At 57.5% G+C, this 57671-nt stretch carries 52 protein-coding genes and 2 tRNA genes (2 of these 54 cut by a window edge); 28 read left to right on the top strand and 26 right to left on the bottom strand.

The window, feature by feature from the left end; translation table 11 throughout:
- From HBN79_RS12635 to hrpT, 14 genes are all read left to right on the top strand, one after another.
- Nucleotides 1-452: the 3' end of a ribose-phosphate pyrophosphokinase gene (locus HBN79_RS12635; protein WP_019825119.1), read on the top strand. The gene continues 490 nt to the left of window position 1, outside the view; 452 of the gene's 942 nt are visible here — the last part of the coding sequence; the start codon falls outside the window, past its left edge; the stop codon is at nucleotides 450-452.
- A gap of 139 nt (nucleotides 453-591) precedes the next feature.
- Entirely contained in the window at nucleotides 592-1179 is a 588-nt protein-coding gene (locus tag HBN79_RS12640) for a 50S ribosomal protein L25/general stress protein Ctc (protein WP_095003177.1), read from the top strand.
- Between the two features lie 166 nt (nucleotides 1180-1345).
- Nucleotides 1346-1930, top strand: coding sequence for an aminoacyl-tRNA hydrolase (gene pth, locus HBN79_RS12645; protein ID WP_016781749.1), 585 nt, complete (start codon nucleotides 1346-1348; stop codon nucleotides 1928-1930).
- Between the two features lie 23 nt (nucleotides 1931-1953).
- Nucleotides 1954-3054: a redox-regulated ATPase YchF gene (gene ychF / locus HBN79_RS12650; RefSeq protein WP_086798695.1), complete on the top strand. Its 1101-nt coding sequence runs from the start codon at nucleotides 1954-1956 to the stop codon at nucleotides 3052-3054.
- 124 nt (nucleotides 3055-3178) lie between these two features.
- Nucleotides 3179-4243 (top strand): FUSC family protein, encoded by a 1065-nt coding sequence (locus HBN79_RS12655; RefSeq protein ID WP_095003178.1) that lies wholly within the window; start codon nucleotides 3179-3181, stop codon nucleotides 4241-4243.
- A gap of 250 nt (nucleotides 4244-4493) precedes the next feature.
- Nucleotides 4494-5411 carry a sigma-54 dependent transcriptional regulator gene (locus HBN79_RS12660; RefSeq protein ID WP_153398879.1) on the top strand — a complete coding sequence of 306 codons (918 nt, stop codon included), beginning with the start codon at nucleotides 4494-4496 and terminating at the stop codon, nucleotides 5409-5411.
- Between the two features lie 296 nt (nucleotides 5412-5707).
- A complete protein-coding gene (locus HBN79_RS12665; protein ID WP_095019655.1) occupies nucleotides 5708-5935 on the top strand; it encodes a hypothetical protein in 228 nt (75 codons plus the stop codon).
- A gap of 97 nt (nucleotides 5936-6032) precedes the next feature.
- The gene (locus HBN79_RS12670) at nucleotides 6033-6401 is read left to right on the top strand and encodes an EscI/YscI/HrpB family type III secretion system inner rod protein (RefSeq protein ID WP_095003181.1); all 369 of its coding nucleotides are present in this window, start codon (nucleotides 6033-6035) and stop codon (nucleotides 6399-6401) included.
- 8 nt (nucleotides 6402-6409) lie between these two features.
- Nucleotides 6410-7165 (top strand): type III secretion inner membrane ring lipoprotein SctJ, encoded by a 756-nt coding sequence (sctJ, locus tag HBN79_RS12675; protein ID WP_169916760.1) that lies wholly within the window; start codon nucleotides 6410-6412, stop codon nucleotides 7163-7165.
- Complete coding sequence (locus HBN79_RS12680) at nucleotides 7162-7707, top strand: type III secretion protein (protein WP_169916761.1); 546 nt, start codon at nucleotides 7162-7164, stop codon at nucleotides 7705-7707. Before sctJ ends, HBN79_RS12680 begins: the two co-directional genes overlap by 4 nt.
- Nucleotides 7685-8299, top strand: coding sequence for a type III secretion system stator protein SctL (sctL, locus tag HBN79_RS12685; protein ID WP_095021224.1), 615 nt, complete (start codon nucleotides 7685-7687; stop codon nucleotides 8297-8299). The genes HBN79_RS12680 and sctL overlap by 23 nt, the downstream gene beginning before the upstream one ends.
- A gap of 21 nt (nucleotides 8300-8320) precedes the next feature.
- On the top strand, nucleotides 8321-8539 hold the full coding sequence (locus HBN79_RS12690) for a type III secretion protein HrpF (RefSeq protein ID WP_095019658.1): 219 nt from the start codon (nucleotides 8321-8323) through the stop codon (nucleotides 8537-8539).
- A gap of 35 nt (nucleotides 8540-8574) precedes the next feature.
- Nucleotides 8575-10560, top strand: coding sequence for a type III secretion system outer membrane ring subunit SctC (gene sctC / locus HBN79_RS12695; protein ID WP_262372427.1), 1986 nt, complete (start codon nucleotides 8575-8577; stop codon nucleotides 10558-10560).
- Nucleotides 10557-10760, top strand: coding sequence for an HrpT family type III secretion system protein (hrpT, locus tag HBN79_RS12700; RefSeq protein WP_095019660.1), 204 nt, complete (start codon nucleotides 10557-10559; stop codon nucleotides 10758-10760). The genes sctC and hrpT overlap by 4 nt, the downstream gene beginning before the upstream one ends.
- Before the next feature lie 132 nt (nucleotides 10761-10892).
- On the opposite strand, the gene HBN79_RS12705 is transcribed toward hrpT, so the two are convergent.
- The 12 genes from HBN79_RS12705 to sctW all read right to left on the bottom strand — a co-directional run bounded on the left by HBN79_RS12705 (nucleotide 10893) and on the right by sctW (nucleotide 25322).
- Nucleotides 10893-15215: an AvrE-family type 3 secretion system effector gene (locus HBN79_RS12705; RefSeq protein WP_262372428.1), complete on the bottom strand. Its 4323-nt coding sequence runs from the start codon at nucleotides 15213-15215 to the stop codon at nucleotides 10893-10895.
- 68 nt (nucleotides 15216-15283) lie between these two features.
- Nucleotides 15284-16381, bottom strand: a complete 1098-nt coding sequence (gene sctU, locus HBN79_RS12710; RefSeq protein ID WP_095019661.1) for a type III secretion system export apparatus subunit SctU — start codon at nucleotides 16379-16381, stop codon at nucleotides 15284-15286.
- Nucleotides 16378-17175: a type III secretion system export apparatus subunit SctT gene (sctT, locus tag HBN79_RS12715; protein WP_169916763.1), complete on the bottom strand. Its 798-nt coding sequence runs from the start codon at nucleotides 17173-17175 to the stop codon at nucleotides 16378-16380. Before sctT ends, sctU begins: the two co-directional genes overlap by 4 nt.
- A gap of 12 nt (nucleotides 17176-17187) precedes the next feature.
- Nucleotides 17188-17448: a type III secretion system export apparatus subunit SctS gene (sctS, locus tag HBN79_RS12720; protein ID WP_095003190.1), complete on the bottom strand. Its 261-nt coding sequence runs from the start codon at nucleotides 17446-17448 to the stop codon at nucleotides 17188-17190.
- Between the two features lie 7 nt (nucleotides 17449-17455).
- Nucleotides 17456-18109 (bottom strand): type III secretion system export apparatus subunit SctR, encoded by a 654-nt coding sequence (gene sctR / locus HBN79_RS12725; RefSeq protein WP_095003191.1) that lies wholly within the window; start codon nucleotides 18107-18109, stop codon nucleotides 17456-17458.
- The gene (locus tag HBN79_RS12730) at nucleotides 18106-19095 is read right to left on the bottom strand and encodes a FliM/FliN family flagellar motor switch protein (protein ID WP_169916764.1); all 990 of its coding nucleotides are present in this window, start codon (nucleotides 19093-19095) and stop codon (nucleotides 18106-18108) included. Before HBN79_RS12730 ends, sctR begins: the two co-directional genes overlap by 4 nt.
- On the bottom strand, nucleotides 19095-19481 hold the full coding sequence (locus HBN79_RS12735; protein WP_169916765.1) for a type III secretion system HrpP C-terminal domain-containing protein: 387 nt from the start codon (nucleotides 19479-19481) through the stop codon (nucleotides 19095-19097). Before HBN79_RS12735 ends, HBN79_RS12730 begins: the two co-directional genes overlap by 1 nt.
- Nucleotides 19460-19906, bottom strand: coding sequence for a YscO family type III secretion system apparatus protein (locus HBN79_RS12740; RefSeq protein ID WP_095019664.1), 447 nt, complete (start codon nucleotides 19904-19906; stop codon nucleotides 19460-19462). The genes HBN79_RS12735 and HBN79_RS12740 overlap by 22 nt, the downstream gene beginning before the upstream one ends.
- Nucleotides 19893-21251: a FliI/YscN family ATPase gene (locus tag HBN79_RS12745; RefSeq protein WP_169916766.1), complete on the bottom strand. Its 1359-nt coding sequence runs from the start codon at nucleotides 21249-21251 to the stop codon at nucleotides 19893-19895. Before HBN79_RS12745 ends, HBN79_RS12740 begins: the two co-directional genes overlap by 14 nt.
- The gene (locus tag HBN79_RS12750) at nucleotides 21248-22165 is read right to left on the bottom strand and encodes an FHA domain-containing protein (RefSeq protein ID WP_346010140.1); all 918 of its coding nucleotides are present in this window, start codon (nucleotides 22163-22165) and stop codon (nucleotides 21248-21250) included. Before HBN79_RS12750 ends, HBN79_RS12745 begins: the two co-directional genes overlap by 4 nt.
- 35 nt (nucleotides 22166-22200) lie before the next feature.
- On the bottom strand, nucleotides 22201-24294 hold the full coding sequence (gene sctV, locus HBN79_RS12755; protein WP_169916767.1) for a type III secretion system export apparatus subunit SctV: 2094 nt from the start codon (nucleotides 24292-24294) through the stop codon (nucleotides 22201-22203).
- A complete protein-coding gene (gene sctW, locus HBN79_RS12760) occupies nucleotides 24291-25322 on the bottom strand; it encodes a type III secretion system gatekeeper subunit SctW (RefSeq protein WP_095019667.1) in 1032 nt (343 codons plus the stop codon). The genes sctV and sctW overlap by 4 nt, the downstream gene beginning before the upstream one ends.
- Before the next feature lie 330 nt (nucleotides 25323-25652).
- Here sctW and HBN79_RS12765 point away from each other — a divergent pair, with 330 nt between their 5' ends.
- Nucleotides 25653-26177 (top strand): RNA polymerase sigma factor, encoded by a 525-nt coding sequence (locus HBN79_RS12765; RefSeq protein ID WP_095019668.1) that lies wholly within the window; start codon nucleotides 25653-25655, stop codon nucleotides 26175-26177.
- Nucleotides 26178-26257: 80 nt separating this feature from the next.
- Here HBN79_RS12765 and HBN79_RS12770 read toward each other — a convergent pair whose 3' ends face one another.
- Nucleotides 26258-27475, bottom strand: a complete 1218-nt coding sequence (locus tag HBN79_RS12770) for an MFS transporter (RefSeq protein ID WP_095003198.1) — start codon at nucleotides 27473-27475, stop codon at nucleotides 26258-26260.
- 172 nt (nucleotides 27476-27647) lie between these two features.
- On the opposite strand from HBN79_RS12770, the gene HBN79_RS12775 reads away from it, so the two are divergent.
- Nucleotides 27648-27724 (top strand) — tRNA-Met (locus HBN79_RS12775).
- A gap of 349 nt (nucleotides 27725-28073) precedes the next feature.
- On the top strand, nucleotides 28074-29438 hold the full coding sequence (locus HBN79_RS12780; RefSeq protein WP_130871972.1) for a glycosyltransferase family 39 protein: 1365 nt from the start codon (nucleotides 28074-28076) through the stop codon (nucleotides 29436-29438).
- Between the two features lie 75 nt (nucleotides 29439-29513).
- On the opposite strand, the gene HBN79_RS12785 is transcribed toward HBN79_RS12780, so the two are convergent.
- The 4 genes from HBN79_RS12785 to HBN79_RS12800 form a co-directional block, all read right to left on the bottom strand.
- Nucleotides 29514-29858, bottom strand: a complete 345-nt coding sequence (locus HBN79_RS12785) for a cupin (protein WP_095019690.1) — start codon at nucleotides 29856-29858, stop codon at nucleotides 29514-29516.
- Nucleotides 29859-30014: 156 nt separating this feature from the next.
- Nucleotides 30015-30090, bottom strand: a tRNA-Phe gene (locus HBN79_RS12790).
- A 99-nt stretch (nucleotides 30091-30189) separates the two neighbouring features.
- The gene (locus HBN79_RS12795) at nucleotides 30190-31590 is read right to left on the bottom strand and encodes an FAD-linked oxidase C-terminal domain-containing protein (protein ID WP_169916768.1); all 1401 of its coding nucleotides are present in this window, start codon (nucleotides 31588-31590) and stop codon (nucleotides 30190-30192) included.
- 102 nt (nucleotides 31591-31692) lie between these two features.
- Nucleotides 31693-34947 carry a hybrid sensor histidine kinase/response regulator gene (locus HBN79_RS12800; protein WP_169916769.1) on the bottom strand — a complete coding sequence of 1085 codons (3255 nt, stop codon included), beginning with the start codon at nucleotides 34945-34947 and terminating at the stop codon, nucleotides 31693-31695.
- A 281-nt stretch (nucleotides 34948-35228) separates the two neighbouring features.
- Between HBN79_RS12800 and HBN79_RS12805 the strand changes: the two genes are divergently transcribed.
- From HBN79_RS12805 to HBN79_RS12830, 6 genes are all read left to right on the top strand, one after another.
- The gene (locus tag HBN79_RS12805; RefSeq protein ID WP_095019672.1) at nucleotides 35229-35810 is read left to right on the top strand and encodes a fimbrial protein; all 582 of its coding nucleotides are present in this window, start codon (nucleotides 35229-35231) and stop codon (nucleotides 35808-35810) included.
- Between the two features lie 75 nt (nucleotides 35811-35885).
- Nucleotides 35886-36584 carry a molecular chaperone gene (locus HBN79_RS12810; protein WP_095019673.1) on the top strand — a complete coding sequence of 233 codons (699 nt, stop codon included), beginning with the start codon at nucleotides 35886-35888 and terminating at the stop codon, nucleotides 36582-36584.
- A 35-nt stretch (nucleotides 36585-36619) separates the two neighbouring features.
- Nucleotides 36620-39241 (top strand): fimbria/pilus outer membrane usher protein, encoded by a 2622-nt coding sequence (locus tag HBN79_RS12815; protein ID WP_095023108.1) that lies wholly within the window; start codon nucleotides 36620-36622, stop codon nucleotides 39239-39241.
- Nucleotides 39234-40160, top strand: a complete 927-nt coding sequence (locus tag HBN79_RS12820) for a fimbrial protein (RefSeq protein ID WP_169916770.1) — start codon at nucleotides 39234-39236, stop codon at nucleotides 40158-40160. Before HBN79_RS12815 ends, HBN79_RS12820 begins: the two co-directional genes overlap by 8 nt.
- Before the next feature lie 19 nt (nucleotides 40161-40179).
- Nucleotides 40180-40671: a fimbrial protein gene (locus tag HBN79_RS12825; protein ID WP_095019676.1), complete on the top strand. Its 492-nt coding sequence runs from the start codon at nucleotides 40180-40182 to the stop codon at nucleotides 40669-40671.
- Between the two features lie 7 nt (nucleotides 40672-40678).
- Nucleotides 40679-41197, top strand: a complete 519-nt coding sequence (locus HBN79_RS12830) for a fimbrial protein (protein ID WP_232527630.1) — start codon at nucleotides 40679-40681, stop codon at nucleotides 41195-41197.
- Between the two features lie 9 nt (nucleotides 41198-41206).
- Here the strand turns inward: HBN79_RS12830 and HBN79_RS12835 are convergent, their stop codons facing one another.
- From HBN79_RS12835 to HBN79_RS24065, 6 genes are all read right to left on the bottom strand, one after another.
- Entirely contained in the window at nucleotides 41207-41851 is a 645-nt protein-coding gene (locus HBN79_RS12835; protein WP_095023120.1) for a response regulator, read from the bottom strand.
- Between the two features lie 36 nt (nucleotides 41852-41887).
- The gene (locus HBN79_RS12840) at nucleotides 41888-42535 is read right to left on the bottom strand and encodes a response regulator (RefSeq protein WP_095003207.1); all 648 of its coding nucleotides are present in this window, start codon (nucleotides 42533-42535) and stop codon (nucleotides 41888-41890) included.
- 90 nt (nucleotides 42536-42625) lie between these two features.
- The gene (locus tag HBN79_RS12845) at nucleotides 42626-43822 is read right to left on the bottom strand and encodes an EAL domain-containing response regulator (protein WP_095021239.1); all 1197 of its coding nucleotides are present in this window, start codon (nucleotides 43820-43822) and stop codon (nucleotides 42626-42628) included.
- Nucleotides 43823-43833: 11 nt separating this feature from the next.
- Nucleotides 43834-46602 (bottom strand): ATP-binding protein, encoded by a 2769-nt coding sequence (locus tag HBN79_RS12850; RefSeq protein WP_095021246.1) that lies wholly within the window; start codon nucleotides 46600-46602, stop codon nucleotides 43834-43836.
- A 96-nt stretch (nucleotides 46603-46698) separates the two neighbouring features.
- Complete coding sequence (locus HBN79_RS12855; protein ID WP_095023109.1) at nucleotides 46699-47580, bottom strand: Dyp-type peroxidase; 882 nt, start codon at nucleotides 47578-47580, stop codon at nucleotides 46699-46701.
- Nucleotides 47581-47677: 97 nt separating this feature from the next.
- Nucleotides 47678-48994, bottom strand: coding sequence for a PAS domain-containing methyl-accepting chemotaxis protein (locus tag HBN79_RS24065; RefSeq protein WP_095021247.1), 1317 nt, complete (start codon nucleotides 48992-48994; stop codon nucleotides 47678-47680).
- A gap of 211 nt (nucleotides 48995-49205) precedes the next feature.
- Between HBN79_RS24065 and HBN79_RS12865 the strand changes: the two genes are divergently transcribed.
- On the top strand, nucleotides 49206-50624 hold the full coding sequence (locus HBN79_RS12865; RefSeq protein ID WP_095003210.1) for a TIGR00366 family protein: 1419 nt from the start codon (nucleotides 49206-49208) through the stop codon (nucleotides 50622-50624).
- Nucleotides 50625-50744: 120 nt separating this feature from the next.
- Here the strand turns inward: HBN79_RS12865 and can are convergent, their stop codons facing one another.
- Entirely contained in the window at nucleotides 50745-51389 is a 645-nt protein-coding gene (gene can, locus HBN79_RS12870) for a carbonate dehydratase (RefSeq protein ID WP_095003211.1), read from the bottom strand.
- A gap of 151 nt (nucleotides 51390-51540) precedes the next feature.
- Here can and HBN79_RS12875 point away from each other — a divergent pair, with 151 nt between their 5' ends.
- Nucleotides 51541-51924, top strand: a complete 384-nt coding sequence (locus HBN79_RS12875) for a serine kinase/phosphatase (RefSeq protein WP_169916771.1) — start codon at nucleotides 51541-51543, stop codon at nucleotides 51922-51924.
- Between the two features lie 114 nt (nucleotides 51925-52038).
- On the opposite strand, the gene rimI is transcribed toward HBN79_RS12875, so the two are convergent.
- Together rimI and HBN79_RS12885 are read right to left on the bottom strand one after the other, a co-directional pair.
- Nucleotides 52039-52491, bottom strand: a complete 453-nt coding sequence (gene rimI, locus HBN79_RS12880) for a ribosomal protein S18-alanine N-acetyltransferase (protein ID WP_016781701.1) — start codon at nucleotides 52489-52491, stop codon at nucleotides 52039-52041.
- Nucleotides 52484-53257 carry an energy transducer TonB gene (locus HBN79_RS12885; protein ID WP_095003212.1) on the bottom strand — a complete coding sequence of 258 codons (774 nt, stop codon included), beginning with the start codon at nucleotides 53255-53257 and terminating at the stop codon, nucleotides 52484-52486. Before HBN79_RS12885 ends, rimI begins: the two co-directional genes overlap by 8 nt.
- Nucleotides 53258-53401: 144 nt before the next feature.
- Here HBN79_RS12885 and mksB point away from each other — a divergent pair, with 144 nt between their 5' ends.
- The 3 genes in view from mksB to mksF are tightly spaced (each overlapping or abutting the next) and all read left to right on the top strand, a layout consistent with a single transcriptional unit that may run on beyond the window.
- Nucleotides 53402-54679, top strand: a complete 1278-nt coding sequence (gene mksB, locus HBN79_RS12890) for an Mks condensin complex protein MksB (protein ID WP_095019681.1) — start codon at nucleotides 53402-53404, stop codon at nucleotides 54677-54679.
- Complete coding sequence (gene mksE, locus HBN79_RS12895) at nucleotides 54669-55316, top strand: Mks condensin complex protein MksE (RefSeq protein ID WP_095003214.1); 648 nt, start codon at nucleotides 54669-54671, stop codon at nucleotides 55314-55316. The genes mksB and mksE overlap by 11 nt, the downstream gene beginning before the upstream one ends.
- Nucleotides 55313-57671, top strand: the 5' portion of a protein-coding gene (gene mksF / locus HBN79_RS12900) for an Mks condensin complex protein MksF (RefSeq protein ID WP_095003215.1). The gene runs 482 nt beyond the window's last position; only the first 2359 of its 2841 coding nucleotides appear in the window; it begins with the start codon at nucleotides 55313-55315; its stop codon lies off the right edge, out of view. The genes mksE and mksF overlap by 4 nt, the downstream gene beginning before the upstream one ends.

The following is a 57671-nucleotide window of genomic DNA, read 5'->3' on the forward strand; positions in this document are numbered from 1 at the left end:
TTATGATTGTGTCCCCGGATATCGGCGGCGTCGTGCGTGCACGTGCTGTTGCCAAATCCCTGGGCGTCGATCTGGGTATCATCGACAAACGCCGTGAGAAAGCCAATCACTCTGAAGTGATGCATATCATCGGTGATGTCGAAGGGCGTACCTGTATTCTGGTTGATGACATGGTCGATACCGCCGGCACGTTGTGCCACGCGGCTAAAGCCTTGAAAGAGCATGGTGCTTCCAAAGTGTTCGCCTACTGCACACACCCTGTGCTGTCGGGTCGGGCAATCGAGAATATCGAAAATTCCATGCTGGATGAGCTGGTGGTGACTAACACCATCCCGCTGTCCGCTGCCGCACAAGCCTGTTCGCGTATCCGCCAACTGGATATCGCACCGGTTGTGGCTGAAGCGGTTCGCCGCATCAGCAACGAAGAATCGATCAGCGCGATGTTCCGATAAGGGCCCTGCCCTTTCAGGACTTCTGCTGACGAAAAGCGCCCCGCCCCAGCAATCCGTTGGGGCGGGGCTTTTTTGCCCATACCGTCCATGGCGCTGGTCGCAAACGCCAGGGCGGATGTGGTTATTTTGGAGATACAACATGAACGATTTTACTCTGAATGCTGAAGTGCGTTCCGACCTGGGGAAAGGTGCGAGCCGCCGCCTGCGTCGTCTCGCAAGCCTGGTTCCAGCTGTAGTTTACGGTGGCGAAAAAGCCCCTGAATCCATCAGCATGCTGGCTAAAGAAGTTGCCAAACTGCTCGAAAACGAAGCTGCTTACAGCCACGTTATCGAACTGACCGTTGGCGGCGTTAAGCAAAACGTGATCATCAAAGCTCTGCAACGTCACCCGGCTAAAGGCCACGTGATGCACGCTGACTTCGTACGCGTTGTTGCTGGTCAAAAACTGACTGCAATCGTACCGGTTCACTTCGTTGGTGAAGCGGCTCCGATCAAGAAAGGCGGCGAGATCTCCCACGTTGTTGCGGAAATCGAAGTTTCCTGCCTGCCAAAAGACCTGCCTGAATTCATCGAAGTTGACCTGGCTAACGCTGAAGTCGGCTCGATCATTCACCTGTCGGACATCACCGCTCCTAAAGGCGTTGAGTTCGTAGCTCTGGCACACGGTAACGACCTGGCAGTAGCCAACGTTCACGCTCCACGTGTTGCACCAGAAGCAGCAGAGTAATTCATTACTCTGTCGTTGGAGTCTTGAGAAACATCGCGAGCTAACACGCAGCGAGTAAAGCGGACAAGATCGCGAAGTTTACTCACGTAAACCCGCTTTCTTGTCCGTTTTCGCCGCTAACCGTTAGCGGCGATGTTATCCACAACTCCATAGAAGGGCCCTTGTCGTGACCGCCATAAAACTGATCGTTGGCCTGGGAAATCCAGGCACCGAATACGAACAGACCCGGCATAACGCAGGGGCCCTTTTTGTTGAGCGTCTCGCGGCAGCCAATGGGGTAAACCTCGTTGCAGACCGCAAATATTTTGGCCTGACCGGGCGCTTCAGCCACCAGGGTCAGGATGTTCGTCTGTTGATTCCCACCACCTATATGAACCGAAGCGGCCAGGCCGTTGCGGCGCTTGCCGGTTTCTACCGCATTGCGCCGGAATCCATATTGGTGGCCCACGACGAACTCGATCTCCCGCCAGGCGTTGCCAAGCTCAAGCTGGGCGGCGGCCACGGAGGTCACAACGGATTGCGCGACATCATCGCGCAACTGGGGAACAACAAAGATTTCTACCGTCTGCGGCTTGGCATTGGCCACCCGGGCGTCGCCAGCATGGTGTCCAACTTTGTCCTCGGTCGTGCGCCACGCGCCGAACAGGAAAAACTGGATGCCAGCATCGATTTTGCCCTCGGCGTGCTGCCGGATATCCTCGCCGGGGAATGGAACCGTGCGATGAAAAACCTGCACAGCCAGAAGGCCTGACTCTTTTTCCGAGGGGAAACACCATGGGATTCAACTGCGGCATCGTCGGCCTGCCTAACGTCGGCAAGTCCACCCTGTTCAACGCCCTTACCAAGTCCGGTATCGCGGCCGAGAACTTCCCCTTCTGCACGATCGAGCCGAACACCGGTATCGTGCCGATGCCCGACCCACGCCTGGACGCGCTGGCTGCCATCGTCAAGCCACAGCGTATCCTGCCGACCACCATGGAGTTCGTTGATATCGCGGGCCTGGTGGCTGGCGCATCGAAAGGTGAAGGCCTGGGTAACAAGTTCCTGGCCAACATCCGTGAGACCGATGCCATCGCTCACGTGGTCCGCTGCTTTGAAGACGAAAACGTTATTCACGTTTCCAACAGCGTTGACCCAAAACGCGACATCGAAATCATCGACCTTGAGCTGATCTTCGCCGACCTCGACAGCTGCGAAAAGCAACTGCAGAAAGTCGCGCGCAATGCCAAAGGCGGTGACAAGGAAGCCGTAGCCCAAAAAGCCCTGCTGGAACAGCTGATCGCCCACTTCACCCTGGGCAAGCCGGCACGCAGCCTGATCAAGAACATGGACGCAGATGAGAAAGCCATCATCAAAGGCTTCCACCTGCTGACCACCAAGCCGGTGATGTACATCGCCAACGTGGCTGAAGACGGTTTTGAGAACAACCCGTTGCTGGACGTTGTGCTGGCTATCGCTGAAGAAGAAGGCGCGATCGTTGTTCCGGTCTGCAACAAGATCGAAGCAGAAATCGCCGAGCTGGATGACGGCGAAGAGAAAGACATGTTCCTGGAGGCCCTGGGCCTTGAAGAGCCTGGTCTTAACCGTGTGATTCGCGCCGGTTACGAAATGCTGGACCTGCAAACCTACTTCACCGCCGGCGTGCAGGAAGTTCGCGCCTGGACAGTAAAAGTAGGTGCTACCGCCCCTCAAGCAGCCGGTGTGATCCACACCGACTTCGAAAAAGGCTTTATCCGCGCTGAAGTTATCGCCTACGACGACTTCATCAAGTTCAACGGGGAAGCGGGCGCGAAAGAAGCCGGTAAGTGGCGTCTGGAAGGCAAGGAATACATCGTTAAAGACGGTGACGTCCTGCACTTCCGTTTCAACGTGTAATACAGCACACGTATAAAAAACCGCGCCCAGGCGCGGTTTTTTTTGGCCTGGCGTTTGTGGCGCACTCCGGGGCGCAACAACGGTCTATGGTTAACGCCATCTCACCTCATGATCGGGAGCCTCAATGATTCCCCGCGCCAAATTCCTCAGCCGCTATACCGACCCCATAGTCGAAAAAATCAAAGCCCGCTGGTCCCTGGGCTGGCGAGACGCCCTGGCCTCAGCCATTGCCGCCGCACTGGCGTGGATTATCGCCCGGCATTTTTTCGGTCACATACACCCCGTGTTTGCCGCAATCAGTGCCGTGGTGTGCCTGGCTCCAGGCCTGCCCAGTCATGGCAAGCAAGCGGTGGGCCTGATGGTGGGTGTCGCCACCGGGATCATCGTAGGCGAAGCCGCCTTGTGGTTGCCGGATGCTTACCCGTTGGTGCGTATTGGCTTTGCCACCTTCTCTGCCATCGCCATCGCGGCACTCTATGGCCTGGGGGCCGTGGTGCCCATCCAGGCCGGTGTATCGGCGGTGCTGATGCTGGCCGTAGGCCCGGAAAGTGCTGGCGTGGTACGGATGCTTGATGTGGTCGTGGGCTCATGCGTCGGGCTGGTTTTCAGCCAGATACTGCTGACCCCCAACCCGATCGGCATTATCGACAGCTCCGCCAAGGAGTTGCTCGAAAAGCTGGCGTCGGGATTCGGTAAAAGCCTGCAAGCTCTCGAAGGACAAGATGCGGCCAAGGCTCAAAATGCCGTGCAGATATTTTCCAGGGCCCACGACAGCCTTATTGCCCTGGAGAACGGCATCAGCATGGCCCGCAATACCGCCCGCTGGACCTTGCGCGGGCGCTTTGTATCACGGGAAGTCAAAGACATTGCCAGCCGTTACGAGCGCCACGCCGTGCGTTTATACGCCAGCTCCCTGTTGTTTGCAGAAGCCTTTGCCGATGCCTTGCGCAAGGAACAGGGCCCGGCACCGTCCTCCCTCCACGAACGGCTGGCAAACGTTGCTTCAGGGTGCGCCTCGATCGCCAGCGACGATGAACACCCGGTACTCATCCCCGTAGCCGGCGATGAATCGGCCGATGTTGTGTCAGCACCATGGCAGCTGTGCATGCAGCACTTGAGCACCGTTGAAAGCGCCCTTCTGACCTTCGGATTTACGACTCAGGGCGATAGCAGAAAAAACCCTGAATAAAAATACGAATAAATACCCGTTTACCCTTACCTCCACGAAGTTCGATCCATGGAGGTAAGGCACGCTATCCCTACGCCAATAAATACTAATCCTTACCGTGTCTATGTGTTTTAGCTCTCGACAGGCGGCCAGTTCAGGCCTTGGTTTAAACCGTCAACACCTTCAAACTATAAAATAAAAAGCGTTGTTTATACCTGTTTAACATTGCGAATTTCCCCTACCAAAAAAACATGGCGCCGGAGTATATTCAATGGGATCCTTTCGCCCGGACAAAGAGCCTTCAAGCCTATATTTTTCCGATGACACACAACTTCACGCTACTGTCAGAAATGCGGCAGCACAAAATATCGACATAATGATTCATGGTGAAACAGGCACAGGCAAAGATACATTGGCCGAGCATCTGCATACCTTATCCGGGCGCCGTGGTCGTTATATTGCACTCAATTGCGCGGCCATCCCCGAGAGTCTGGCGGAAAGCCAGTTGTTTGGTGTCACCCAAGGCGCATTCACCGGCGCCCTGCAATCACGTGCAGGATTTATAGAAGCTTCAGATAAAGGCACTCTGTACCTGGATGAAATAGACAGCATGCCGCTGGCTTTGCAGGCCAAATTGTTGCGCGTTCTGGAAACCCGTGGTGTTGAGCGATTGGGCTCGACAACATTCATCCCTGTGGACATGCGTGTGATTGCCTCGGCCCAAACCTCCCTTGCGAAGTTGGTGGCACAAGGTCATTTCAGGTGCGACCTGTACTATCGCCTGAATGTCGTGAACCTGCACTTGCCGCCTTTGCGAGAACGACGCGAATACATTACCCCCTTGTTTATGGAGTTTATTCAGCGTGAGGCCCGGCATTTCAACTCATCCATACCAGTACCGAACACTGCGCTGCTACAACAGATCATCTGTCATGACTGGCCGGGCAATGTCAGGGAGTTACGCTCCGCAGCAAAGCGCTTTGTGCTCGGGCTACCCCCGCTGGATACCTCTTCCTGTGAACATGAATCCACAATTCTAAATTTAAAAATGCGCCTGCAACAAATAGAAAAGCAGTTGATCGCAGATTGTTTGCGACGCCACTTTAATTGTATCGATTCTGTGGTAATCGAACTTGGGATTGCCAAGCGCACGCTGTACCACCGAATGAAACAATTAGACATTTACTGAGTAGTTCCCACTGGAACTGCCCACATGGATATCGACACTTAAATAGCGAACAGACGTTCTGTTGCACTCCCAATACCGAACCACAGAGGCACATACATGTTCCCTTTACTTTCACTTGTAATGCCCTTTGCGAGCCAGGTCCTCAACGCGCTTGGCGGATTTGGAAACACAAGAATGCCCCCTGCAAACCCGGCAAATACTCACACCAACAATATCGATCACTCTCAAACGAACATATATATAAATAATAAAATTTCGTTCTGACCTTCCTGTAAAAAACCAAGAGGATACAGACCATGATTGGAGCAATAATTGGATTGATTGCAGGAATGTCGCGCGCTGCTGGCGACGACCCCCTCCAAGCGCAAAAGAATTTTGCGCGCGAACAAGAATGGAAAGCCGCCGCGGCCGCCATGCACAAAACGGGAGTTGACACGAGAAACGGCATAGCCGCCGGAGTAATGGACTCAAGTAGCAAGTCAATGAATGCAATCTTTGCAGGTGCCAAGGCCATCTCGTACTGATTTTATTCATACCGCCCCATCTCGAATGGGGCATCCGGCCAATCGGGGCGTGCAGCCACACAAGCATGCAACTACAACTCACAGCTTGAGGTTTCAAATGAAAACCCACTTTCCTTCGAAGCTCCCCCAGGCCGTCTTGAGTGCCTCTGAACTACCCTCGAACACCCCCGAACTGGCCGATATCCATTGGTTCAACGCCTCTTTGCTTGCCACGGCAACTAAAGCAACCAATACCGAGATATCCGATAAATTGACCAGCCACCCACTCAAACAGCGCTCTGCACTTTTAGCGGGTCTGTCGAGTACCGCCGCAAGGGCCCTGCAAAAAGCCAGTACCAGCACCGACCCCCTCGACATGCTCAAATCCACCCGGGCCCTGTCGGCGCTCCACCTTGAGACCGTGCTGAGCGCCAAGATGATCAGCAAGACGTCACAAGCCATCGAAAAACTCACCAATCTGTCTTAGGTAACCGCATGGCAGCGCGCCTGATCAAGAGCGTGTGTTTCCTGCTCGTGCTGGCCGTCACCGGTTGTGGTGAAAGCGTGGTGCTTCACAGCCAGCTCTCCGAACAGGAGGCCAATGCAGTCATTGCAGAACTGGCAGACAAACAGGTCCACGCTCAAAAAGTCCCCGATAAAAATGGCATTTCCATTCGTGTCAGAACAGAAGCTATCAGCCGGGCGATTAACTCGCTGTCGGCGGCTGGCCTGCCCAGAACAAAGCGCTCCACACTGGGTGATATTTTTCGCAAGGAAGGTGTCATTTCTACGCCACTTGAGGAGCGCGCCCGTTACATCTATGCGCTGTCACAAGAGCTTGAAGCCACACTGTCGAGCATTGACGGGGTGATAGTCGCGCGCGTGCATGTGGTACTGCCCGAGCGTGTGGCGCCAGGTGAGGCCGTGCAGCCCGCATCCGCTTCGGTGTTTATCAAACACGATGCCAGACTGGACCCCGACGGCATCCAGTCGCGGGTACGGCGGATGGTTGCCAGCAGCATTCCGGGCATGGCAATGGCAATCGACAACCCGCACAAAATAACCACGGTTTTTGTTCTTGCCGCCGCGTTTCAGGACAACCAGCAACTGCTGTTCTTCGGACCTTTTCTGGTGCCGCAGCAAGACCTGGGGTTCTGGAAAAGCCTGTTCGCTGCACTGGTGACAGGGTGCCTGCTGGCAATCATTACGTCAGTTGTATGGTTAAAGCTGCGCAAAAAGGGCTCTGCATGAATGACATTGATGCCTGGGTACAGTGGTGGGCCTTGCCATGGCGCTACGCTCATCCGCACTGGCAGATCCTTGACGCATCGCCCGCCTTGCTGCGCAACCAGCATGCAGGCGCCAGCAAGAGCTTGGGTATCGCCCCCTGCCTGCCCTGTGCGCCCACAACCAGCCTGATGCAGCTGGCACTGGCGCAACCGGCGCACTATGACGCGTTGCTGCAAAGGGTCGAGCGTATCTGCCGCACTACACCTTCTGCTGCACGGGATGACACGCAGCGTTTGTGGTGCCAGCGCCTTGCCAGGGCTTTGCACACGCAGGACTGGCTCGAGCCCGCCGACGATCCCTTGCAACTGCTCAGAGCATGGCTCGAACCACCGGTCTGGCAGAGGTCGCGACTGCGCTTTGCCCCTGCACGGATCGAAACGCTGGAGCAAAAACCGGTGCCGGCCATTTCACCGGCCAAACTCCGAACGCTCTGGCAAACAGTGTTGTGGCACACACGACCCCGCGACGAGGGGCACAACCATGCTGACACGCCGCACGATTGAGCTGCAGCCAGGCGCAACCGGGCTGCCCCAGGTACTGATCAGCAGCCAGAACCTGATCGATTGCGGCCTGGCCAATGAGGTGCTGGCCCAGGCACGTGCCCAGGCAGACGAACTGCTGAGCAACGCTGAAAACGCTGCCGAAACGCTGCTGCAAAAGGCCCACAGCGAATTCTGGCAACAGGCCAATGCCCATCTGGCGCGTTGGCAACAGGAACATGGCGCCTTGTGCCAAGCGATTGAAACCAGCGCCTCGCAAGTGGTCAATCAGGCTCTGGAGCGATTGCTCGGTGAGGTGCCGCCACAGATGCGAATCAATGCCTTGTTGGCGCAACTGCTGCCAGCCCAATGCCCGCCATTGAATGCAACCCTGCGCTGCCACCCGCAGATGCTTGCACCTGTACGGCAGTGGCTAAGCACCCGCCCGGATACCGCATGGCAACTGCAAGCAGATGAACGCCTCGACCCCTTCGCTCTGGTGCTGGTCACTGCGCAACACGACCTGCGCATTGACTGGGCCACAACGCTCAAGGCGCTGCTGATCCCCATGACCACTGATGGAACTGATCCGGCAGGAGCTACCACTGAGTGGTGAGTATTGACTGATGGAGGTTCTATGGCTTCGTTCGAAAGCATTCAGCGTCGCATTGACACCCGCTTTATCCAGGCCCAAAAAAAACTGGAGGAGATCGCCCTGAACAATCAAGCAAGCCCCGAAGACATGCAGCGCTTCCTCGACGCTTCACAAAAAATGGCCATTGCCAGTTTCTCGATCAACGAGCAAACCCGATTCAAGCACAGCCTGACCAAAAGCATTATTGATGCCGTGCAGTGATGCTCAGGTTCAAGCACTCCTTGCAACGGACCCTGTTGCCAGCTCTTTTTTTGCTAGCCAACGGGGCGATGGCCGCCGTTCCACAGGAGTGGCAAAAAACGCCTTATGCCCATGAAGCCAATAACCTGTCAGTGCCTGATTTTCTAGGGGCCTTTGCCCATACCGTGGGCCTGCAACTACAGATTGATGGCGCGCTTCAAGGCGTCGTAAACGGCAAGCTACGCGCCGACACGCTCACCGGTTTAATGGAGCGGCTTGCACTGGAACACCGTTTCCAGTGGTTTGTGCATAACAACACGCTCTACATCAGTTCGCTTGACCAGCAGACCACGAGCCGCCTTGAAGTTGCGGACGATACCATTGCCGATCTGAAGCAGGCCCTGACCCGGATAGGCCTGCTGGATGAGCGTTTCGGCTGGGGCGAGTTGCCGGATATCGGCGTGGTACTGGTGTCCGGGCCCAAACGCTATATCGAGCAGATCAGGCAGTTCAGTCGCAAACGGGCAGAACCCGCCAATAAACAGGATGTGCTGACTTTCACACTGCAGTTCGCCAATGCGGCAGACCGGCAGATCGATTATCGGGGCGAAAAACTGAGTGTGCCCGGTATCGCCAGCTTGTTGCGCGGGTTGCTCGATACCAAGTCATCGAGCCCGTTCGCTGCTCCCTCCCCCGGCCCCTCGCCAGTATCCGGCACGGCCTCCCCCATGCCTTATTCAAGCAATCCACCACTGCCCGCGCTCACCGCCGATTTGAAATCATCAGGCCTGAACGCCATCCGCGTGGAGGCCGATGTACGTAACAACAGCGTGTTGATCTACGACGCCAGCGAACGCGGGACGCTCTATCAGGCACTGATCGCCAAGCTCGATGTCCCGCGCAAACTCGTGGAAATAGACGCCGTGATTATCGATATCAACCGCACCCAACTCAACGAACTGGGGACGAAATGGGGCTTTCAGAGCGGCCGTTTCGGGATGGCTACTGGGTTGTCTGGCACTTCCTCGACAACCGTGTCCATGATCCAGGCTGACCGTTTTGCAGCCGAGATCAAGGCGCTTGAAGCCCGCGGGCTGGCAACGGTGGTATCCAACCCCTCGATCATGACCCTGGAAAACCAGCCCGCTGTTATCGATTTCAATCGCACGCAATATATCCAGGCCGTCGGTGAGGGCGTGGCCAACATCATGCCGGTCACCACCGGCACCAGTTTCCAGGTCATACCCCGGGTAATCGAAGCCAGTGGCGCCAATCAGATTCACCTGATCATCGATATCGAAGACGGCACCTTTGCCGATAACACAGGGCAGCATTCCACACCGGATGTTCGCAAAGGCAACATCAGTACCCAGGCAGTGATCCACGAAAAACAATCCCTGGTCATCGGCGGTTTTCATGTCGCTGAAGAGGTCGACAGCCGCAATCGAGTCCCCGTATTGGGAAATATCCCATGGCTGGGCAAGCTGCTGTTTTCGTCCACGCAGAACACTAAAAATCGCCGTGAGCGACTGTTTATCCTGACACCCCGCCTGATTGGCGACCAGACCAACCCTGCCCGCTACCTGCCACAATCGGATCAGGCGCAACTGGAGGCAGCGCTGACCCCATTGAGACGGCGTGATGCGAAGCAGCCAGTGATTCAGCGCTCCGATATTACCCGGGTGTTCCGTCAACTGGTCACGGGCCACGTGCCTGGCCGGTTCACAGCGATGCCGATGCCGACCCGGACGGGCAGCCTGTGCAAAGCGTTCACGTCTCTGAAGGTCGATACCGAGCGTCATCAGTGGTACGAAAGTGAGGACTACAACGTGGCCGTACTGGTATTGCACAACCAGAGCCAGAGCCGGGTGCGCGTCGATGAACGTGATTGCAGCACTGCCGGCACCCTGGCGGTGAGTGTCTGGCCGACTCCGTGGCTGGCGCCCGGCGAACGTGCGGAGGTGTTTATCGCGACACGAGCACCCGAGCCCGACGAACAATCAAGCGTGTCTCGGCCATCATTGCTGGAGGTCGCGCCATGACTCGGCTGATCGCAGTTGCCATGGCGGCGGCCCTGGCTGGACTGTTGCAAGGCTGCACCTCGGATTGCCGTACAGACCTGTGCGCGCGCCCGGCCTCCAGCGCCAGGACGCTGGTGATCTGGTGGCCACCACACATGCGTACAGATACAGGCTCGTATGCTGAACGTTCAGACCATCACGTTGTGCCTCTGGAACCCTAGATCAACCGTGCAACGACCCATTGCCCCGGTGATCTGAAGACATTCAAACCCACGCATCCAATCCTGCGCAGAGTCTTAGCCCCCACCCCCATGTACCGGCCTGTCTGATTATCAGCCAGGCCGGTATTGTCATTACATCAAAGGGCTGCGGCCATGCCGGATCTTTTGGTCAAGCTGCTCGGGATTCAGCTCCCGAATACGAGCCGAGGGCAACGTATCCTTGAACTCAACGCGCAAGGGAGTGTTCTGATCCATACCGTATTTCAACTCAATGTTGAGGAGTTTGCAGGAATTGCTCAAGGCTGCCCTGCTGGAGTAGGCCACAAGAGGAATGGGGGTCTTCATAGCGTCGGTTCTAGTTGCCGTATAGCTTACAGCCAAGGTTTTAATCCGCAGGTTGTCCGGGTTTTCCAGGGCCTTTTGCACATCATTTATGGCGTTAGGCCCATCCCCTATCTGATTGTCAATCATGCGCAGCACCTTCGGCTTGACCTCCAGCCTGATCACTACCGAGGTGCCCTGGCTGCTTTCCAGGTCGTTGATGATCCGCTCGAATTGTGGCTGCTGGGCAAACAGCCGGAGAATTGCCGCCTTGTTAGCAGGCGCAGCGTCATTCAGCCACTCATGGTCAGGGCCACCTTTTACCCCCACATAGGAAACCGTTCTTTCAACTGATTTGAGTGCTCGCCGACCTTGTGCGGCCAGCGCCTCCTGGTGAAGGCAGGTTTGCAGCTGTTCATTGAGGGCATGGTGCTCTTCAGAACGGGTAGCGGGTGACGGTAGCTGAATGAATAGACGATGCAGATGTTGCAGTTGCTCCACCAGTGGGCCCTGTGCTGCAAACGAGGTCAGGTGTTGCTTGAGTGGCGCAGAATGCCGGGACAAGGCATCGCGTAATCCATTGACTTGCGCCTGATCGATCACAGCAGGCTGCTTGAAGGTAAAACGCATGCTGCGGGCAACACTGCGATCAAACCCCAGGGTGAACGAAGAATCACTCGTGATATACGGCACCCACGTAGGTCCATCGGCACCGAGCTGAGTCCACAAGGCGCCATTGGCCGGCGCCATACCTAAAGAGGCACTGCCTCTGGCTAACCATTGGGTATTCACGCTTTGGGCCCGGGTTATTTCATCCTGCCCCAAGACGACAGCGCTGCGTTGATCAACATGAAACAGTTGAAGCCCCCCCCCCGCATTCACCATAGTACGTACCAGGCCACCAGGTGTATTCGAGGTTTCCGGCATCAACATGTGAAAGCGGGGCTGCACATGAGCTGACACACTCCAGCCCAAAGCATTTTTCGAGCTCGTGCCGCTCTTGTGATTGCTGCCAAGATCCAGCAAGTCGAAAACGTTCCCTTTCTCCCCGGTGAGGATGGCCATCATTGCGGGAAAATCTGCCTCCCTGATATCAAAGCTGACGCTTTGCTCGTTTTCATGCGTCAACGCCAATGTAGTCTCAGCCCCTACCCTGAGCCGGCCTTCGAGTGGCACCTCGGAGGGAAGCAACATGTTACCGACGCCTACAGAACCAGTGACGGTATGGCCTGTGCCCATATTGATGTCAACGCTGACCCCCTGATCGGTTCGAGTCAGCGTTATACCGTTGGTTTTGTCTCTTGAAACACCCCCTATGATTTCAAGCAACGGGACTGGAAGTAAGAACAGGGATGCCGATAAGGTTTTGCTCCGGCTCGATGCAACTGACTGGCCGCTTTCAGACTTTTGAATGCATTGCAGCAGAGCCTGCTTGACCGTCTCTTGTGGATTGAGCCCCAAGGTAGTGGTTATATGAAAATTGAGCGCTGATCCCGGGGTACCCAAGTCCCTGGCCAACAACTTGAAGTTGTTATAGAGCGTTTCTGCCTGCTTCAATCCATTGATGTTCTGCGATGTTTTCTTGTGTACCGGGCTGCTTTGATAGTCCTCTATCGCACTCTCCAGGCGGGCTGTTATTTCGGCCTGATCAGGCGCTTTACCCTCCAGCCGGTCGACCAGTTTGACCAGCCTGAAAAGTGTGCGGGCGTGCTGAATCAAATCGCTCTCGATCAGCCCGGTCGAATTGCTCAAATCACGTTTCAGGCCAGCGTCGTGCAACGACAAACAAACTCCCTGTTTTTCGTAACTGCGCAGCAAGGCCGCTGTGATATCAGACTTTGAAGACCCCATATTCTCGAAGGACTGGCGAATTCGGGACAGGTTGCTCGCTGAGCCTTCAGTGGGTTTGCCACTCGTTGTGGGCAGATAATCCGGGATCACACGGGCTCCCTTGATGTCGCCCAATCGCCTGGCCAATTGCACGCTGTACTCTTCTACCTGACTCATAAAATGCTTGAGTTTTGTGGCCAGGGCCTGGGTTGGCTTGCCCTCGCCCAGGCGGTCAAGGCGACTTGAAATATCCATCGTACGGGGTGTCACGCTCGCCAGCGTACGCAATAGCCCCTGCAGTTCCCGCACATCCGCGTAGAGGTCTGCCAGCCCGCGTCGCCCTTTAACATCATGCTGGATACCAAGGCCGATATTCTTGATCCCCTGAACAGGATGAAAATGGGCTAAAGCACTTTTAATAACCCCACGATCAACCGACAGGGCTTCAGTCTTGTGGCCAAAACAATCGGAGGTCACGGCCCAGGAGGTGCCGTTGTCCTGACTCTTCAACTCAGCGTTGCCCAACACCGTACCCAGTGATCTCGCGGGGGTGTTTGAGTGTGCCGTTAAAGGTTTCCATTGCGGGTCGCCATCCGCTGAAACAATCAACTGCCGATAGTGTTCACCCCATCTTTTTTGTTGCGCATTGTTTTCACCCCAGCTGACGATCAATTGCTGACCTGCTCCCATACGCAACGACTTGACCGGCGCATTGTCCGGCACCGGCACGGGAGTCCAGGTGAGCGCTGAGGTGCAAGGGGTTTGCCAGTGAGCCTTGTCGAGCTTGAGCAGTTCGCCGGCGCCGGTCTGTGCATACAGATCTCCCTGACGGTCAAGTGCCAGCGCCACAAGCTCTTTAGGCCGGGTAAAGGTCAAGACCCTGGCCTTTCCGTTGACGTGGGCAATCAGCTTGTTTTCAGCATCAAGCGTTACAAATTGCCTGGCGTTATCGATAGCAAAACCGGTGATCTTTCGCTCGTTATTCTCAACCATGGCGCCACCAAGGTTGATATGGGCATGAGCATCATTAACAGGTGTCAGGTCATAACTGGCACCGCTGTACGCAGCATCCCGCGTTTTATGGATTGCCAGCGCTTTCAGCTCTGCACCTTGCAATACATAAGCGCGACCATCCAGGCCACGCTCCAGTCGCTCCACATTGTGGTGAGCGCTTTTATCCCATTGCTGTGAGCGCTCGTTCCAGCACAGCAATGTGTTGCCCTCAAGCGCAACCTTGCCCCGCGGCCCAAGGTCCACACTACCGGCGAGTGTCTGCAGCCCTGGCTCGGGCAAACCTGTGTCGTTCACTCTGAGGATCACATCACTGAGGTTCCAGCCCGATGCCTGATCAGGGCCATGGCTCAAAGGGGTGCTGTGTAACTGGCGGCGGGAGTCGAGGACAAGGGCGTTGAGCCGGCCTTGATCATCATGCATAAAGCCCTTGATGCTGACTGCGCCCTGATGCAGCTGCTCAAGATTATCGAGTGGTTCAGGGCGCATGACCAATTGCCCGTCTTCGGCATTGCGCAGGTTCGCGCACAAAAACTCACCCTGAGGTGTCGAGGCGTACAGCACATCACCCGCCAGCCCCAGATGCGCCAGTTGCACCGGTTTACCCGACTCGTTGACGGGAACAAGACAAAGAGCAGCATCGGCTGTGTCGCGGCTGATTTTTAGCGTGAAACCCTCAAGGCTCGCCTGCGTTTTACCATCAATGCTCATGTCTGCGACCCCCTGCGGCACTTTCATCAGTTGCCCTTGAGCACTCAAGCCAATACGGCTGTATCGGGCCTCGTCCTTGTCGGGCAACCAACGAAGCGTCTGTGCTTCTAACCGGTACAGGCGTTGCTCGACCACACGAAACTGGCCGCCTTCGGCGGTTGTTTGCACACCGCTTATCTGCCCCAGATGGGCACGCCCGGGATTGATCGGGGGCGACGGGTAAAAACTCAGGGGAAGACTGCTTTTAAGTACTGCAGCGGCCGCAGGGGTGGACTGGATATGAAATACATTAAATTTGTCGTCCCTGATTCGCAGGTTCCGGGCAGGGCCTGCGTAAGTGGCATCTTGCTTGAACGGCCTGGACAACTGATTCAGTTGGGCGGCAATGTCCTGGCCCACATACGAGCCTTGGGTCACGACTTTTCCTTCAACCAGGCTGGCGCTGAATGCCAGAGAGGGCTGCTGATAATGACGAAAACCGGTCATTTGCACCGATTCGGTGGGGCCAGAAGTGTTCGGGGAGGCTGTGCCGCGCATTTCTGACGGCGCTGGCTTTGCGGGTTCAAAAAAATTGACGTCCATGACTGCTCAACTCTGACTGGCTGATGAAGAGTGAGTGACCATGTAATAGCGCCCGGTTCCTGCCCCGATCAGCGTTGCTCAAGTTCCGCCAACTCGATGACTTCACGGCGCTCGTCATCATCCAGTTCTCGCAGAGTGCGGTAGACCAGCGCAACCGCCTGCAGGGTCTCGCGGCTGATGCAATGCCCGGTCTCGATGCCATACAGCGTGCGAGCCAGCCACACACACTGAATCACCGGAACATCTGCTGCCCGTGCCCTGTCGATCATTCGCCGTGCCCGGGCATCAGCCCCCTTGGCAATCACGGTCGGCAAAGGCGTCTGTGGCGGCCGGTAGTACAGCGCCACGGCAAAATGCGTAGGGTTGATCAGCAGCATGTCGGCCTCTTCCAACGGCGGAGTCGGGGCCACAGGCTCTTCATGGGCCAGCTCCTGGGCCAGTGCCCGACGCAGCATCTTGGTATGTGGGTCACCTTCCATGCCCTTGTACTCCTTGACCACTTCGACATGGGTCATGCGCATGCGCCGGGCAAAAAAATACCGCTGCAACGCCAGGTCAACCACTGCTAGCACCAGCAGCAGGCCAAGGCACACATGCAGCAAATGCCGGAACAAGGCGATCAGCGCGACGATATAGCCCGGCAAGTCAGCGTTGACCAACCCGACCAACGCCCCCAGGGAAGGCCCGATCACTCGGTAAAGCACCGCACAGATCAGCAGTGCCTTGATCAGGCCGGTGAGCAGGGTCAACAGTGACTGGGCCGAAAACATCTGCCGGGCCTGATTGACCGGGTTGAGCCGGTTGAAGTCCGGGATCAGGACTTCAGGGGCAAACAGAAAGCCGAATTGCAGCCAGCTGCTGATTAATTTCATCAAGACTGCAACGCCGGTCATCAGTAAGGCGAAGTCAAAAAACAGGTAACCCGCCTCGACGAACACGGCCTGCAGCGAATGACCAAAGGGTTGCCCGACCAGTGAAACGGGCAGCATCAGCAATTGGCCAAAACGCTGCAGGCTGTTCTGAGCCGTGATCAAGGCGACCTCACTGATAACCGCCAGCGTCAGCAGTTTGGCGATGTCCTGACTTTGCGCAACCTGGCCTTTTTTGCGCTGGTCCTGCAGTTTTTTCTGGCTGGCGTCATATTTCTTCTCACCCGAATCGCTCATGACTCACCTACTTTGAAGAGCTGGCCCAGTGCGTGCCCAAGATCCCCCAGCAGACTCATCCGTCCCACGATCAGCTCCTCCAGTTGTGGCAGGTAGAGCAGCAGAAAGCCCAGCCCGGCCAGGCTTTTGGCCGGCATCGACAGCACAAATACCTGCAACTGCGGGCTGTAGAGGCTCAACAGGGCAACAGCGAATTCGATCAACAACAACAGCGCAATAAAGGGCGCGGCGTAGAGCAGCAGATGCGTGAAGGTATCGCCGAGCAAAGAAAGAAACACGGCAAAACCATCCGCAGCAATGGTCGGTAACCAGAGCGTGGGGGGCCAGATCAGGTAGCTGTCCCAGATCCCCCGGGTCAAGCTGCCCAGCCCGAGGGTGACCATCAGCAAAAAAATGCTCAGTTGCTTGAACAGGTGCCCGACAGGTGTGGCATCCGCCCCCAGCGAAGGGTTGAGCTGCCCGCCGATCAGGGCACCACGCTGGTTATCGAGCAAAGCCCCTACCGACTCGAACAGCCAGAACGGCATGGACAGCAGCATGCCCAGCAAAAAGCCCAGCATGGCCTCTTTGAGCATCAGACCGCCGAGCGCCAGCAGGGTGTAATTCACGCCCGACAAGGCGTGATAAATACCCGGGGCAGGTATCAGGGCCAGCGCAAAAACGATGACATGCCGGGGCATGCCGCGCACATGTTCGAAGCAGAATGCCGGGATCAGAAAAAAACAGGGATACAGGCGCGCCATCGCAATGGCGAGGCTGGGCAGGTATTCGAGAAACGCAATCTGTGGGGCCATCGGGTGTTCCCTCTAAAGCGCCGAGCGGGCGACCATGTCAAAGGTGAGGTTGATCAATTGAATCAGCTCAACCCCGATCCAGCGCCCCGTCAGCGCCAACGTGACGCCCACTGCAACCAGTTTGATGCCGAAGGGCAGCGTCTGGTCCTGTACCTGCATCAGCGCCTGCACCAGCGAGGTCAGCACACCCACCGCTACAGCCACGATCAGCGGTGGCGCAGACAGCACCACCACCAGCAGCATGCCCTGCTTGAACAGCAAAATCGGCTCCATGGACGCCTCACAGATAGGACAGGAACAGACTGTCGAGCAGACGTGTCCAACCCGAAACCAGCACAAACAGCAACAGCTTGAGCGGCAATGAAAGGGTCATGGGCGAGACCATCTGCATGCCCAGCGCCAACAACAGGTTCGAGACGATCAGGTCGATCACGATAAAGGGGATGTAAATCAGAAAACCGATTTCAAACCCTGCCTGTAGCTGCGACAGCACAAATGCCGGTACCAGCAGGATAAGGTCGTCACGCTTGACCTCTTGCGCCAGTTGCGCAGGCCATAGACGCGCAGTGTTATCCAGCAGATGGGTCAGCACATCGGGAGCAGTGTTGCGTGCCATAAAGGCCCGCAAGGGCTTTACCGCCTCCTCCCCGCTCTCCTGCAAGGCTTGCACACTGCTCATATCCAGCGGCGTCTGCTTGAGGGCCTGGGCGGTTTCATACCCCACCGGTGCCATGACAAACATCGTTGCAGCCAGGGCAACTCCATAAAGGGCCATGCTCGGCGGCACCTGCTGCACACCAATGGCGTTGCGGGTAATCATCAACACAATGCAGATTTTCAGGAAGGCGGTGCACACCATCAGCAGCATGGGCATCAGTGACAGGCCGCCGAGAAACAGCGCCAGCAGAAAGGGATCGATCCCTTGAACGGTCATTGCGAAAAACTGATGCGCGACAGTTGCAGGCCAAGGCGCCCCTCAACCTCCACCAACTGCCCGTGACCGATCGGCCGGTCGCCGTAATACAACCCGGCCATGCCCGTGTCATAGCCCTCGATGCTCAACACCATGCCGGGGGCCAACTGGCGCAGCTCACCCAGGCTCAACTTGAGTGCGCCACAGCGCACGCTCAGCTCTACCTGCAAGGTTTCAAACGGCTCATTGCCTTTATGCCGTTCAACGTCCGTACCCGCAAACATCACCTCTTCCACAGCCGACTCCTCGAGAGCACACACGGTCAGGCAGCGACGCCCGCCTTCATCATCAATTTGCGATGTGATCCGCCACCGCCCAATCCTCAACTGCCCCACGCCATCACCGCTGAACAACAGGCGCTCCGGCACCAGCACGTCGCCTGGTCGTACCCTGCGCAACTGCTCAACCGTCAACGGCAGATAGCCAAGCACCACGGGCACAGGCACGGCAAAGCAATCGGGCAACGGCGCCTTGACTGCCTGCCATTGCCCCGCCTCGCAAAGCGCCAACAGGCTGTGGGCCGCCAGCATCAATCGGCCGACACTTCGCGATGGGCCCAGCACTACACTGAGGCAGCACTCGAATGCGCCCACCTGCCTGTCGGCAAGGGGCCGCAGATAGCCAAAAAGCGCCCTTAACTGCGCACTCATGCGCTGCTCAAAGTGCGCCCAAAACCATGACCGGGGATCGTTGCCGGTCTCGGCCAGCACCACCGGGCACTCGCCAAACAGGCTAAGCAAGGGCCCTGCATCACTGAGCGTAAAGACCCCGCAGCGGCTCTCGAACGAGACACACGCACCACCCCCTGGCGCCCGCCCCGGTTCCAGCAAAAGCTCACCGGGCTCGCCTGCGACCTGAAATGAATAGCGCAGGCCACGACCCAACCGCCAACAGGCCTGGACCGTGGTTGCGTCCAGCTGTGGCAAGGTGATCGGCGCTACCGTCATCACTGGCACTCCTGCAGTAACCGGATCCTGACGACCTGCCCCAAGGCACGGGCCAGACGCCGTTGACAGGGTTGCTGCTGACGGGAGAGCCATTGTCGGGTGGCGGATTGCTGCGCCTTTAAAATGATCAGCCAGCCATGATGTTCATAACGGGCGCTGACACTGACCCGCCCGCGATGTGCCAGATGCAGCACAAATTGCACTGGCCATGGCCCTGCCCCCGGTGCACGGGGCATCAGTGCCTCGGACAACACCTGTGCCAAGCCCCTATCCGCGCCTGCCAGGCTGTCTGCAAACAGTTTGCAGTCGGCTGCGCGCGCCGGGGCGGCAGGCAGATACCGGGCCAATGGCAACGGCACCGGGTTTACTCCTGATGACTCGGCCATCCCGCCTCCTCTGCCAGCAACATCGACAATTCCAGAAGTTTTTCGACCTTTCTCTGGCATTCACCCGCGTACTGGCGGGCACTCTCGACATGGATCGCAACCACGCGCTGCTGCTCGAGCAGCGCTTGCAAGGCACTTGCCTGCTGCGCTGTTTGAGCCGCCCACTGGCGCTGTGACTCGTCCCAGCCCGACAGGGTCCTGGGCGACACCACCTGCCCCTGGTACCGGCCGGTCAGTTCGGCTTGCTGCCGGTTTTCGTTTTGCCTGGCCTGCTCAACCGCCGAACGGGCCTGCTCAATGTTCAGGCCAAGGGCTCGCAGCTCCATACGTTTGATGTGCAACAAACGCTCAGCCCGATCGGCCCGATGTTGGCGCAGGCGCCGCAAGGGCTCGGTGGCAGGCGGGCGGTTTTCAGAAGGGCACATGGGCAGTCAACTCGCTCAAGTGCTCCAGGGTTTCCTGAAACGTTGCAGGCTCGCGCAAGTCCTGACGCAAAAAGGCCTCCACACGCTGGCGGCTCTCGACGGCCAGGTCGGTCAGGGCATCGTTGCCCGCCTGGTACTCACCCAGCCTGAGCAGCAGTTCGATCTGCTGATGCGCGCTCAGCAATCGCCTGAACGCGGCCATGTTTTGCATATGTTCTGGCGCAGCCACATTGCTCAGGATCCGTGACAGGCTGCCCAGCACATCTATCGCCGGATAGTGACCGCGCTCTGCCAGTTTGCGGGACAACACAATGTGCCCGTCCAGCAAGGATCGAACCTCATCGGCTACCGGATCGCCCATGGAGTCCTGCTCAATGAGTACGGTATAGATCGCGGTGATAGACCCCTCGCGAGTCAGGCCTGCGCGCTCTACCAGACGTGGCAACAGGCTGTAAACCGAGGGCGGCAACCCGCCTCTGCCCAAGGGTTCGCCAGCGGCCAGACCGATTTCCCGCTGAGCGCGGGCAAAGCGCGTCAATGAGTCGATCAACAATAAAACCCGCCGGCCTTTGCGTCGGAAACCTTCGGCCAGAGCAGTTGCGGTAAAGGCTGCCCGCGCACGCTCCATACTTGTGCGATCAGAGGTTGCGCACACCAGCACGGCTTTGCCCCGCAGCCCCTCATCCAGCTCATGGTCAAGAAACTCACGCAGCTCGCGACCGCGCTCGCCAACCAGGCCAAACACGATCACATCGCACTCGACGTTGCGGGCGATTTCGGCCAGCAGGGTGGTCTTGCCACAACCGGCACCGGCAAACAGCCCGACCCGCTGGCCCTCACCCAGGGTCAACAACCCGTCAATGGCCCGTACCCCTGTTGGCAAAGTGCGACCGATGCGCGGCCTCTGAGTGGCCAGGGGCGCCTCGCATACAACAGCATTGGCCTCCTCACAAGGCCGCCAGGCGAAGCCCCCCCCGTCGCCCCCGGCAAGCGGTCGGCCAAACCCGTCGAGCACTTGCCCCAGCAGATCATTGCCGACGCGAACCTGATGCACAGCCCCCAAGCGTTCAACGGCCGCCCCTGCGCATATTCCTTCGAGGCTCGCCAAAGCACTGAGGGTGGCGTCTTGCTGATCGCAGCCGATGACCTCTGCCAGTATCCATGCGTTGCTCCCTGCCTGAACCCGGCACAGCTCGCCAATGCGGGCCTGGGGCAGGCAGCATTGCAGCAGCATGCCATTGATCCGCAGGAGCCGACCGCTCAGGGTCACCGGTGAAAAACCCGCCAGGTGCGTGAACTGGCGTTGCCGCCAGCGCTCAAGGCGCTCAGCAATCGTGCCGTTCACCAGCTCACCTCATAGCGCTGCGCGCCTTCAAACAGTACTCGGCGGTTGTCGATCGCAGTCAGGCGCACACCCTGCGCTTCGTCACCAAAAAACAGCCTACGCCCGTCGGCCAATACAACATGGGCCTTTTGGCCACCGATTATCTGGACGATCCTGAAGGGCAGTACCGTGCAGATTTCCTGGACCTGATTAATGATCGCAACCGGCGTTTCAAACTGCGCCTCGAAGCGATCGAGCATCCGCGAGACCAGTGCCAGCGAGTCTTTGCCGACATCACCGTCCAGGATGATTTGCTCATCAACCATCTGCAGCCGGATGGCGTTGTCCAGATCACGCTCGATCAACATCTTGAGTAATTGCTGATGGACCTGATACGTTGTTGCAAGCTGACGCCTGTCACTGACAGCCAATGGCTTCGGAGAAAGTGCCTGTGCCGTGTTTGAAGGCTGACAGACTTGTGCCGCCAATATCAGCACCGACACGCTCAGGGCCAGCGCCAGCCACTTGCCAGGGCGGCGCGCAGGCACCATGCCCGAGCGCGCGGCGGCCGTTTCGCTCTGCACCCTGGTTACTTCTGCCAGCTCATCCACCCAGGCACTTTGCGTATTGGCGATGCACAAGCGTATCCCGCCAATGGCGAACGCCTTACCCGCAGCCAGATCGGCAATCTGTGCCCGGGCAGTGCCGGTTTCATCCTGCAAGAGACCTTCCTGCGCCTGCACTGTCCAGCGCCCGTCCACACAGTGCAACCGGGCATGCCTGGCTTCAACGCCAGGGTCGTACAACTCCAGGTCGGCATCTTGATGGGCACCGATGCTCCAGCATTCACCGAACAAAGGCAGTGCAGCCCCCTCATGCAAACCGCTCAGCACTCGCAACTCGAACAGCAGGCCAGGCTGCTGCGAATCGAACACCACGGTTGCGCCATCAGGTAAGCCATGCCCCGGACTCAAGACACGGCCTCGCGCAGCACACCGTCGAATTGCAGATCAAGACGCCCGAGCACCTTGACCTTGGCCGAGCCGGTCAACTCGGCGAAAGACATGACCGGCACATGGTTGAATTCATCGAACAACAGCGTGCGCAACGGGCTGCGCAGATCCTGCGCCACCAGCAATACGCTTGCGTCGCACTTGCGCGGTGCAAAAGCCTCCTTGAGCAGCGCCACAAGTTGCGTACTGTGCTCATTGTCCAGGGCAAAGAACACGCCCGATTGGGTTTGGCGCAATGCCTCGCGAAAAAGGTTTTCGCTATGGGCAGACAACAGCCAGGCATGCAGACCGTCAGCCTGACTGTACAGATGATAGATCTGCGACTTCAGGGCAATCCGCGCATAGTCCGCCAGCGCTGACACTTCGCGCTCGTGCTGGCCATGTTCGGTCAGCACTTCGACAATCAGGCGTACCGCCCGCAGGGGTACGCCTTCACTGGCCAGGCGCTGCAGAACGGCAGAGAACCGGGACAGCGGCATGATCCGCTGCAACTCTTGAACCAGCTCAGGCTGGCTGTGCTCAAGCCAGCCGAGAATCGACTTGCTCTCCTGCAACCCCAAAAATTGCGGCCCGCTGATCATCATGGCTTGACGCATGCGCTCAACAATCAAGGCATGGGCACTGAACGACTCGACGCCCTCCCGGGCCAGCAGCGGATCACCGGGGTTCAGCCATAGCCAGTCCCGTTCATCTCTTTGCTCGCTGCCTCTGAGAGCACTCTGAGGAGCATCCGTGACACTGTCCCGTGCCACGGCCCGTCGTTCATCAAAAGTCGCCTTGAGCGTGGGCACTTCGTGAACACAAAAGCGAAACTCATCCTCGGGCAGCACGTCGCTGTATTCGATTTCAAAACTGGGAAGTGTCACCCCGATACGGGTGACGATACTGTTGCGCACCTGACGAATCCCGTGAATCAGCCGCTCAGTAAGCTCCAGGCTTTGATGGGCACTGGCGAACTGCAGCAGATACGGGCGTGTCGGATCAAACACTCTCAGATCTTCGTCGCCGTTGTGTTCAGGGGCCACCTGCACTGCTTGCGCCGGCTCCAACGCCTCAGCCTTGCGGCTTCGCGACCACCAGTAAAAACCCGGCGCAAACGTACACAGGGCAATCAAGCCAAACACCGGGGCGGGCATTCCCGGCAGGGCGGCGAAGGCCAGCATGGCCGCCGATGCGATCATCCAGCTCTTGGGTTCACGGGTTATCTGCTGGCCGATTTGTGCCCCGACATGGCTGCCTGGCGATTGGTCGTCGGGGGCGACACGGGTGATGATCATCCCCGCGGTCAAGGCAATCAACAGCGCCGGAATTTGCGCGATCAGACCATCACCGATGGTCAATACCGAATACAGCGTGATGGCCTCGCCAGCACTCATCCCGTGTTGCACTACCCCCGTGGAAAACCCGCCGAGGATATTGATCAGCACAATCACCAGGCCTGCGATGGCGTCTCCTTTGACAAACTTCATGGCGCCATCCATGGCACCGAACATCTGGCTTTCCCGGGACAACTGGTCACGCTTGTATCGGGCCTGTGCACCATCGATCAACCCGCCACGCAGGTCACTGTCGATGGACATCTGCTTGCCCGGCAGCGCATCCAGGCTAAAGCGCGCCGCCACTTCAGCGACACGTTCCGAACCCTTGGTAATCACCAGGAAATTGACGATGGTGATGATCAGAAAAATCACCAGCCCCACCGCCAGATTCCCCCCCACCACAAAGTTGCCAAAGGCCTCGACGATCTCGCCCGCATCCTGCTCCAGCAGGATCAGGCGGGTCGTGGCAATCGACAACGCCAGACGAAACATCGTGGTCAGCAGCAAAAGTGCAGGAAATGTGGAAAATGCCAAAGGGTTGGGCAGATAAAGCGCCAGCACGATCAACAGGCTGGCCAGGCACATATTGAGCGCGATCAGCACATCCACCAGCCAGGTCGGCAAGGGCACGATAAAGATAAAAACAATGCCCAGCACTGCCACGGCCCCGAGCACTTCGCCCGGGCTTGCCACCCTGCCAGGGCCTTCACTGAGCCATTTGACGAGCCTCATCGAATCGGTCTCGTCAGCCCTGCCGACAGCTGGACGATACCTTCGCTCTGAGTGTGTTCACCCATCAAGCTCAAAAAAGACTGCAATGCGTCCTGACGGCTTGCAGGGTCACTCCAAACGGCCAACGGGAGACGCTGAATCAACGGATAAACTTGATTGAGCAAGACCAGTTGACTGGAAAGGTTTTCGCCACCCAACTCACGACTCAGGCTTTGCACCTCATCGCTATCGATGCCCGTGCCCGCATACCCCAGCAGACGTTGCAACAGGGAGACTGGCGACAGTTCGGCCTGCCGTTCGCGGGATGACAATCGCTCAATAAACCACCGGCAACTGTGCAAAAGGCTGCTCAACTGGGTGCAGCCTTGAAGCCCGCTCAACAGAGTACGCAGCCTGATGCTCGGCACCGAGGGCCGGTGGGCGGCGATATCATCCGCCAGCGCGCGCGCCATCACGCGCAACCCGTCGTTGACCCTCTCTTCATCGAATAAAGCCAGCAAGGCCTGGATAATGCTCGGCAGTGATTGTTTGCGCACCACACTGGAGTAATACAGCGTGCGAACAGCCTGGCGCAGCGCGGCATCGCCTTCGGCTGCTGCCAGCGCCAGCGCAATATTCAGGCCCGCCTGAATTTGCCGGTCATAGCGGGTATGCAACTGTGCCTGAACCTTCTGCACCCGCTCGATATCACCTTCACGCCCTTGTGCCCGGGCCTGAGCAACCATGTACTGCAAGACAACACTGGTGCGGGCCGGGTCGTCGCCGGTCAACGCCAGCAAGGCTTCGACCCCTGAGTCTGACGCCAGTGCCAGACGAACGTGCCGGGTCAGCAGCCCCAGGCTGAGCTGAGCGGGATGCCCCAGTTGCTCATAGAGCTCGTTTAACTGCTGGATACCCTCAACCTTCTGCACCCGGTTATCTACCGTGCGCAGCACGCGCTGAGCCAATGCCTTGCTGCTGCTTTCGGCTTTCTGGCTGAACAACATGCCAACCTCTTCAGCGGCACTTTGCGCAGAAGACTGGGGCATCTGCCCCCCAACGCTCCGAGAAGAGAGCAGGATCTGCGCGGTGTCGTTTCGCCCTTCAACTTTCATAGCGCTGCCAAGTCAGGAGGTTTCATTGACCTGTGTGGTTGATCACAGGCAAGCGGTTCCCTGGCAGTAGCATTGGCATGTTTTTGAAAAAACTGGCGCACGCACAAGGTCCGCTACGCAAGATCCGGCACAACCGCGCCTGTTAAAAACCTGTAAAGCTCATATAAATCAGATGGCTATATTCGATCCGCAAATTGGCACAGGCGATGCTTGGGAGGTCCTTGTCGAAACCATTTTCGATAGCACTCACCCTGAGGATAAAAAATGGATCACCTTGATAAGGCTTCCCCCCCTGCCCCTGACTTTCTGGATCTGTCGACTGAACTTCAAAAAAAACTTAAAGCGTTTATCCACAAGCGCGTACTGAACCCCGAAGATGCAGAGGATATTTTTCAGTTGACCTGCCTGGAGGCGTGGCGCAGCAAAGCACGCTTCAACGGCCAGGCAACGCTCAGCACATGGATGTGCGGCATTGCCCAGAACCTCATTCGCAATCATTTTCGTCGGTTGCACGCAAGGCCGGTGCATTGCGAGTTCGACGAGACGCAGTGCCATGAGCAGGACCACAGCCCCGACCTGTATGGTCAATTTGAGACTCACCGCAGGCTTGAGCTCACGCTGATTGCCTTCAACCGGCTGCCCATCGAAATGCGCGACACGTTGTATGCATCGGTGCAAAGCGGCAGCAGTTATCGCGACACCGCCAGCGCTCTGGAAATCCCTATAGGGACAGTTCGCTCACGCATCTCGCGAGCTCGCGAACAACTCAAGATGGCCACCCACTGCTAGTGCCCGCCACGGATGCTCAGAGGGGTCCATGATTGAGGGCACGCCCGGAGCAAGGCCAGGGAATGGCCCCCACTACCGACTCAGACTTTTTTCGTTCGCGGCAGCAAAATCGCCAGCACGCCGAACAACGGCAGGTAAGAGCACAGGGTGTACACATACTCGATGCCATGAATGTCCGCCAAATGCCCGAGCAAGGCCGCACCAATCCCGCCAAAACCAAACATCAGGCCGAAGAAGATACCGGCAATCATCCCCACATTGCCCGGCACCAGCTCCTGGGCATACACCACAATGGCCGAAAATGCCGAGGCCAGGATAAAGCCGATGATCACGCTGAGCACACTGGTCCAGAACAGGTCGGCATAGGGCAGCAGCAAGGTAAACGGCGCCACCCCGAGAATTGAAAACCAGATCACCGCCTTGCGGCCGATACGGTCACCGATGGGGCCGCCAAAGAACGTGCCCGCCGCAACTGCGCCCAGGAACAGGAACAGGTACAACTGCGAGGTGGACACTGACACGTCGAACTTTTCGATCAGAAAGAAGGTGTAGTAGCTGGTCAGACTCGCCATGTAGAAGTACTTGGAGAACACCAGCAAGCCGAGCACCGCCAGGGCACCGAGTACCCGCTGCTTCGACAACCCATGAGTCGCCTGCTGCCCGGCCTTGAGCTTGAACAGATTCAAATGGTTGCGGTACCAGCGACTGATGACATACAGCAGTCCAACGGCGAACAGGGCAAACAGGCCGAACCAGGCCACGTTACCCTGACCGAAGGGAATGATGATGGCCGCAGCCAACAACGGGCCAAAGGCCGAGCCGGCATTGCCACCTACCTGGAAGGTCGATTGCGCAAGCCCGTAACGCCCGCCCGAAGCAAGCCTCGCTACACGGGAAGCTTCGGGGTGAAACGTAGAAGAGCCAATACCCACCAGGGCGGCGGCCAGCAAAATCAGCGGAAAACTGCCGACCTGAGACAACATCAAAATCCCGATCAGGGTGCAAACCATCCCGGCAGGCAACAAAAGCGGATTGGGATGACGGTCGGTGTAGTAACCCACCCACGGCTGCAATAGCGAAGCGGTCATCTGAAACGTCAGGGTTATCAGTCCGATCTGGGTAAAGGTCAGGTCATATTTGGCCTTGAGCATCGGATAGATCGACGGCAGTACAGCCTGGATCAGGTCATTGATCAGATGCGCCAGGGCCACGGCGCCGATAATGCGCATGACCAATGGGCTTGACTGAGGGGCTGGAGGGGACGCGATTGTAGTTGTTTGAGCGTTGCTAAGAGCCATTTGGGTTTCCGTACGACAGGTGAATGCGCGCTTGCAGATCCGTCAATGTGCCATTCTTTTACAAGATCTTTCCATGCAAACGCCGTAAAACCTTAAGCAATTGATAGAACGAAGATTTTTTTTAGATATTTGCTTGACACACCCCCCGTACGAGGGAATAATGCGCGCCATCGGCTACATAGCTCAGTTGGTTAGAGCATAGCATTCATAATGCTGGGGTCCGGGGTTCAAGTCCCTGTGTAGCCACCAAACGCTTGTTTACAGAAGTCTCCATGAGTCTGCAGACAGTACAAGAAGCCCGCCTAGTGCGGGCTTTCTTGTGTCTGGGGGTTTCTTCTTGTCTCCTCCCAAATCTCCCCGTCGCGTCCTGCGAGCCCTCGGCCAAAAACCTGGCAACTGCGTCCAGAACTCGCCTCCCGCCCTGACGTCATGACCGATCCGAATCAGTCTGCTTCACACCTGTTCGCAGCCCATGATCTGAAATGGACAGGTAGCCCCACTATTCCCTGACACTTTTAATATAATAAATATTTACCTTTAAATCTGGGTTACCTAAAAAAAACAATGCTAGCCTGCGCGTTTTTGGAGAGCCGCTTATATGAAGGCACTTAAATACGTCACTTTTAAATACCCCTGCTCCGTTATTTTTATAATGTCTTTTTTCCTATTTGCTGCCCTGCAATACAGGCCCGCAGTGCTCAATTACACAACACGCTTCGTCGACTTCGCCCACTATATGTTCCAGGACGGATTGACGCTTTTTCCAATCTCTGATGACCTGCAGCCCTATCCCGACTACACAGTGACCCATACGCTCCTCGTTTATCTGATTTCACTGCCATTTGGCCAAGTATCCCTTCTCTCCCTGGCGACGCCCTTTTGTATTGCTGCCGCCTTGACACTGGTATTCATATACAAGCTGGGTGAACGGCAGGAAAAGAAATGGGGCGCATATGGTGTTGTGTTCGCGCTATTCACCTGGTCATTTCTGGACGGCGTAAACTCCTTATCAATGGATATATACCCTGCACTTTTTACCGTGATATGTTTTTATCTGGCCTGTGCAGGAGACGAGCATAAACAAACATCCCGATTGCTGCTTATACTCGCAGCCCTGGCGCTGGGCTTTGCATTCCGTGGTCCTGTTGGCCTGATCGTCCCAGCCAGTGTAGTCGCCTCTTATTACCTGCTGAGCCGGCAATGGCGCAGGCTCGTTGTGTTCTGCCTGCTCGCCGGCCTGGTCCTGGGCGCTGCCCTTTTGCTGCTGATAGCGGCTGCCTACGCACAAGGTGGACATGCTTTCTTGCAGGAGGTATTGGTCAAGCAAGGGCTGGGGCGGTTTGACAGTAACCAGGCACCTCGTTATTACTTCTACTTCTCTGCCGGCTTGCTGACCTACGGTGTAACCGTTTTTATTGCCTTGAACGTCATCATCAGAAAGGGCAAAGATTTTTTTGCACCGTCGCCTCTACCGTCGACAAGCATGCTCTTGTATCTCTCGGCCTGGTTTCTTGTCGTGGTCGTACTGCTGACAATTCCAAGTGCCAAGAAAGCGCGTTACATACTTTCAATCACACCCGCGATTTCCTTGTTAGCGGCCTATATCTTTGTAGATCGAAGCCAACGATTCGCCAACACCAGAGACAAACTGCTGAAGTTCTGCTTGAGACTACCCGTTATTGGCCTCGGGATGCTTCTGTTTGCATTTATTTATAGTCACTTTGCGGCGTCCCCTGTTCAACCGAACTACCTTGGTGCAATGACGGGCTTGATTATTCTTGCCGCGGCTCGCCCTTGGATGGAGTCACGCCTTTATTCACATCCACATCGCGAGTTTTTGACATTCTCTTTTGGGGCGGCGACTTTTCTCGTACTGGACATGTTTTTCTTTAACGCCATTACCTACCATCTGGAATTGGCCAATGAACCGACCCCCAAGTTCTTGCCTTATTGGTTTTGGTGACGCGCGCGCTCACAACGTCATCCATTACGGATTCCGCTCGAGTGAGCGACTATCAAGCAGCCGCCTGATGCGGGCTTAGTCTTGCCTGACGATATCGACTGAAATCTCCACCGCCTCAATCACTCCCCTGTTCTCAAGCCAGTGCGTGGTGTGCCTGTCTTCAGGCCAGCCCACACCCGGGCCATACTCCGTGGCGATACCATTTCTATGGTCAGTGATAACCCCGTGAAGGATATAGACGGTGCCAGGCCTGTCTGTATGGTTGTGAACCGGCCCGAAAACGCCCCCCGGCTCAATCGTCACCTTACGCATGCGAAGCTGGCGCCCTGCCATTCCCTCGATCTCGGGGCCAAGGTCGATGGTGGCCAGCAACGTGACCGTAACGCCTTTGGTCTCGGGTACTGCCTGTTCATTGCTCATCGCACCCACCTCTTCAAAAGACAAAGCCTTATTGAAAGTAAACACCCTGAAAGGCGTAACGAGTGACGAGGCGACAAAGGGATAGGCAGAACAGATTTGCTCCACCCGAAAACAAAAAACCCCCGAAGCCATAAGGCATCAGGGGTTTTGCTGTTGTGGTGCCCAGAGACGGAATCGAACCGCCGACACGGGGATTTTCAATCCCCTGCTCTACCGACTGAGCTATCTGGGCAAGGCGGCAATTAAACGTGTTTTACCGTCGGGGCGTCAAGCACGAAATAAAAAAAAGACCAATGATTACCTGCGCTTACATCACCGCCCAGGCCTGATATCACCCCTGGGGCAGGATTTTCCCCGGGTTCATCAGCCCAAGAGGGTCGAGAGCCTGCTTGACCAGGTGCATGACACCCAGTGCGGCGCCATGCTCCAGGGGCATGAACTTTATCTTTCCCGAACCAATGCCATGCTCTCCGGTGCAAGTGCCCTCAAGGGCAATGGCGCGCTCGACAACCCGCTCATTGAGCGCTTCGGCTTCAACCAGTTCTGCGGCATTGCCCGGGTCGACCACCATCCCCAGGTGAAAGTTGCCATCCCCGACATGCCCGACCATGCCTACGAAAAATGAAACCCTGGCCACATCTTCAGCCGTTTCGGCAATGCACCGGGTCAGCGCCGAAATCGGTACGCAGACATCCGTACTCCAGATCCGACCATTCGGCCGCATGGACTGCATTGCATAGTGGACACTGTGCCGGGCACGCCACAGGGCATTGCGCGCATCAGCATCGCCAGCCGCCTGGAAACCCAATGCACCATTGCTTTCAACAATTTCCCGGGTCAGTTCCACCTGCTCCGCCACACTGGCCGGGGAACCGGCGAACTCGAAAAACAGCGTCGGCGTTTCAACCAGGCCCATCTGCGAGAAACGGTTGACCGCCTGCACTGTGCGCGCATCGAGCAATTCGACCCGTGACACTGGAATGCCATATTGAATGATCGACACCACCGAACTGACCGCCGCCGCTATCGTCGGGAAGGTACACACCGCCGCGCAGGTGGTTTCCGGAATACCGTAAAGGCGCAGCGTGACTTCGGTGATGATCCCCAGGGTGCCTTCCGAGCCGACAAACAAGCGCGTGAGGTCGTAGCCAGCGGATGATTTTCGCGCCCGTCCACCGGTCTTTATCACCTGGCCGTCAGCCAGCACCACGGTCAGGTTCAACACGTTTTCGCGCATGGTCCCGTAACGCACCGCATTGGTCCCTGAAGCGCGGGTCGCTGCCATGCCTCCCAGGGTGCTTTCACCGCCCGGGTCGACCGGAAAGAACAGCCCGGTGGTACGCAGTTCGGCATTCAGCTGCATGCGGGTTACCCCGGCCTCCACAGTGACATCCAGATCATCCGGGCGCACGGCGATGATTCGCTGCATGCGGCTCAGGTCGATACAGACCCCGCCCCGGGTAGCGCCTACATGGCCTTCCAGTGAAGTGCCACCACCAAAGGCAATGATCGGCACTCGCTGCGCTGCGCAGAGTTTGACGATGGCCGCCACCTCGGCCGTGGACTCGGCGTAACACACCGCGTCCGGCGGCAAGGTCGGGTGGTATGACTCACCTCGGCCGTGTTGCTCGCACTCGGCTCGGCCAGTGCTCAGGCGCTCACCGAGCAGCTCGCGCAGGGCATCGAGCAGGGTGGGCATGGGAGAAGCGTGAAATGCAGGGTTAGAGGCCATGGAAACGTCCATATTATTGTTGGGAGGGACGATTCCAAGGTACAACAAACGGCCACTGTGATCACCGGCAGATCCGCAAGCCCGCTGAACGTGGCCGTAACGTTACTGGCTGCCGGGATATAACGCCCCGTCAACCAGCCTCGCGACCACCCTGCGCAAACGTTCGAGCAATACCTCATTGGCCGCGACCGAGACCGGGTTCAAGGGCTCACGCAACAAGGCAATTTCGCACTGATTGCAGGCCTCAGCCAAATTGACAGCGCCCACCGTGGCAAAAGAACCGTGCATCCGGTGCACATAACTGATCAGTTTCGAGGTATTGCCCTGCTGCAACGCCAGCTGAGCCTGCGCCAGATCCTCCTGCATGGTGGCGATAAACAGCCGATGCATGGCTGGCGACAGGCTGATCCAGTCTTGCAGATCATCCGTCTGCAGGGGTGCATCGGGGGCATCATGGACGCCAACAGGCAGCTCGGCAGGCGCTGCGCACAAGGCGGACAAGGTCTGGCGTAATGTGGTCAGGCTCAGGGGCTTGACCAGCCATACATTCATTCCCGCTTCCAGGCAGCGCTCCCCTTCTTCACGCAGGGCATTGGCGGTCACACCAATAATCGGCACCCGCGGGTCAAGCTCACGCAAGCGGCGCGTCAGCTGATAGCCATCGAGTCTGGGCATATTGACGTCGGTGATCACCAGATCAAACGACGCTTCCTTCCAGCGCGACAGGGCTTGTTCACCATCGTCTGCCAGCGTGACCCGAACCCCCAGGGCTTCCAACTGCTCCCTGAGGATCTCCTGATTGACGGGGTTATCCTCGGCGACCAGAACGTTCAATTCCAGGTTTGCGGCATAGGGCACCACACTGGCGGACGCCTGGGGGACAGCCCCATGGGCGATCTGCATCAGCGTTCTGCCAATGGCGCGAATATCATAGGCATTGACCTCCCAGCCACGGGCAGTTCTTTGCGGCTGGCTGCCCCCCGACTCGGTCGCCAGCAGCCGCTCACCTTGCCAGGGCACTGTCAGCGGTTGGTCAGGGTCCAGATCCAGCAGGATTGCAGGGTAGTCGGGAGGAAGCGCTGCCGGCATAACCTGGGCGCGAGCGCCCCAATGGTTTAACCAGTCTGCCAGGATCTGCCCTATATCATTGCGCGCAGCGCGCACGTAAACACGGACCCCCTCAAGGTCGATATCGGCACAACTACCCAGTGAACCGGCGATAACCGGTAAGCTCATATGCAACGAAAAGCTGCTGCCAAGCCCCGGTTCACTGACCACTCGCAAATTCGCGCCCATCATCTCGCTCAAGCTCGCACAAATGGACAGGCCCAGCCCCGCACCGCCTGCACGTTCGCTGCCACCCACCTGGGAGAACGGCTTGAACAGACGCGTCAGTTGCTCTTCGCTGATCCCCACGCCGGTATCGGAAACCTGCCACTGCAACGCGGCCTGCCCTTGTTCGATGCCAATCACCTTGAGCCTGAAGACAACCCAGCCGGTGTCGGTGAACTTGATTGCGTTACTCAGCAAATTATTGATGATTTGCCGAATACGTACCGCATCGCCACTCAACAATGGCGGCAACTGCGCGTCGGCACAGGCAAAAATCTTCAAGCCCTTATTGCTCGCCGCGGCTGAATAACTGCGCACACAGTCTTCAAACAAGTCCAGCGGACAGAAGGACTTGGCCTCGACAGCCATTTGCCCGGACTCGATCTTGGAGACGTCCAGCACATCACTGATCAACTGAAACAACACCGTAGACGACCGCTGAATGGTCTGCAGGTATTCACGCTGGCGCTCATTCAGAGACGTAAGGCCCAGCAGTTCAAGATTGCCCAGTACCCCGTATAGAGGCGTACGAATTTCATGGCTCATGGTTGCCAGAAACAGAGTCTTGGCTTTGCTCGCTTCGTCAGCCGAACGCCGCTCCTGCTCCATCAGGTTGGCGTCATCCACATGCCGGGTGACGTCGTTGAAACCACAGAGCACCACGTTCTTGCCCTTGTAACGGGTAAAGACAAAACAGGCCTGCAGATAGCGCCCCGCGACTTCCAACTGGACCTCTCCCAGTTCGTGCTCACCATAATCGCGCTTCAGCAGGGCAATCAGTTCAGGGGTACCCTGCCACTCATGCGCCCTCTGGTTTTCCAGCAGGATCTCTCCCGTGCTGCGCTCGACCACGCACAACCCCACGGGTGCGCTGTCGAGCATGGCCCGATTGAATTCTTCGCTCTCGGCCAGGGACTGGCTGGCACGTTGGGCAGGTTCGATGATTTGCTTGCGGTACCAGCGGTTGAAGCGCCAGCCGATCAGCCCAAACAACACCAGCAGGCCCGCCGCGCCGGCCAAAGGCCATTTGGCATAGCCAAAGAAGTTCTGATAACTGATCGCGTACAACCCGACCCAGGGCGTGGCCCCGCCCGAACTCAGCTTGAAGCGCAGACCATCGCGGGTAATGCTCAAGCCCAGGGGCAGATCCTCGACATCCCCGGCGTCCCCCAGCAATACATCGCCGGCAGGCGAGATCAGGGTCAAACGGCTGTTGGTGGGGTGCATCAGCAAGCGCTCCAGATCACCGATATCGCTGACGTCCAGTAACGCGTTCAGGATCACCAGGTCATTGGCTTCAGCCCCCGGTGGCATGAAGTTGCGCGACAGATTCAGCCCGACGGCGCCGACAATGTACTTGCGCTTTTGAATCAGGTCCTGCGGAGCTTTTATCCAGATCAGTTCATCACTGCCAAGGGCATGGCGATGCACCATAAGTTCATCGTACAAACGTTTGGTCACATCGAAAAAGTTGCTTTTGAGCAACAGGGGGGACTGCCGCGTGCCCTCAATACCGGGCACCGCAATAGTGAATTGATCGCTGGGGGAAAAAACAAATACCTGCGGCGCCACATAGTGGGAATCGGACCAGTAAGCCGTGAAAAGGTCGGTCAACTGCACACCGAGCGAGTAGACGCCCTGCATTTCGGCATGGGTGAACTTGTCTCGCTGGCTCACCGTAAAGGGCAATGACTTGGCCGTGTCACGGTTCTGGAACAAGCGCTCATCGCCCTGACGGATCAGTACCTCGTGCGAGTGCGGTTGGCTATCTATCAGCAGGTTTTCATTGGCCTGACTGTAGCTTTGAACGGCAATACGCAAAAAGGTCTCATGCTCATGAATGCTTTCCATCAGCCGCGCGAAATGAAAATCCGTCTTCTCGCCCTCCTCCTTCAGCACTCGATTAACCGCCCAATAGCTCATGCTCACCAGCAGCAGGGCAAACCCGGTGAGCAGGAGCAATAGTTTGTTCAGTCTGAGTGAGCTCAGTGCCAGCGCACCGAGACGTACCTTAGCTTGCTTCATGATTTAGCGCCGTCGATGACTTGGGAGGAAATAGGCAAGCCTGTTGCTAGCCAAAGGGTTACACATTGCACTATCCGCCAGCCCCCACTGCGCTCGCCACGAGCCTTGAGCCGCCACTTCTGCGCCCTCGAAATGGCCTGAGCAAGCCGAACAGGAATTGTCTGATGGGGATTCTCCTCTGGCAATTGCATCCTTTGCATCACCTGCCGCGGCGAGCCGTTGGCAGGGGGGGCATTAAATAATGGAAATCACACATCATTGGTTTGTAGAGGGCTTCTCTCATGTTTCATAAATTTGGCAAATACACCGCGCTTTGTGGCTCTTCGCTGCTGATCGTAATGGCTGCTGCTACCGCTCAAGCGGCTGATGGTCAGGTTGAATTCACCGGCACTATCAACGACAACGCATGCACCATCAACAGCGAAAGCGTTAAAAAAGCGGTTGATATGGGCCAGGTCCGTATTGCCGACTTCCCTAACACTGTAGGGGCTGTCGCCACTGCTGGCGCCACACCATTTTCGATCTCGCTGGAAAACTGCAGCGGCTCGACCCTGAAAAACGCCTCCATCAAATTCAGCGGCCAACAAGCTGGCACTGATGCAACCGTGTTGGGCATGACCGGTGACAACCAGGTACCCGGCGTTGGTATCCAGATCAACGACGCGCGCACCGGTAACAAGTTGCCACTTAACACGGCCAGCAACGATTACGTTCTGCGTCCGCAGTCCAACACCTTCGACTTCACCGCATCCTATGTTCGCCTGGTTGCCGACACCGCAGCTTCGGGTGAGACCCCGGGTGTGCGTGGCATCGGCACCGGTAAAGTCAATGCATTGGCCAGTTTCGACGTTACCTACAAGTAATTTATGCATTTAACGAAGAGCTCGCGGTTGATCGCGATTGATCGCGAGCTCTGGCGTTAACCAGAGGACATCTTAATGCGTTTAAAAGTTGCAGCCTTTTTGGCACTGGCAGCAAGCTTCTGGCTGCCCCAGGTTCATGCAGGCGTCAACGTGGGTTCTACGCGCGTTGTGTATCAAAGCAAGGAGAAAGAAGCCAACCTTGCACTTTCAAACTCGGGTGATGACGGTGTGCCGTATCTCGTGCAGTCGTGGGTCAGCCCGTTCGATGACCGCGACGCCAGCGCCGATGAGTTTATTGTCACACCGCCGTTGTTTCGCCTGGATGCCAAGGGCCAGAACCTTCTGCGCATCATTGCCACCAACGCTCAGAACCTGCCCGATGACAAAGAAAGTCTGTTTTTGCTCAATGTCAAAGCCATCCCGGCCAAGAGCGAGGAACAGCGTAACCAGAACGTGCTGCAAATAGCACTCAAGACCACGATCAAACTGTTTTATCGCCCTGCCAACCTCAAGGGCACATTGCCCGAAGCTGTTGAAAAACTTCAGTGGCGGACCGAAGGCGGGAAATTGGCGGTGCATAACCCGTCAGGCTACAACGTAGTGGTCAGTGAGTTGCTGGTCAACAACAGCGCCAGCAAAGGCATGCCCGAGGTTATCAAGCCCGGCAGCACCGTCACCACTCCGATAGCGCTGAAAAACAGCGACAGCCTAGAACTTAGCTACATCAACGAGTACGGCAGCACAGTCAAGGCCGCACCCGTTACCCCACATTGATCACTGAATAATCCGCTGAATGGAAGGACCCCCTCATGCTGCGATTGCGCATGTGCGCCTTCGCGCGCCGAGTAAAGTGCTGGAGCACGATGACCGTTGCGGCTACAGGTCTTGCAACAACCGCAGTGCATGCAGACTACAGTTTTGACTCTTCTTTTCTGGAAATTGGCGGCGGCAACGCTTCGAGCGAAGTGGCCGAGCAAGTAAAAGCCATGAGCCAGGGTCAACTTCCGGGGATCTACCGGGTAGACCTGTCAGTGGATGACCGGCTTGTGGAGCAGCGCGACCTGCACTTTGTGCGAGAAACCGCGAGCCAGATATCGACTCCCAACGGCCTGTTCCCCTGCTTCAGCCTTCAGGCCCTGATGGATTTGGGAATTGACCCCACACGCCTGAAAAATGCGGACATCAGCGCCGACAATTGCGTGTACTTCAACCGTGACCTTACCGGCGTCACCTACGATTACGACTTCAACAAGCAGCATTTGAGCCTGCAGGTTCCCCAGGCGTATATCGGCAGCGTGCCGTTTGAAACCCGGCGCAAGACCTGGAGCGATGGCGAGCAGGTGGCCTTCGCCAACTACAGTTTTTCCGGGAGCGACTACGAGAACCAGTTCGGCAGCCGCCAATCCCAGTTCGGCAGTGTTCATAGCGGGTTCAACAGCGGCGCCTGGCGCTTTCGCAATTTCTCGACCTGGCAAAAAGGCACTAACGTCGACGGCAGCTGGAAATCGGTGGACACCTATGTCCAGCGCGACCTGGGCAACCTTATGGCCATTGCCACGGTGGGTGAAAGCGCCACCGACAGCGATCTGTTCGACACCATCTCTTACCGCGGCGTGGGGATCGCTTCTGATCTGGACATGCTGCCCGATGATGCGCGTAATTTTGCCCCCGTAGTGCGTGGGGTTGCCAACGGCCGCTCGCTGGTGACATTGCGCCAGCGCGGTTATGTCATCAGTGAACAGTGGGTGCCGTCAGGCCCGTTCGCCCTCAAGAACCTGTACTCGACCGCGGGCAACGGCGATATCGAAGTCACCATCGAAGGCCCCAATGGCGAGCGCCAGGTCTACATCCAGTCATTTGCCTCTGTGCCTTACATGTTGCGTGAAGGCCAGCAAAGCTACGCTGTGACCGCAGGCCAGTATCGCCCGGCAGAAGGCGCGCAGAATTCGCCCAAGCCCAGTTTTGTACAAGGCACCTATCGCCGCGGCCTGACCGAGGGCACCACGCTGTTCGGTGGCAGCATCGTCAGCGAACAATACAAATCGGCGCTACTTGGCTTTGCCCACGACTTTGCCGGCTTTGGTGCGATTTCCCTGGACGTGACCCATGCCATCAGCGAAGACATGGGCGCAGACGCCAAAACGCTGTCGGGCCAGTCATATCGCTTCCGGTACTCCAAATCCATCGATCTGACCGATACCAGCTTCAGCCTGATTGGCTATCGCTACTCCACCAGCGGCTATTACAGCTTCAACGAGGCAATCAACGCACGCTCCAACAACTCGCTAGAGCCCTATGTCGATGAAACCCTGAATAACAGTGCGGCGTTTTCCCCCTATTTGACCGGCCATATGAAAAGCAGCTTTACCGCCAACGTATCGCAACAATTCGGTACCTGGGGCGGCATGTACGCCAACCTGACCAAAACCGATTACTGGAACCGGGCCAAGAGCAATACCTCCATTCAGTTGGGCTACAGCTTCAGTGTTGCCAGCGCCTCCTACAACCTGGGGCTGTCACAGAACAGCGGCATGGGCGACGACATCCGTAGCGTGTCGCTGAGCGTCAGCCTGCCGCTGGGCAGCCCGGGCAGCAGCAGCCGCATCGGCCTGAGCACCAACCAGGACTCCGCCGGCAATGCCAGCCGCAATGCCACCTTCAGCGGCTCGCAACTGCAGGACGATGCCCTGTCGTACAACCTGGGCATCAATCAGCAGATCAGTGACGATGACCGCGTGCTCGGCGGCTCGGTGGCGGCCCGCTACAACGCGGCCAATGCCATTTGGCACGGCTCCTATAACAAGGATCAGAACACCCGTCAGATGGACTATGGCGTGGAAGGCGGCGTGGTTGCCATCCGCAATACCGTGATGTTCACCCAGCCATTGGGCGAGACCAACATCATTGTCGCCACCCCCGGCGCCGCCGATGTGGGCGTGCTGACCAAGAGCGGGATCAAGACCAACGGCAGTGGCTACACGATTATTCCCTCGGCGCAGCCGTACCGCAAAAACAAGGTATCGCTCAACACTGACTCACTGTCGGACAACACCGACATTGCCAACCTGGTACAGGAAGTCACCCCCAATCGTGGTGCCTTTGTCCTGGCCAACTTCGAAACCCATAACGGCCGCCGCCTGCTGGTCAGCGTCAGCTCAAGCACTGGCAAGCCCGCCCCTTTCGCCGCCGAAGCGCAGCTGTATGACCTCAAGGGCACTCTGCTGAGCAGCGCGATGGTAGCCGACAAGGGCCGGGTATTTATGACTGGCGTGCCGGACAAGGCGCGGCTGCTGATCAACGTCAACGGCCAGCCTTGGTGCGCCAAGGACCTGGACCTGAACACCTACAACCTGTCAGAGACTGGCATCGGGCAACTGACCATCCGTTGCGATGCCAAATCGCCAGACACTCAAGGTACTCCCGATGCATGAATCAAACGTCAAATCCTCTCGTCCGGGGCTGGTCAAAGTCTGCTTGTTGCTGCTCTGCCTGTTGCTGGGACTTGTCAGTCAGCAAGCGTTTGCCCTGATTGAAAACAACCTCGCATGCCCCCCTACGGGCACCACCGGCATCATTCAGCTGGGCGACCTTGCGCCATCCACCAGCTATACCGCCAACATGACAGCCAACTGCCGGGTTACCCGTTGGTTTCCCTTTGGCGCGTCATTGCAGCACAGCCAGTTCTACAACCAGGGCAGAGGCAGCAAGGTCCAGGTGTTTCATACCAACTCTGGACTGATGGTTCCCGAGCTGCCCATCGGGACTGCGACCACTACATGCATGCCGTGGAGCTGTGTGCAGCTGTACGTGGGCAACACCTTTTCCTACAACGTTCTGCTTTATGGAACGGCGCCCGTCACGCCTGGCAACTACATGGTCAGTGTCACGCTCACAGACACCTCTATCCAAGGTTATGAGGCTTACGGCGACTACTTGCAGACCGTCATTCTCAGCTTCCGGGTCATCCAGCCCGCCTGTTCGATGGGCTCGGCAAAAACCCTCAACCTGCCCTTTGGCACACTCAGCAGCAATGACTTCGCCAGTTCGCAGCAAATTGCCAATATCACCATGAATTGCACTCGCGGTACGCAAGCGACCGCCACGCTGGTACCCACCCAGGCGGCCATCAGCGGCAGCCCGGGCGTTTCAGCCACAACTCTGGCCGGTCTGTCGATGGCTGCCACCTGGGCTGACACCAACACGGCAGTGAGCTTCAACAGCCCACGCACGCTGGCGCTGACCAATGGCAGCAACAACATCAGCCTTGGTTTTCGCCCGCGCCTGAATACCAGTGTTTCGCCTACCGGAAATTTTTACAGTCAGTACACCCTCAACATCACCTATCTCTGATCAAGTAAGGAGCTCAACCATGAAATTATCCCTGACATTGGCTGCGACACTGTTCGCAGGCCTGCTCAGCTCGACCGCCAACGCCGTAACAGACACTGTGACCATCAACCTGAGCGGCACCCTGACGCGTCCGCCCTGCAACCTGACCAGCAGCAAGACGCTGACCGCCAACTTCGGCAGCCTGCGTTATGACCAGGTGGCCGATGCCGCGCTGATCGACATCCCCCTCACCATGACCTGCCCGGCCAACTCGGTACTGGCGGTGAGCATTCTGGCAGCCCGCACGATTCAAGGCTCAACCACACAGGCCTCAACGGGCAAAACCAATCTGGCTTATTCATTGCTCTGGAACAGCGACAGCACGGCGGCCAACATTACCGGGACCAAACGCAACCTGACCAACCAGAGCGGCACGGTCGACCTGAGTATGAAAGCAAAGTTGATTGCCCTTGGTGCGTTGACCGAGGGTGCATTCAGCACTTCGGCTGTTATCAGTATCGAGTACCTGTGAGATGTCCATGCTCGCCAGAGTGAGCCTGTGGGTGGCGATGCTGTCCACCGCAGCGCTGTTGCTCAGCCCGGCCATCTGTGCAGAGGATGCCGCCCTGATAGAGGTGGGCGGCACTCTGATAAAACCACCCTGCACAGCCAACTTCCCGGCCTCGCAAAGCGTGGATATCCCCAAGACAAACCTCAACTCGCTGAACTCGGACATCACCGGCTGGACCGATGTCAGCCTGGACTTTCAATGCATCAAAGGCAGCCAGGTACACCTGCGTTTCAGCGCCGGCAATGGTGCTTTTGACAGCAGCACACTGCGCACCACGCTCGACAGACTGGGGCTGAAAACCCGCCTGAGCGACATGACCAGTACGTTGAAAGTGATTGACCTGAAGCTGGGCGAGCAATTGATCTTCCCGGTTGAAGAAACGCGGCTCAAGCTCCAGCTCTCAGTGCGGCCGGTCAAGACCGGGGAGGAGCTGCCCGCAATCGGCAGTTACAGCTCAACGCTATTGATGGAAATGATCTATCTGTAAACCGCTGCGTCAGGCAAACAGATTGGCCTTGACGCACAAGATCAGCAGCGCTTGATCATTGTCGACATTGAGTTTGCGCATCGCCGAAATCTTCAGGGTACTGATGGTTTTAATGCTGCGGTTCAGGCTATGCGCGACATCGCTCACACTCACCCCCGTAGAGAACAGACGCAGGACCTCGAACTCCTTGACCGTCAGTTGGCTGAGCCTTTGCGAAAGGTCATCGGCGTCCTCACTCAAGGCCCCTTGCGGCTGGTCCTGCTGGTAGTGCCCTTGGCGATAGAACGCGTCCAGCGCCACCAGGATCTGCTCAAGCCCAGCGCTCTTTGAAATGACACCGCTGATACCCAGCTCATACAGCCAGGTCAGTACTTGTGCATTGGTTATAACGGTCAGGATCAATACCTTGGGCTCGGGAAAATGCCGGCGCAGGTACTCCACCAGGCGAGTGCCGTCACCATATTGATCGTCACCCGGCATGTTGTAGTCGGTAATAATCACATCAGGCTTGAGTAACGAAATTTTGTCGATCAACTCCGAGGAACTCATTGCTTCGCCCACAACCTTGAAACGCGGGTCACGCTCAATGATTTCACGCACGCCCATCAACACAATCGGATGGTCGTCGGCCAATAAGACTTTCATTTGCGGCATGGCAAACATGACTCCTGCACTGGAAGAGCACTACAGCTATTCGAAGGGGTCCGCTTTGATGCAATAGGTCAGCAAGGCATGGTCGTTAAGCACTTCCAGCTTCTGCATCGCAGCCACCTTTTGGGTGCTCACGGTTTTAACGCTGCGGTTCAATTGGCGGGCGATATCACCCACGCTATTGCCCGCAACAAACAGCCTCAGCACCTCAACTTCACGGGGTGAAAGTGTGGAGAAACGTTCATCAATGACTTTGGGGTTAGTCACCACAGAGATGGCTGGAGCAGCCGGGGCCGTATAGTCCCGATCGTTGGCCAACGCACTTAGGGCCTTGCCTATTTCTTCGCGGATATGGCTTTTAGCAATCACGCCTGCCACACCCAGCTCCAGCAAGCGCGAGATAATCAGATGATTGCTCATGACTGTCAGCACCAGGATCTTGACCCCGGGAAAATGCTCAATGATGTACTCGATCAGTTGCAGACCGTCGCCATAGGTTTCATCCCCTGGCATGTTGAAATCAGTAATCAGCAGTTCGGGTTGATGCAACTGCAACTGCTCGACCAACTGCGACGAGCTCAGCGCCTCGCCTACCAGGGAGAAATACTCATCACGTTGAATCATTTCCCGAAGCCCCAGTACCACCACTGGATGATCGTCGGCAATCACTACCTTTAATTCGCGCATTGCCTGGCTCCACATTGATGACATGGCAAGTCCGGCGCCCCCGGTTTCTACAGATCGAGCGCAGAACAAGACCCGTGGCGCCGCACTCAGCTACCCCGGTGATGGCTTAGAGCTATCGTCCAGTAAAAGAGTTTCAAAGTCGGCGCACGATATAGCGCCGCAAATAAGGAAACCTTGCACTTGATCACACTGGATGCTGCGCAGAAACTCGAGCTCGGCCTGTGTCTCGACGCCCTCGGCGACAACTGTCAGGCCCAGCTTGCGGCTCAGTTCAACAAGGCTGCGCAGTGCTGACGCCAGATTCTCGTTTTCGACACAGCCATGTACCAGCGACCGGTCAATCTTGAGCTCACTGAATGGAGTGGAAACCAGATTGAAGTAAGAGCTGAATCCCTTGCCAAAATCATCCTGGGCCAAGCCAAAGCCCATCATGCGCAAACGACAAGCTCCCGCATAGTAATTACTGAGCTCTTCTGTGGTTGAACTCTCCATCAGTTCAAAAACGATACTGCGTGGCTCGCCACCATCAGCAATCACAGCGTCGCGCAGACGGTCGGCGAGCGCATGGTTATCCAGCAAATGCGTGGGCAAGTTGATTGAAACCGGAATATCCCAGCCCTGCTCTCGCCATTGTCTTTGGGCTTGAAGTGTTTGCTCCAGCATCAGCCACAACAGCCGCTCTTCAAGACCGTGGCTGATCAACAAGGTCAGAAAGTCCTTGGGCAATAACAAGCCGGCCTCGGGATGCACCCAACGCACCAGGGCTTCTGCACTGAGAATATTGCCGTTGCGCAGGGATTTCTTGGGCTGGAACCATGCTTGAATCTGCCCGTTGGCCATGGCCAATTCGATACTCTGCGGGTCGACTTCAATGGCCAGTGAGGGGTCCGTATCACCGTTAAGGCGGAAAAGCTCCATTCGCTCTTTCAAGCGCTGTACCGCATTGAACTCGACCGGTTTGGAGATCAGGCCAATCACTGAAATACCCAGGTTTTTTGCTGCCAGCCCCGCACTAATCAGCATGCGCCGGGACGAGGCGCTCATCAGTGCCAACGCCGGTTTATTTTTCAGGGCGGCAACTCTCTGGATCAGTTGCACACCATCCATCACAGGCATCAGCAAGTCACTGAGCAGCAAGTCATAGTCATGACGCGCCAGACACTCCAGCGCGCCATCGCCATCCCAAACGGTGTCAACTGTAAAGCCACCCACCTCATTGAAAACGTTCAGCAAATACTCATGCTGAAAAGGGTGATCCTCAACGACCAGTACACGATAGGGCTTCACTGGATCCTCCTTTAGAAGTGCTGAAGACAGTTGTATAGGGTGTGCAGCGTAAAAGGCTTGATCAGGCAGTGATTCATCCCCGCATTCAGACAGCGCTCGCTCTCCTCACGCATGGCATTGGCCGTTGCACCAATGATCGGCAGCGTTATGTTCATGGCCCGCAACCGGGCCGCCAGCTCATAACCGTTCATTTTCGGCATGTTGACGTCGGTCAGCAGCAGATCAAAATCGTCGTCGCGCCAACGCTCGAGTGCTTCCAGTCCATCGCTGACCAATGTCACTGTGCAACCCAACTCTTCAAGTTGATCACGCAGAATCAGTTGATTGATCACATTGTCTTCGGCAACCAGAATGCGCAAACCGAGCTTGAGTTCCGTCTTCACCGTACCCGGTTCAAGATCGCTGCCAATACCCATGCCCTGGGCCTTGCACAGGGCACGATAGACGTCCTGCAAGCTGCTCAGGTCCGCTTGCCAGCAAGGGTTTTCAACGGCGGGAGCTACCGACATGTCACTGGCGGCTACCACCAGCGGTCCTGTCCAGCCAGGTTCAAGCAATTGCCGGGCAGCGCCGGGATGCAGCTCCAATAAAACAGCAGCATCGGATGCATCCCCTGGTTTCGGCGCCCCAAGATGAGCCCGCGCACCCCAACGGCGTAACCAGGCGCAATAACACTCGGCCAGTTCGCGCACGGGGGAAACCACATAAACAACGCGGGCAGCCAACTCGCCAAAAGGGCTAAAACGCGCCGGTTCGCTAACCTGCACCAAGGGCAGATGCAGGGTAAAACTGCTACCCAATCCCGGCTCACTGACCAGACGCATGGTGCCATTCATCAAGTGCATAAGGCGCTTGCAGATGGACAGGCCCAGCCCGGTGCCGGCGACCACGTTTTTCGCAGACTCCACTTGATAAAAAGGCTCGAACAGATGAGCCTGCTCTTCATGGGCAATACCTTTGCCAGTATCGGAAACCTGCCAGTGCAACATCACGCGCTCATCATCACGGCTGTCCATTTTCAGACGCAGGACAATTTTTCCGTAGTCCGTGAACTTCAGGGCGTTGTTGAGCAGGTTATTCAAGATCTGGCGGATGCGGGTGACATCACCGCTGAGCCACTCGGGCACCGTTGAATCAATCAATGCAAACAACTGCAGGCCCTTGGCCTGGGCTGCGCCACTGTAGCCCAGGACCACCTCTTCTATCAGCTCAAGAGGGCTGAAGGTGTTGAGTTCCAGTTGCAGCTGACCCGCCTCGATACGCGACACATCCAGCACGTCGCAAATCAGCTGCAACAAGTTGCCGGATGAGCGTTCGATAGCCTTGAGATAGTTGTTCTGCTGATCGTTAAGTTCGGTACGCGCCAGCAGTTCCAGCGTGCCCAAAACACCGTACAGGGGTGTACGGATTTCGTGGCTCATGGTTGCCAGAAACAGAGTCTTGGCCTCATTGGCCCGGTCCGCCAGTTGCCGGGCACGTTCGAGGGTTACTTCAATCTGTTTACGTGCGCTGATGTCGCTGAACGCGCAAATCAGCACGTCCTGACTTTTGTAGCGCGTAGGGGCAAAGGCCAGGTACAGAAGACGGCCATCCTCCATTTCGATCTCATCACTGTTGCGCAAGTCACATTCATCGAACGCGCGTGAAATCCAGCCATGGCATAGCTTGCTGCGCTCAGTGCCGTTACCCAGCCACTGTTGTGACAAGGAGTTTTCCAGTACCACGGTGCCGTCTGTGCGCCGGATTACACACAGGGCCATCGGTGCAACTTGCAATACGGCACGACTGAACGCCTCACTTTCAACCAGCGCCTGAATGCGTTTCTCACCCGGGGTGATCAGGCGCCGATCAATGCGCACAATCAGTAATCGCAAGCCGATGCAGACGGCAATAAACAACAAAACACAGCCCAACAAAGGCCCGCCCAAAACTGGCAATAGAGATTTGATATCTAAGGCATAAACGATTTGCCAGCCCGAATAGCCCAGCTTCTTCGTGATTGCCAGGCTATCGGGCAACCAGCCACTACCGATAAAGCCAAATGAATTCTTGGGTTCCAGCGTCTGCAATGAATTGACGAGAGTGGATTGTGCGGCGTTGGTGAACAGAATCTGGCCTTGACCGTTGAGCAGCATGAAGTCACCGGCACTTTCACTGCGCAAGGCCTCTACCAGATCCGGAACCTCGACCTCAATGCCCAGCCAGCCGGAAGACAGGTTACGGTTATCGAGTCGGGAAAATAAATAAAAGGGGGCATTCAGGACCTTGCTGTCGGTCAGCCACAGATCATCACCAAATGAATAGGCCTTGGCCCCTTCATCAAGCAGCCGCTGCAACACCACTTTGGGCAGCGGTTCAAGGTTGCCTGAAGAGTCGAACAAACACACCACTTTGGGCTTATCCGTCTGCGGCACATACAACAGATTGACTTTGCTTTCGTGCAAATAATCCATCATCCGCCGGGTCAGCCAAAGGTTCCAGTGGCCAGCCTCACTGCCCAGGCTGATGTTGACCTCTTCTTGTGGATCAATACCGGCGACCGTTTGGCCTGCCTGATGATCAGGCACAGTGGCCAGCACCAGGCTCTTGAGAAGCGTCTGGCGGCTGACGAAAAAATCCTGGGCATTGAACACCGCCTCGTTCATAAAACTGCGGCGCTGCGAGACCTCTTCGTTGAACACGGCACGCAAGTATACGAACGACCCCGCAAGGAGTCCGACGATCAGGCCACAGGCAAATAAGTGCAGGAGTTTTCGAGCGGCTTGGGGGGTCGATTTCATGCCGCAAGCCTGAGGCTGCGGCATGCAAAAAATAATCAGACAATTCCTGAAACCAGTCGTCGCTGACTCCGCTCTGCTACGGGGGAGTGACGCTTATTACGGACGCACCGCACGCAAATCCATCCGCCCTTCTTTCATCGGCGGGCACCAGTAGTAGCCACCGTTAAGTGGACGGCTGTAACGATACAAGCCATCGATGATGCCGTCTTCCAGACCGCTCATGCGCCGCAGTTGCACTTCAAAGGCATTCAGCGTGCGGCCAAAGGCAACAAACATCAGCCCGGACTTGCCGTTTTCTGTCCACGGCATGGAGCGACGCACAATAAAGGCTTCCGGGGTGAAGCTTTCCTGGGCCGTCCGCTTGACGTGGGCCGACTCCGGCGCATCGTCCAGCTCTTCGTTGTCGCTCTTGCGACGACCCATGATGTTGTCCTGCTCCTCGGACGGCAGTGCGGCAAAACCGTTCAGGTCATGCTGCCACTGCTGAATGGCCACAAAGCTGCCACCGTCCAGCCCGGCGCCAGCATTGGCAACGATGGCCGCGTCCACAGCCGCTTCGTCCACCGGGTTTTCAGTGCCGTCTTCGTAGCCGGTCAGGTCACGATCAGTGCCGTAACGGAAGCCTTCGGTCACTTGCAGCAGGTTGAACGCAGGCGCCAGCGCAGTCTCGATGGCCTGGCTGCGGTGCAGCAACTCGCCACGGTCTTCGCCCAGCAACCACAGCCACAGGGCGTGCTGGGTCGACGGGTTTTCAACCATGGCATTGATCGCAGGAAACACCCGCAACCCCGGGACTTTCGCGCCAAGGGCCAATACCAGCGGCGAACCAAAACCGGCCACCACGCTTTTGCCATCCACCCACTGCGACAAGGTGTCGAGTGCAGCCGGCAAAGCTTCTACTGACTTGAGGGCGAAAAACATGTAACGCGCTTGCGAAGGTATCGGTTTAGCAAGAATGCTCGACTGGTAGAGACTCATAGAAACTCCTTTGGAAAGCCTGGAGTTTACTCCTACCAGTACTTTTTCCGTCACCTCAGAGGGATTTTTCTTAAGTTCAACCCCTGCATATCAAGGCTCATGACGACAGCTGGTTGGCAAACTGACCCACGGCATCGACCACTTTCTGCGCGCCATCCTGGATTTCGACAATCACCGTGCCCGCTTCGGCGGCCAACGCCAATCCTGCTTCGGCCTGAAGCTTGCCATCGGCCATCAGGGTCACGGCGCTACGGGCCATGTCCTGGTTTTGCCGCACCACACCGATGATTTCTTCAGTGGCCTTGCTGGTGCGCGACGCCAATTGGCGCACTTCGTCAGCCACGACGGCAAAACCACGACCTTGTTCACCGGCACGCGCGGCCTCAATGGCGGCGTTAAGCGCCAGCAAGTTGGTCTGGTCGGCAATCGAGCTGATGGTCTTGACGATGCTGCCAATCACTTGCGACTGATCGCTCAAGGCTTCAATGCCGTCACCCGCCTGCTGCATGTGACGGGCCAGATCACGCATCACTTGCACCGCTTCGGTCACCACTTTGGTGCCGCGCTGGGCACTGCTGTCGGTTTGCAGCGAAGTGCTGTAGGCAATGCCTGCCGCTTCGCAGACGGCCTGTTCCTGATGAACCTGATCGGTGATCACCGTGGCGAACTTCACCACTTTGTACAGGTTGTCATTGGCGTCGCGCACCGGGTTGTAGGTGGCCTCAAGCCATACATCACGGCCGTGACTGTCGATGCGCTGAAAGCGTGCCGCGACAAACTCACCCGCATTTAAACGCTGCCAGAAGGCCTGGTATTCGGCACTGTTCTGTTCTTGCGGGGTGCAGAACATGCGGTGATGTTTGCCCTGGATCTGCCCCAGGGTATACCCCATGCCGGAGAGAAAACGCTCATTGGCGGTCAGCACTTCGCCCTTGAGGTTGAACTCGATCACGGCGGTAGAACGCATCAGCGCACTCATCAGGTTTTCATGGTCGCGGGAAGTTTCGATGGTGCGCGTCAGGTCACTGGAGAAAATCGAAATGCGCAGCACCCGCCCGCTGGAGTCCAGAATCGGCTGCATGATCGAGCGCAGCCACGCTTCCTGGCCATTGCCGCGCAGCAAGCGCACCGTGCCACTGTAATGTTCATTGCGCTTCATGGCGCTCTTGAAACGAAGGCTGTGTTCGTCGTTTTTCAGGTGCGCGGGCACCAGTTCATCAATATGCAGACCCAGCAACGCAGTACCGGTGTAGTGCATCTGTTGGGTGAAGTTATGGTTGGCTGTCTCGATGCGCCCATCCGCGCCCAGAGACAGCACCAGCATTTCGCTGTCCAGGCTCTCCCGAACCTGCTGCAGGCTGGATATTTCTTCGCGAAGAGCCGACAGCTCTTGCTTCAAGCGTGTGTTGAACATGGGGTACCCGGAGCAATGAAAGAATGCGTGCAACAGAATCGGCTTTAGGCGAATTTTCTGGAGCGCCGAAAACGACCGTTCATCCAAAACCGAGGCCACTGAATAACCCTGCACATTCATGGCCACACGCAGCGGGCCATCGGAATTGCTCCCGCTTTGATTTACTGTGCTCGGGCCATCCCATAACCATAAGAAAACCGAGGTACATTTCATGGCCGCCGAGATTACAGACAGCCGCTCTGCCCGCTTTGCCCTGCGCTGCTCGAACTTTGCCGAGCGCTGGTTTCCCGACTCGTGGGTGTTCGCCGCCGTTGCGGTAATAACCGTGGCACTGGCCACGATGCTGATGGGCGCCAAACCCACCGATGCCGCCATGGCATTTGGTGACGGCTTCTGGAGCCTGATCCCGTTCACCATGCAAATGGCCTTCGTGGTGATTGGCGGTTATGTGGTGGCCAGCTCGCCGCCCGCCGTCAAATTGATCGACAAACTGGCCCGGGTACCGAAAAACGGCCGCCAGGCGGTGTGCTGGGTAGCGTTGATTTCAATGGTCGCGTCATTGCTCAACTGGGGGCTGTCGCTGGTGTTTGGCGGCTTACTGGTACGGGCACTGGCCCGGCGCACCAACCTGCGCATGGACTATCGCGCCGCCGGCGCTGCGGCCTACCTGGGGCTGGGCGCGGTGTGGGCACTGGGGTTGTCGTCTTCGGCTGCACAGTTGCAAGCCAACCCCGCCAGCCTGCCGCCGTCGATTCTGGCGATTACCGGGGTTATCCCCTTCACTGAAACCATCTTTCTCTGGCAGTCCGGGGTGTTGCTGGCGGCGCTGGTAGTGGTGTCGTTGATTGTCGCCTACGCCACCGCACCCGGCGCTGAATCGGCCCGCGACGCAGCTGCCTGCGGTATCGACCCGAGCTTCAGCTCACCGAAGCTCCCCCCGCGCACACGCCCCGGTGAGTGGCTGGAATACAGCCCGCTGCTGACCATTTTGCTGGTGCTGCTGGCTGCTGGCTGGTTGTTCCATGAGTTTTCGACCAAACCGGCGATCAGCGCCATCTCCGGGCTCAACACTTACAATTTTCTGTTCCTGATGCTCGGTGCCCTGCTGCACTGGCGCCCGCGCAGTTTTCTCAATGCCGTGACCAGCGCCGTGCCAACCACCACCGGGGTGATGATCCAGTTTCCGCTGTATGGCTCGATTGCCGCATTGATGACGGTGGTCAAGGGCACCGACGGGCAAACACTGGCCCACCATATCTCGACGTTTTTCGTGCAGATCGCGTCCCATGACACTTATGCATTATTGATGGGCGTGTATTCGGCGATTCTGGGCTTTTTTATCCCGTCGGGTGGCGGCAAGTGGATTATCGAAGCGCCGTACGTGATGCAGGTGGCCAATGATCTGGGCTATCACCTGGGTTGGGCTGTGCAGATCTACAACGCCGCCGAGGCGCTGCCCAATCTGATCAATCCGTTTTACATGCTGCCGCTGCTGGGCGTACTGGGTTTGAAGGCGCGGGACTTGATCGGCTTCTCGTTTGTGCAACTGTTGGTGCACACGCCGCTGGTGCTGTTTTTGCTGTGGGCATTGGGGACGACGCTGGTGTATACCGCGCCGGTGATGCCGTAAGCGAACTCGTAACTAAATGTGGGAGCGGGCTTGCTCGCGATTCAGGCGGCGCGGTAAAGCAGGAAAACCGCGTCGATACCATCGCGAGCAAGCCCGCTCCCACAGGTTATGCATGCAACTTTATACTGCGCCCACCGGCCGCAAACGATACTGCGGCGGCAACTGGTCAAGGCCGCTGATGGTGGTGTTCAGGCTTTTCCAGCGACCGTCCTTGATCCCGTAGATGCAGCCATGCACCGACAGCTTCTGCCCGCGGTGCCAGGCATTTTGCACAATATTGGTGTGGCCGACGTTCGCCACCTGCTGGATCACGTTCAATTCGCAGAGGCGGTCAACCCGCTCTTCCTCGGTGGGCAACAGCGCCAGCGCTTCACGATTCTCGTAATACAGGTCACGGATCGAACGCAGCCAGCCATCGATCAGCCCCATCTGCTGGTCCTTCATCGATGCGCGTACACCGCCACAGCCATAGTGGCCGGTCACCAGAATATGTTTGACCTTCAAAACGTCGACCGCGTACTGGATCACCGACAGGCAATTCAAGTCAGTGTGCAACACGACATTGGCCACGTTGCGGTGCACAAAAAGATCGCCGGGCAACATGCCGACAATTTCGTTGGCCGGCACCCGCGCATCCGAACAACCAATCCACAGGTATTCCGGTGTTTGCTGGCGGGCCAGCTTGGCGAAGAAGTCGGGATCTTCCTGCTTGATCGCATCGGCCCAACGCTCATTGTTATCAATCAGATCTTGTAGTTCGTTCATGCTGTGGAGCCTCAAGAGTTGATGCGCTGTTCTGACAGCCGACCAGCGGTCGGGGTCACTTGCCCCATGACATTCCGGCGGTCAGTTGGGTGGAATCTTCAGCAATGGCTACAGTCATCGTATTAAAGCACCCAGAGTATGAGGAATTACCATGACTGATTCACGTCGCCCCTACGGGGCACCACAACCCGCACCTATCGACGATATCGAGGACGCCATGGGTTCGGTGGAGCCGCTGGATTTTGATGATGACGATACCTATGAGCCCGTCAGCGACTTGTTTGTCGACGATACAGGCTCCAGGCACAGAGCCGCGCTGGATGACGAACTGGATCTGGGCCTCAACGACGACGACCTGGAGCAGGAGATGCTGATCCGCGAGGACGGCGCCCGCGATGCCAAGGAGGCTGCCCAGGGCCCGGACGGTGCCGCTGACTGGGATCTGAGCCTGGTTGATGAAGACGAAATCGGCGCCGGCAAAGGGCTGGATGAAGCCGAACTGGCGGAAATTGACCCGGTGGGACGCAAGCGTTGAAAGGTAAACCCTGTGGGAGCGGGCTTGCTCGCGATCGGATCAACACGGTTTACCTGATAAACCGCAGCGCCAGCATCGCCAGCAAGCCCGCTCCCACATAACGACTTATCGCCGTCAGTCGACCAGCGTGCAGGCCATCACCACCGCATCTTCACGCCCACCCACAGCCGGGTAGTAGTCACGGCGACGGCCGATTTCATTGAAGCCATAACGCTCATACAACTTGAACGCCGCGGTATTGCTGTCGCGCAGCTCAAGGAAGCATTCGCGCGCCTCATGCTGATAGGCAATCGACATCAAGTGCTCAAGCAGCTTGAGCCCCAGGCCACGGCCCTGGCTCTCGGGCTTGACGGTGATATTGAGCAGATGGGCCTCGTCGAGGATGATCTGCACCACGCCATGCCCTACCTGCTGCTCACCTTCAAACATCAGCCAGATATGGTACTTGCCCAGGCCGTCGAGAAATATGCCGCGGGTCCAGGGGTGACTGAAAGCGGCGTATTCAATTTTCAATACCGCATCAAGGTCCGCCTCGGTCATCGGGCGAAAAGTTACCGCATCACTCATCGTTCTGTTTCCAGCGCGCCATTAGCCGGCGCATGGCTTGCCACACATGCGCTTTGCGTTGTGGCTCATCCATTAAGAGTTCCAGGCCCGGCAACGCCCATGCGCTGCCCAGCCCTTCAATTTGCAGTTCAGTGTTGAACGCCTCGGCATCGGCCTCACCGGCAAAGCGCACCGCAGGCAGCCCGATCAGCCACAAACAGGCACATTCGGCCTCTTCCAGGCGGGCCATAAGAAAGCCCTGCACAAACTCACGCGCAGCCTCGGGCCCTTGATCGACATTGCCACGCCGCAGCAACGGCCAGCGCACCGGCTCGCCAATGATTTGCGGGCTGTCGGGCAAGCCGGCAGCGCGCAACATGTCCTTTAACAATAAATAGGCCGGGTCGCGGCTCTGGAATGCACCGCCTGTGGGTAACTCCACCAGCACCAGGCAACGTCCGGCCCGCAGTAACTGCAGGGCAAAACGCGGCGGTGGCAGTTGCACGACCTTGGCCGGTACAGGTGCCAACTCGGCTTCGACCACCGGTTTGCTGACCGGGCGACTGACCGAAGGCCGGGGCACTTCGATTTTTGGCCGCTCGACAGGTTTGCCCGGTGCAACCGCCGCCTTGACCGCAGGCCTTGTGATCACAGGCTCCGCGGGCGGCTCGGGGAGCACCAGCAGTTCTGGCCGCGAAGGGGCGGCAAACGGCAGTTCAGTGCGCGGCAACCAGCTGACCACTTGCATGGCAGTCAAGAAAGCGCGGCGGCGGGACTCATTCAACAAGGGTCGGCCATCTGTGGATTACTAAAGTGTGGGGATTCTACCGCCCTTCTGCCCTTCCCGCCCGCAGTTGATCTGCCAAGTGATGACTCGACAGCACGTTGCAGTACAATCGCGGCCTTTACTTGCCAATTGACCGGCCCTCCCATGATCGAACCCAAGCGCGTTTTACGTGCCCTCGCCGAGCACTGGGCACTCCTTGAGCCTTTGTGTGAACACTTCGACCAAGGCACCCTGAGCCTGAACGAATTACGCCTGCAACTGGCCGTTCATCAGATGGACAGCACGCCGCAAGACATCACCGCCGTGCTCGATGCCTGGATTCGTCTGGACATTCTGGTGCCGGTCGCCAAAAGCCCGAACCGTTTCGAGCTAAACGCCCAGATTCACGACTTTCTGGCTTATTTGCGCCACGAGCACCGCCTTGGCCTGTGCCTGGAAATCGAAGCCTACCTGCGCCATCTGGAGCGGCTGGCAGGTTATATCCAGGATGCCTTCGACATTCGAGACGGCCATGACCTGGCACGCCAGCTGCGTTTACTCGATATGCGGGTACGCGATGTATTGAAAAAACTCGCCAACGATGAACAGGCGCTGGTGGCCGTAGCCGAACGGGCCAAGACCAGCGACCGGCAAATTCCGTTGCGCCAGCGCTATGCCGAAGTGCTGGCAACCTGGGATGAATACGTCGAACCCATGATTCAGCTGGTCAACGCCGACGGCGCTTTCGAGCAAGGCGTACGCAAGGTCGAAGTGGTGCTGCTGCGCATGCTCAGCGAACAGCAACGCCTCGGCCACTTGGTAGACGACGACATGCTGCTGCGCACCCATGCGCGCATCCTTGAGATGCAAACCAGCGCCCAGATGACCCTGCGCCATGCCCGTGAGTTGCTACTGCCGCTGCGTGAAGAAGCCCGCCGGCACAATGCCGTGACCCGTGGTGCCGCGCTGGCACTGGCAGCCATCCGCCGCAAAGGCCTGGACGCAGTGCCGCAAGCAGCCATGCCGATGTTCACTCGCCCGCAAAGCACCTTTTTGGGCAGCGCCAGTCAGGTTGAGGCTTATGTCTATGCCCTGGCCCGCTTCGAAGCCAAACCGGCGAAATTTCCCAAGGCGCATAAGGTCCACCGCGGCGAAACGCCCAAGGCCCCGCGCACGGTCAAGGAAATGCTCGACCGCTGCAGCGATGCGCTACCGATGCCGGACTTGATGTGCTGGCTGCTGGCACAAGAGCCAGACGGCGACACCGATGAGCTGCTGTACTGGTTCTCACGCCTGTCCCGTGAAAAACGCTTCGTGCGCGAACGCCTGGAGCGCCGCGATTACCACACCCACGAACATTTGGTCAGCCTGCGCTCCTTCGCTCTGCTTTCTCACAGCGAAGATGCGACCCAGACTACTGCGAGCTCTCTGCATGCATCTTGATCTTTCTGAACTGTCCCAGCTGGCACCGATTTTTCGTGAGCTGTTCAAGGGTTATCACGTCAGCCGCCGCGACCCGGAGCTGTACGCGCAACTGTCGAACTTCCAGGATCAATACCGCGCCCTGTTTAAAGCCCTGGGCTTTGAACTGGTGTGTGATACCCGCGGCTTCTATTACTTTGTGCCCGACACTGCCACTGCGCAGGTCAACAAGACCGCACAGCGCCTGGCGCTATTCACGTTTATCATCGTCGAGCATCTGGCCGATCAGGGCCGCGATCCGATTGCCGTGCTCGACGGTGGCAGCCTGGGCCGCGACGAGTTGCCTGCGCTGCTGGAAAAATACCGCGACCTGTTTGTGCAGGCTGAAGTCACCAGCCAGGACGAACTGGAAGAAAAGATCATGCGCCGCATGACCCAGCTCGGTTTTGCCAGTGAAGAACCCGGCATCTATCGCTTTCTGCCACCGATGCACCGTTTTCTCGATGTGTGCCTGTCGGTGCAACAAGACCGCGACCTGGCCGCCAGCCTGCACAGCATCCTGCCTTTGCCCACGCCGGTGCTGGCCGATGACGACAGTGATGACGAGGCCGCATTGGCCCGCGCCATTGCCGACGAACAACAGGAGATGGACGCATGAGCCAGGAACGCTACGGCATTCGCCGCTTTGCCCTGTTGAACACCGCCGGTTACAGCCTGGGGCTGTTCCCGCTGGAACACCCGCTGTCGGTCTACGGGGCGAACAACCTCGGCAAATCGGCATCAATCAACGCCCTGCAGTTCCCGATTCTGGCGCGCATGTCCGACATGAGCTTCGGCAAATACAGCCTTGAGCAGTCGCGACGCTTCTACTTTGCCTCGGACACCAGTTACATCCTGGTCGAAGTGTCCCTACCCCACGGCCCCCATGTGATCGGTGTTGTCGGTCGCGGCCCGGGGGGCGGCTTCGGTCACCAGTTTTTTGCCTACGCGGGCAAACTGGACCTGGCCCACTACCAGAAAGACGACACCTGCCTGCGCCAGAAGGAGCTGTTCAACAACCTGGAGCGTAATGGCCTCAAAGCCTACGAGCTCAAGCCTGATGAGCTTCGGCGTCTGCTAGTGGGCGGCCATACGTCGATCCCCCTGGACCTGACCCTGATCCCGCTGCGCTCCACCAGCGAGCAGAGCCTCAAGACCTTCCGCGCGCTATTTATCAACCTGCTGCATATGCGCGAAATCACTGCGGCCAAGCTCAAGCAACTGTTCCTCGATGCGTTCGAACACAGCCTGCGTTCGGGCAGCGTTGATTACATTGCCGCGTGCGAAGAAGCTTTCCGTGATGTACGACGCATGGAGCAGGACTACAACGCACTGGTCGGCGCCGGGCCGTTGGTCGAGGCATTGGCCGCAGGTGTGCGCCAGCGCGACCTGCTGCGTGGCAAGCTGCACCGCCTGTCACCGCTGCTCGATTCCTTGCTCGGTACCTGGCAGGACTACGCCGGGGCCCGCAAGGAAGAGCTGCTGATCCAGTCCGAGCACTACCGCAACGAACAGGACGCCTTGCAAAACAACCAGCGCAGCAGCACTCAGGAGTTGATGCGTCTTGAGCGGGAAATTTCCGGTATCCAGCGCTGGCTCGGCGAGTTGTCAGTGCTCAAACATCGCTTCGCCCTGGTCGACGACGTAAAGGTGCTTGAGCAGCAATTGCTGAGCGCCAAAGACGCCCACGACGAACTGGCGGGGGCGCTGGCGCAGTCGCGTCAGTTCAGTGCCGAGGATCTGGACGAGCGACTGCGCGATCTGGAAAAGCGCCTCAAGTCGGTCAAGCAGCAGCTCGATCACGCCGACAACAACAGCTATGCCCGCTTGCGCGAAGAGTTTTCGCAGCAGGATGTGGAACGCCTGATGCGCCTGTTCAACAGTGCCCTGTTCAGCCTGCCCCTGGGTGAGCACGGGATTGCGCTGGATGACAGCGATGCCTGGGTCAAATCGCTGGAGCTGATCCTCGATGGCTTTAAAGGCGAGCGTTTTGAAGCCCCGGGCCTGTCCATCGACTTGAGCCATATCGAGCCCCCTGCCCTGCAGGCACTGGCGGACCGCGCGGCTTTGCGCGAGCAGAAAGAGCGTCTGGAAAAAGAGCTCAAGCAACTCAAGACCCAGCAGGCCGTGACCTCTGACCGCGCCGCAAGCAAGAGCGAAGCCGAGTCCCTGTATCAGCAGGTGCTGGATGCGCAAAAGGCGCTGGAAGATTTCCGCCGCAGCCAGACGCTCAGTGCAGAAGAAGGCGAAAAACTCGAGCAACTGGCTCAGGCCGAAGCTGCGCAGGACGAGTTAAAACGCTCCAGCGATGCCTTCACCGAGCGCGTCCAGCAGTTGTCGGCCAAGTTGCAACTGGTCGGTCGCCAGATCGGTGACATGGAAGCCAAACAGCGCACCCTAGATGACAGCTTGCGTCGACGCCAACTGCTGCCCGCCGACTTGCCGTTCGGTACGCCATTTATGGATCCGGTCGACGATTCGATGGACAACCTGCTGCCGTTGCTCAACGACTATCAGGACAGCTGGCAGGGCTTGTTGCGTTGCGACGGCCAGATCGAGGCGCTGTACGCTCAGGTACGCCTCAAGGGTGTGGCCAAGTTCGACAGTGAAGACGATATGGAGCGGCGCCTGCAGTTACTGATCAACGCCTACGCCCACCGCACCGAAGAAGCCCTGACCCTGGGCAAGGCGCGCCGGGCCGCAGTCACCGATATCGCCCGCACGCTGCGCAATATCCGCAGCGACTACGACAGCCTCGAGCATCAACTGGCGCTGTTCAACCGCGAAATCAACAAGCGTCAGGTGTCCAACCTCAAAAGCTTCCGTATCGTGCTGGCCCCCAACAAGGAGGCGCTCAAGCATATCGATCAGATTATCCACAGCGCCGGCCAGTACGAAGAAGGCGAGACACTGTCGGTGTTTGACCTCAGCCAGAGCACCGAACAGGACAACAAGAACGAAGAGGCCAAGGAGT

This window comes from Pseudomonas sp. WS 5051 (assembly GCF_012985715.1).
In the GTDB taxonomy this organism is placed as follows: domain Bacteria; phylum Pseudomonadota; class Gammaproteobacteria; order Pseudomonadales; family Pseudomonadaceae; genus Aquipseudomonas; species Aquipseudomonas bubulae.

What these genes read in the sequence shown, in the direction of transcription:
- HBN79_RS12640 (WP_095003177.1), top strand. Translation starts at nt 592, where the DNA reads ATGAACGATTTTACTCTGAATGCTGAAGTGCGTTCCGACCTGGGGAAA.
- ychF (WP_086798695.1), top strand. Translation starts at nt 1,954, where the DNA reads ATGGGATTCAACTGCGGCATCGTCGGCCTGCCTAACGTCGGCAAGTCC.
- HBN79_RS12655 (WP_095003178.1), top strand. Translation starts at nt 3,179, where the DNA reads ATGATTCCCCGCGCCAAATTCCTCAGCCGCTATACCGACCCCATAGTC.
- HBN79_RS12660 (WP_153398879.1), top strand. Translation starts at nt 4,494, where the DNA reads ATGGGATCCTTTCGCCCGGACAAAGAGCCTTCAAGCCTATATTTTTCC.
- HBN79_RS12665 (WP_095019655.1), top strand. Translation starts at nt 5,708, where the DNA reads ATGATTGGAGCAATAATTGGATTGATTGCAGGAATGTCGCGCGCTGCT.
- HBN79_RS12670 (WP_095003181.1), top strand. Translation starts at nt 6,033, where the DNA reads ATGAAAACCCACTTTCCTTCGAAGCTCCCCCAGGCCGTCTTGAGTGCC.
- sctJ (WP_169916760.1), top strand. Translation starts at nt 6,410, where the DNA reads ATGGCAGCGCGCCTGATCAAGAGCGTGTGTTTCCTGCTCGTGCTGGCC.
- HBN79_RS12680 (WP_169916761.1), top strand. Translation starts at nt 7,162, where the DNA reads ATGAATGACATTGATGCCTGGGTACAGTGGTGGGCCTTGCCATGGCGC.
- sctL (WP_095021224.1), top strand. Translation starts at nt 7,685, where the DNA reads ATGCTGACACGCCGCACGATTGAGCTGCAGCCAGGCGCAACCGGGCTG.
- HBN79_RS12690 (WP_095019658.1), top strand. Translation starts at nt 8,321, where the DNA reads ATGGCTTCGTTCGAAAGCATTCAGCGTCGCATTGACACCCGCTTTATC.
- hrpT (WP_095019660.1), top strand. Translation starts at nt 10,557, where the DNA reads ATGACTCGGCTGATCGCAGTTGCCATGGCGGCGGCCCTGGCTGGACTG.
- HBN79_RS12705 (WP_262372428.1), bottom strand. Translation starts at nt 15,215, where the DNA reads ATGGACGTCAATTTTTTTGAACCCGCAAAGCCAGCGCCGTCAGAAATG.
- sctU (WP_095019661.1), bottom strand. Translation starts at nt 16,381, where the DNA reads ATGAGCGATTCGGGTGAGAAGAAATATGACGCCAGCCAGAAAAAACTG.
- sctT (WP_169916763.1), bottom strand. Translation starts at nt 17,175, where the DNA reads ATGGCCCCACAGATTGCGTTTCTCGAATACCTGCCCAGCCTCGCCATT.
- sctS (WP_095003190.1), bottom strand. Translation starts at nt 17,448, where the DNA reads ATGGAGCCGATTTTGCTGTTCAAGCAGGGCATGCTGCTGGTGGTGGTG.
- sctR (WP_095003191.1), bottom strand. Translation starts at nt 18,109, where the DNA reads ATGACCGTTCAAGGGATCGATCCCTTTCTGCTGGCGCTGTTTCTCGGC.
- HBN79_RS12730 (WP_169916764.1), bottom strand. Translation starts at nt 19,095, where the DNA reads ATGACGGTAGCGCCGATCACCTTGCCACAGCTGGACGCAACCACGGTC.
- HBN79_RS12735 (WP_169916765.1), bottom strand. Translation starts at nt 19,481, where the DNA reads ATGGCCGAGTCATCAGGAGTAAACCCGGTGCCGTTGCCATTGGCCCGG.
- HBN79_RS12740 (WP_095019664.1), bottom strand. Translation starts at nt 19,906, where the DNA reads ATGTGCCCTTCTGAAAACCGCCCGCCTGCCACCGAGCCCTTGCGGCGC.
- sctV (WP_169916767.1), bottom strand. Translation starts at nt 24,294, where the DNA reads ATGAGGCTCGTCAAATGGCTCAGTGAAGGCCCTGGCAGGGTGGCAAGC.
- sctW (WP_095019667.1), bottom strand. Translation starts at nt 25,322, where the DNA reads ATGCCCCAGTCTTCTGCGCAAAGTGCCGCTGAAGAGGTTGGCATGTTG.
- HBN79_RS12765 (WP_095019668.1), top strand. Translation starts at nt 25,653, where the DNA reads ATGGATCACCTTGATAAGGCTTCCCCCCCTGCCCCTGACTTTCTGGAT.
- HBN79_RS12770 (WP_095003198.1), bottom strand. Translation starts at nt 27,475, where the DNA reads ATGGCTCTTAGCAACGCTCAAACAACTACAATCGCGTCCCCTCCAGCC.
- HBN79_RS12780 (WP_130871972.1), top strand. Translation starts at nt 28,074, where the DNA reads ATGAAGGCACTTAAATACGTCACTTTTAAATACCCCTGCTCCGTTATT.
- HBN79_RS12785 (WP_095019690.1), bottom strand. Translation starts at nt 29,858, where the DNA reads ATGAGCAATGAACAGGCAGTACCCGAGACCAAAGGCGTTACGGTCACG.
- HBN79_RS12795 (WP_169916768.1), bottom strand. Translation starts at nt 31,590, where the DNA reads ATGGCCTCTAACCCTGCATTTCACGCTTCTCCCATGCCCACCCTGCTC.
- HBN79_RS12800 (WP_169916769.1), bottom strand. Translation starts at nt 34,947, where the DNA reads ATGAAGCAAGCTAAGGTACGTCTCGGTGCGCTGGCACTGAGCTCACTC.
- HBN79_RS12805 (WP_095019672.1), top strand. Translation starts at nt 35,229, where the DNA reads ATGTTTCATAAATTTGGCAAATACACCGCGCTTTGTGGCTCTTCGCTG.
- HBN79_RS12810 (WP_095019673.1), top strand. Translation starts at nt 35,886, where the DNA reads ATGCGTTTAAAAGTTGCAGCCTTTTTGGCACTGGCAGCAAGCTTCTGG.
- HBN79_RS12815 (WP_095023108.1), top strand. Translation starts at nt 36,620, where the DNA reads ATGCTGCGATTGCGCATGTGCGCCTTCGCGCGCCGAGTAAAGTGCTGG.
- HBN79_RS12820 (WP_169916770.1), top strand. Translation starts at nt 39,234, where the DNA reads ATGCATGAATCAAACGTCAAATCCTCTCGTCCGGGGCTGGTCAAAGTC.
- HBN79_RS12825 (WP_095019676.1), top strand. Translation starts at nt 40,180, where the DNA reads ATGAAATTATCCCTGACATTGGCTGCGACACTGTTCGCAGGCCTGCTC.
- HBN79_RS12830 (WP_232527630.1), top strand. Translation starts at nt 40,679, where the DNA reads ATGCTCGCCAGAGTGAGCCTGTGGGTGGCGATGCTGTCCACCGCAGCG.
- HBN79_RS12835 (WP_095023120.1), bottom strand. Translation starts at nt 41,851, where the DNA reads ATGCCGCAAATGAAAGTCTTATTGGCCGACGACCATCCGATTGTGTTG.
- HBN79_RS12840 (WP_095003207.1), bottom strand. Translation starts at nt 42,535, where the DNA reads ATGCGCGAATTAAAGGTAGTGATTGCCGACGATCATCCAGTGGTGGTA.
- HBN79_RS12850 (WP_095021246.1), bottom strand. Translation starts at nt 46,602, where the DNA reads ATGAAATCGACCCCCCAAGCCGCTCGAAAACTCCTGCACTTATTTGCC.
- HBN79_RS12855 (WP_095023109.1), bottom strand. Translation starts at nt 47,580, where the DNA reads ATGAGTCTCTACCAGTCGAGCATTCTTGCTAAACCGATACCTTCGCAA.
- HBN79_RS24065 (WP_095021247.1), bottom strand. Translation starts at nt 48,994, where the DNA reads ATGTTCAACACACGCTTGAAGCAAGAGCTGTCGGCTCTTCGCGAAGAA.
- HBN79_RS12865 (WP_095003210.1), top strand. Translation starts at nt 49,206, where the DNA reads ATGGCCGCCGAGATTACAGACAGCCGCTCTGCCCGCTTTGCCCTGCGC.
- can (WP_095003211.1), bottom strand. Translation starts at nt 51,389, where the DNA reads ATGAACGAACTACAAGATCTGATTGATAACAATGAGCGTTGGGCCGAT.
- HBN79_RS12875 (WP_169916771.1), top strand. Translation starts at nt 51,541, where the DNA reads ATGACTGATTCACGTCGCCCCTACGGGGCACCACAACCCGCACCTATC.
- rimI (WP_016781701.1), bottom strand. Translation starts at nt 52,491, where the DNA reads ATGAGTGATGCGGTAACTTTTCGCCCGATGACCGAGGCGGACCTTGAT.
- mksB (WP_095019681.1), top strand. Translation starts at nt 53,402, where the DNA reads ATGATCGAACCCAAGCGCGTTTTACGTGCCCTCGCCGAGCACTGGGCA.
- mksE (WP_095003214.1), top strand. Translation starts at nt 54,669, where the DNA reads ATGCATCTTGATCTTTCTGAACTGTCCCAGCTGGCACCGATTTTTCGT.